The organism is Streptomyces sp. NRRL F-5126, assembly GCF_000721265.1.
Taxonomy (GTDB): Bacteria; Actinomycetota; Actinomycetes; order Streptomycetales; family Streptomycetaceae; genus Streptomyces.
This window is the reverse complement of sequence record NZ_JOFZ01000016.1, coordinates 115,204-170,239: the sequence shown is the minus strand read 5'-3', so window position 1 is coordinate 170,239 and position 55,036 is coordinate 115,204. Positions and strand designations below refer to the sequence as shown.

The 55,036-nt window shown below is 71.3% G+C and carries 52 protein-coding genes, 1 tRNA gene and 1 pseudogene (2 of these 54 running past the window's edge); 25 read left to right on the top strand and 29 right to left on the bottom strand.

The window, feature by feature from the left end:
* The 4 genes from IH48_RS0131295 to IH48_RS0131280 all read right to left on the bottom strand — a co-directional run.
* Positions 1 to 333, bottom strand: partial view of an ATP-binding protein gene (locus IH48_RS0131295; RefSeq protein WP_030912360.1) — the 5' portion only. It extends 141 nt beyond the left edge of the window; only the first 333 of its 474 coding nucleotides appear in the window; its start codon is at positions 331 to 333; its stop codon lies off the left edge, out of view.
* 102 nt (positions 334 to 435) lie between these two features.
* Entirely contained in the window at positions 436 to 885 is a 450-nt protein-coding gene (locus IH48_RS0131290) for a response regulator (protein ID WP_030912357.1), read from the bottom strand.
* The gene (locus IH48_RS0131285) at positions 882 to 2,462 is read right to left on the bottom strand and encodes a sensor histidine kinase (RefSeq protein WP_078850179.1); all 1,581 of its coding nucleotides are present in this window, start codon (positions 2,460 to 2,462) and stop codon (positions 882 to 884) included. Before IH48_RS0131285 ends, IH48_RS0131290 begins: the two co-directional genes overlap by 4 nt.
* 65 nt (positions 2,463 to 2,527) lie before the next feature.
* Positions 2,528 to 3,772, bottom strand: coding sequence for a SpoIIE family protein phosphatase (locus IH48_RS0131280; protein WP_030912351.1), 1,245 nt, complete (start codon positions 3,770 to 3,772; stop codon positions 2,528 to 2,530).
* A 262-nt stretch (positions 3,773 to 4,034) separates the two neighbouring features.
* Between IH48_RS0131280 and IH48_RS0131275 the strand changes: the two genes are divergently transcribed.
* Both IH48_RS0131275 and IH48_RS0131270 read left to right on the top strand, forming a co-directional pair.
* Positions 4,035 to 4,481: an ATP-binding protein gene (locus IH48_RS0131275; protein WP_051840926.1), complete on the top strand. Its 447-nt coding sequence runs from the start codon at positions 4,035 to 4,037 to the stop codon at positions 4,479 to 4,481.
* A 286-nt stretch (positions 4,482 to 4,767) separates the two neighbouring features.
* Positions 4,768 to 5,583: a helix-turn-helix transcriptional regulator gene (locus IH48_RS0131270; protein ID WP_030912346.1), complete on the top strand. Its 816-nt coding sequence runs from the start codon at positions 4,768 to 4,770 to the stop codon at positions 5,581 to 5,583.
* Between the two features lie 30 nt (positions 5,584 to 5,613).
* On the opposite strand, the gene IH48_RS0131265 is transcribed toward IH48_RS0131270, so the two are convergent.
* Complete coding sequence (locus IH48_RS0131265; RefSeq protein ID WP_030912344.1) at positions 5,614 to 7,014, bottom strand: cellulose binding domain-containing protein; 1,401 nt, start codon at positions 7,012 to 7,014, stop codon at positions 5,614 to 5,616.
* A 268-nt stretch (positions 7,015 to 7,282) separates the two neighbouring features.
* Between IH48_RS0131265 and IH48_RS0131260 the strand changes: the two genes are divergently transcribed.
* The 5 genes from IH48_RS0131260 to IH48_RS0131240 all read left to right on the top strand — a co-directional run bounded on the left by IH48_RS0131260 (position 7,283) and on the right by IH48_RS0131240 (position 12,805).
* Positions 7,283 to 8,569 carry an extracellular solute-binding protein gene (locus IH48_RS0131260; protein WP_030912341.1) on the top strand — a complete coding sequence of 429 codons (1,287 nt, stop codon included), beginning with the start codon at positions 7,283 to 7,285 and terminating at the stop codon, positions 8,567 to 8,569.
* The gene (locus IH48_RS0131255; protein WP_078850170.1) at positions 8,556 to 9,557 is read left to right on the top strand and encodes a carbohydrate ABC transporter permease; all 1,002 of its coding nucleotides are present in this window, start codon (positions 8,556 to 8,558) and stop codon (positions 9,555 to 9,557) included. Before IH48_RS0131260 ends, IH48_RS0131255 begins: the two co-directional genes overlap by 14 nt.
* Positions 9,554 to 10,408: a carbohydrate ABC transporter permease gene (locus tag IH48_RS0131250; RefSeq protein ID WP_051840924.1), complete on the top strand. Its 855-nt coding sequence runs from the start codon at positions 9,554 to 9,556 to the stop codon at positions 10,406 to 10,408. Before IH48_RS0131255 ends, IH48_RS0131250 begins: the two co-directional genes overlap by 4 nt.
* A 124-nt stretch (positions 10,409 to 10,532) precedes the next feature.
* Positions 10,533 to 12,041, top strand: coding sequence for a beta-N-acetylhexosaminidase (locus IH48_RS0131245; RefSeq protein WP_051840922.1), 1,509 nt, complete (start codon positions 10,533 to 10,535; stop codon positions 12,039 to 12,041).
* A complete protein-coding gene (locus IH48_RS0131240; RefSeq protein ID WP_199810040.1) occupies positions 12,038 to 12,805 on the top strand; it encodes a GntR family transcriptional regulator in 768 nt (255 codons plus the stop codon). Before IH48_RS0131245 ends, IH48_RS0131240 begins: the two co-directional genes overlap by 4 nt.
* 31 nt (positions 12,806 to 12,836) lie before the next feature.
* Here IH48_RS0131240 and IH48_RS0131235 read toward each other — a convergent pair whose 3' ends face one another.
* The gene (locus IH48_RS0131235; RefSeq protein ID WP_158710383.1) at positions 12,837 to 15,620 is read right to left on the bottom strand and encodes an NPCBM/NEW2 domain-containing protein; all 2,784 of its coding nucleotides are present in this window, start codon (positions 15,618 to 15,620) and stop codon (positions 12,837 to 12,839) included.
* 197 nt (positions 15,621 to 15,817) lie between these two features.
* On the opposite strand from IH48_RS0131235, the gene IH48_RS0131230 reads away from it, so the two are divergent.
* Positions 15,818 to 17,662: a glycoside hydrolase family 15 protein gene (locus IH48_RS0131230; RefSeq protein ID WP_030912323.1), complete on the top strand. Its 1,845-nt coding sequence runs from the start codon at positions 15,818 to 15,820 to the stop codon at positions 17,660 to 17,662.
* 96 nt (positions 17,663 to 17,758) lie between these two features.
* Here the strand turns inward: IH48_RS0131230 and IH48_RS0131225 are convergent.
* Positions 17,759 to 17,832: transfer RNA gene (locus IH48_RS0131225), tRNA-Pro, on the bottom strand.
* A gap of 187 nt (positions 17,833 to 18,019) precedes the next feature.
* Between IH48_RS0131225 and IH48_RS0131220 the strand changes: the two genes are divergently transcribed.
* On the top strand, positions 18,020 to 18,532 hold the full coding sequence (locus IH48_RS0131220; RefSeq protein WP_030912320.1) for a mycothiol transferase: 513 nt from the start codon (positions 18,020 to 18,022) through the stop codon (positions 18,530 to 18,532).
* A gap of 42 nt (positions 18,533 to 18,574) precedes the next feature.
* On the opposite strand, the gene IH48_RS0131215 is transcribed toward IH48_RS0131220, so the two are convergent.
* From IH48_RS0131215 to IH48_RS0131185, 7 genes are all read right to left on the bottom strand, one after another.
* Positions 18,575 to 19,507: an alpha/beta fold hydrolase gene (locus IH48_RS0131215; RefSeq protein ID WP_030912317.1), complete on the bottom strand. Its 933-nt coding sequence runs from the start codon at positions 19,505 to 19,507 to the stop codon at positions 18,575 to 18,577.
* Positions 19,508 to 19,583: 76 nt separating this feature from the next.
* On the bottom strand, positions 19,584 to 20,279 hold the full coding sequence (locus IH48_RS0131210; RefSeq protein WP_078850169.1) for a GTP-binding protein: 696 nt from the start codon (positions 20,277 to 20,279) through the stop codon (positions 19,584 to 19,586).
* Positions 20,257 to 20,628 (bottom strand): DUF742 domain-containing protein, encoded by a 372-nt coding sequence (locus IH48_RS0131205; RefSeq protein WP_030912310.1) that lies wholly within the window; start codon positions 20,626 to 20,628, stop codon positions 20,257 to 20,259. Before IH48_RS0131205 ends, IH48_RS0131210 begins: the two co-directional genes overlap by 23 nt.
* Positions 20,629 to 20,631: 3 nt before the next feature.
* Positions 20,632 to 21,066 carry a roadblock/LC7 domain-containing protein gene (locus tag IH48_RS0131200; RefSeq protein ID WP_030912308.1) on the bottom strand — a complete coding sequence of 145 codons (435 nt, stop codon included), beginning with the start codon at positions 21,064 to 21,066 and terminating at the stop codon, positions 20,632 to 20,634.
* A gap of 7 nt (positions 21,067 to 21,073) precedes the next feature.
* Positions 21,074 to 22,870, bottom strand: coding sequence for an ATP-binding protein (locus IH48_RS0131195; RefSeq protein ID WP_234434446.1), 1,797 nt, complete (start codon positions 22,868 to 22,870; stop codon positions 21,074 to 21,076).
* A 111-nt stretch (positions 22,871 to 22,981) separates the two neighbouring features.
* Positions 22,982 to 23,674 carry an ABC transporter ATP-binding protein gene (locus IH48_RS0131190; protein ID WP_030912302.1) on the bottom strand — a complete coding sequence of 231 codons (693 nt, stop codon included), beginning with the start codon at positions 23,672 to 23,674 and terminating at the stop codon, positions 22,982 to 22,984.
* Positions 23,671 to 24,762 (bottom strand): ABC transporter permease, encoded by a 1,092-nt coding sequence (locus tag IH48_RS0131185; RefSeq protein WP_030912299.1) that lies wholly within the window; start codon positions 24,760 to 24,762, stop codon positions 23,671 to 23,673. The genes IH48_RS0131190 and IH48_RS0131185 overlap by 4 nt, the downstream gene beginning before the upstream one ends.
* 168 nt (positions 24,763 to 24,930) lie before the next feature.
* Between IH48_RS0131185 and IH48_RS0131180 the strand changes: the two genes are divergently transcribed.
* Both IH48_RS0131180 and IH48_RS0131175 read left to right on the top strand, forming a co-directional pair.
* Entirely contained in the window at positions 24,931 to 26,142 is a 1,212-nt protein-coding gene (locus IH48_RS0131180) for a sensor histidine kinase (protein WP_030912296.1), read from the top strand.
* Positions 26,139 to 26,774: a response regulator gene (locus IH48_RS0131175; protein WP_030912293.1), complete on the top strand. Its 636-nt coding sequence runs from the start codon at positions 26,139 to 26,141 to the stop codon at positions 26,772 to 26,774. Before IH48_RS0131180 ends, IH48_RS0131175 begins: the two co-directional genes overlap by 4 nt.
* On the opposite strand, the gene IH48_RS0131170 is transcribed toward IH48_RS0131175, so the two are convergent.
* Positions 26,699 to 27,295: a hypothetical protein gene (locus IH48_RS0131170; RefSeq protein WP_030912291.1), complete on the bottom strand. Its 597-nt coding sequence runs from the start codon at positions 27,293 to 27,295 to the stop codon at positions 26,699 to 26,701. The two genes, IH48_RS0131175 and IH48_RS0131170, sit on opposite strands and share 76 nt — an antisense overlap.
* A gap of 160 nt (positions 27,296 to 27,455) precedes the next feature.
* Between IH48_RS0131170 and IH48_RS0131165 the strand changes: the two genes are divergently transcribed.
* Genes IH48_RS0131165 through IH48_RS0131155 form a run of 3 tightly spaced genes read left to right on the top strand, consistent with a single transcriptional unit; the run spans position 27,456 to position 30,899 of the window.
* Positions 27,456 to 28,895, top strand: coding sequence for a family 2B encapsulin nanocompartment shell protein (locus IH48_RS0131165; protein WP_030912289.1), 1,440 nt, complete (start codon positions 27,456 to 27,458; stop codon positions 28,893 to 28,895).
* 19 nt (positions 28,896 to 28,914) lie between these two features.
* Entirely contained in the window at positions 28,915 to 29,973 is a 1,059-nt protein-coding gene (locus IH48_RS0131160) for a family 2 encapsulin nanocompartment cargo protein terpene cyclase (protein ID WP_030912287.1), read from the top strand.
* Positions 29,974 to 29,999: 26 nt separating this feature from the next.
* Positions 30,000 to 30,899: a geranyl diphosphate 2-C-methyltransferase gene (locus IH48_RS0131155; protein ID WP_051840920.1), complete on the top strand. Its 900-nt coding sequence runs from the start codon at positions 30,000 to 30,002 to the stop codon at positions 30,897 to 30,899.
* A gap of 58 nt (positions 30,900 to 30,957) precedes the next feature.
* On the opposite strand, the gene IH48_RS0131150 is transcribed toward IH48_RS0131155, so the two are convergent.
* Positions 30,958 to 32,631, bottom strand: coding sequence for an RICIN domain-containing protein (locus tag IH48_RS0131150; protein WP_051840919.1), 1,674 nt, complete (start codon positions 32,629 to 32,631; stop codon positions 30,958 to 30,960).
* A 342-nt stretch (positions 32,632 to 32,973) separates the two neighbouring features.
* Here IH48_RS0131150 and IH48_RS0131145 point away from each other — a divergent pair, with 342 nt between their 5' ends.
* Entirely contained in the window at positions 32,974 to 33,876 is a 903-nt protein-coding gene (locus tag IH48_RS0131145) for a lysozyme (RefSeq protein ID WP_030912281.1), read from the top strand.
* A gap of 12 nt (positions 33,877 to 33,888) precedes the next feature.
* Here the strand turns inward: IH48_RS0131145 and IH48_RS0131140 are convergent, their stop codons facing one another.
* A complete protein-coding gene (locus IH48_RS0131140; RefSeq protein ID WP_030912279.1) occupies positions 33,889 to 34,506 on the bottom strand; it encodes an N-acetylmuramoyl-L-alanine amidase in 618 nt (205 codons plus the stop codon).
* Between the two features lie 487 nt (positions 34,507 to 34,993).
* On the opposite strand from IH48_RS0131140, the gene IH48_RS0131135 reads away from it, so the two are divergent.
* Together IH48_RS0131135 and IH48_RS0131130 are read left to right on the top strand one after the other, a co-directional pair.
* Entirely contained in the window at positions 34,994 to 35,704 is a 711-nt protein-coding gene (locus IH48_RS0131135) for a FadR/GntR family transcriptional regulator (protein ID WP_030912277.1), read from the top strand.
* A 47-nt stretch (positions 35,705 to 35,751) separates the two neighbouring features.
* Complete coding sequence (locus IH48_RS0131130) at positions 35,752 to 36,957, top strand: CynX/NimT family MFS transporter (protein WP_234434445.1); 1,206 nt, start codon at positions 35,752 to 35,754, stop codon at positions 36,955 to 36,957.
* Between the two features lie 89 nt (positions 36,958 to 37,046).
* Here the strand turns inward: IH48_RS0131130 and IH48_RS0131125 are convergent, their stop codons facing one another.
* From IH48_RS0131125 to IH48_RS0131110, 4 genes are all read right to left on the bottom strand, one after another.
* The gene (locus IH48_RS0131125; protein ID WP_030912273.1) at positions 37,047 to 37,454 is read right to left on the bottom strand and encodes an SgcJ/EcaC family oxidoreductase; all 408 of its coding nucleotides are present in this window, start codon (positions 37,452 to 37,454) and stop codon (positions 37,047 to 37,049) included.
* A gap of 130 nt (positions 37,455 to 37,584) precedes the next feature.
* Complete coding sequence (locus IH48_RS34605; RefSeq protein WP_051840917.1) at positions 37,585 to 38,064, bottom strand: MarR family winged helix-turn-helix transcriptional regulator; 480 nt, start codon at positions 38,062 to 38,064, stop codon at positions 37,585 to 37,587.
* Positions 38,065 to 38,122: 58 nt separating this feature from the next.
* Positions 38,123 to 38,728: a response regulator transcription factor gene (locus IH48_RS0131115; RefSeq protein WP_030912268.1), complete on the bottom strand. Its 606-nt coding sequence runs from the start codon at positions 38,726 to 38,728 to the stop codon at positions 38,123 to 38,125.
* Positions 38,725 to 39,933, bottom strand: coding sequence for a sensor histidine kinase (locus tag IH48_RS0131110; protein WP_030912265.1), 1,209 nt, complete (start codon positions 39,931 to 39,933; stop codon positions 38,725 to 38,727). The genes IH48_RS0131115 and IH48_RS0131110 overlap by 4 nt, the downstream gene beginning before the upstream one ends.
* 97 nt (positions 39,934 to 40,030) lie before the next feature.
* On the opposite strand from IH48_RS0131110, the gene IH48_RS0131105 reads away from it, so the two are divergent.
* Entirely contained in the window at positions 40,031 to 40,510 is a 480-nt protein-coding gene (locus IH48_RS0131105) for a hypothetical protein (protein ID WP_030912263.1), read from the top strand.
* Between the two features lie 26 nt (positions 40,511 to 40,536).
* On the opposite strand, the gene IH48_RS0131100 is transcribed toward IH48_RS0131105, so the two are convergent.
* The 3 genes from IH48_RS0131100 to IH48_RS0131090 all read right to left on the bottom strand — a co-directional run bounded on the left by IH48_RS0131100 (position 40,537) and on the right by IH48_RS0131090 (position 42,587).
* Positions 40,537 to 41,160, bottom strand: a complete 624-nt coding sequence (locus tag IH48_RS0131100; protein ID WP_030912260.1) for an NADPH-dependent F420 reductase — start codon at positions 41,158 to 41,160, stop codon at positions 40,537 to 40,539.
* Between the two features lie 52 nt (positions 41,161 to 41,212).
* On the bottom strand, positions 41,213 to 41,941 hold the full coding sequence (locus IH48_RS0131095; protein ID WP_030912257.1) for an SDR family oxidoreductase: 729 nt from the start codon (positions 41,939 to 41,941) through the stop codon (positions 41,213 to 41,215).
* A gap of 154 nt (positions 41,942 to 42,095) precedes the next feature.
* Positions 42,096 to 42,587, bottom strand: coding sequence for a GNAT family N-acetyltransferase (locus IH48_RS0131090; RefSeq protein WP_030912254.1), 492 nt, complete (start codon positions 42,585 to 42,587; stop codon positions 42,096 to 42,098).
* Positions 42,588 to 42,685: 98 nt separating this feature from the next.
* Between IH48_RS0131090 and IH48_RS0131085 the strand changes: the two genes are divergently transcribed.
* A complete protein-coding gene (locus IH48_RS0131085) occupies positions 42,686 to 43,600 on the top strand; it encodes a LysR family transcriptional regulator (protein WP_030912251.1) in 915 nt (304 codons plus the stop codon).
* 57 nt (positions 43,601 to 43,657) lie between these two features.
* Here the strand turns inward: IH48_RS0131085 and IH48_RS0131080 are convergent, their stop codons facing one another.
* Entirely contained in the window at positions 43,658 to 44,689 is a 1,032-nt protein-coding gene (locus IH48_RS0131080) for an amidohydrolase family protein (protein ID WP_030912248.1), read from the bottom strand.
* Between the two features lie 121 nt (positions 44,690 to 44,810).
* Here IH48_RS0131080 and IH48_RS0131075 point away from each other — a divergent pair, with 121 nt between their 5' ends.
* A complete protein-coding gene (locus IH48_RS0131075; RefSeq protein WP_030912245.1) occupies positions 44,811 to 45,641 on the top strand; it encodes a helix-turn-helix transcriptional regulator in 831 nt (276 codons plus the stop codon).
* 76 nt (positions 45,642 to 45,717) lie between these two features.
* Here IH48_RS0131075 and IH48_RS0131070 read toward each other — a convergent pair whose 3' ends face one another.
* Positions 45,718 to 46,650: a LysR family transcriptional regulator gene (locus IH48_RS0131070; RefSeq protein ID WP_030912242.1), complete on the bottom strand. Its 933-nt coding sequence runs from the start codon at positions 46,648 to 46,650 to the stop codon at positions 45,718 to 45,720.
* Between the two features lie 132 nt (positions 46,651 to 46,782).
* Here IH48_RS0131070 and IH48_RS0131065 point away from each other — a divergent pair, with 132 nt between their 5' ends.
* The 3 genes from IH48_RS0131065 to IH48_RS0131055 are packed head-to-tail and all read left to right on the top strand — an operon-like array spanning position 46,783 to position 48,818.
* Positions 46,783 to 47,715 (top strand): NAD-dependent epimerase/dehydratase family protein, encoded by a 933-nt coding sequence (locus IH48_RS0131065; RefSeq protein ID WP_030912239.1) that lies wholly within the window; start codon positions 46,783 to 46,785, stop codon positions 47,713 to 47,715.
* A 48-nt stretch (positions 47,716 to 47,763) separates the two neighbouring features.
* On the top strand, positions 47,764 to 48,258 hold the full coding sequence (locus IH48_RS0131060; RefSeq protein ID WP_030912236.1) for an SRPBCC domain-containing protein: 495 nt from the start codon (positions 47,764 to 47,766) through the stop codon (positions 48,256 to 48,258).
* Between the two features lie 56 nt (positions 48,259 to 48,314).
* A complete protein-coding gene (locus IH48_RS0131055; protein ID WP_030912233.1) occupies positions 48,315 to 48,818 on the top strand; it encodes an SRPBCC domain-containing protein in 504 nt (167 codons plus the stop codon).
* Positions 48,819 to 48,956: 138 nt separating this feature from the next.
* Here IH48_RS0131055 and IH48_RS0131050 read toward each other — a convergent pair whose 3' ends face one another.
* Positions 48,957 to 49,967, bottom strand: coding sequence for a hypothetical protein (locus IH48_RS0131050; protein WP_030912230.1), 1,011 nt, complete (start codon positions 49,965 to 49,967; stop codon positions 48,957 to 48,959).
* Positions 49,968 to 50,082: 115 nt separating this feature from the next.
* Between IH48_RS0131050 and IH48_RS0131045 the strand changes: the two genes are divergently transcribed.
* Positions 50,083 to 50,736, top strand: a complete 654-nt coding sequence (locus IH48_RS0131045) for a TetR/AcrR family transcriptional regulator (protein WP_030912227.1) — start codon at positions 50,083 to 50,085, stop codon at positions 50,734 to 50,736.
* A 174-nt stretch (positions 50,737 to 50,910) separates the two neighbouring features.
* On the opposite strand, the gene IH48_RS35425 is transcribed toward IH48_RS0131045, so the two are convergent.
* Entirely contained in the window at positions 50,911 to 53,127 is a 2,217-nt protein-coding gene (locus tag IH48_RS35425; RefSeq protein ID WP_078850168.1) for an SGNH/GDSL hydrolase family protein, read from the bottom strand.
* Between the two features lie 785 nt (positions 53,128 to 53,912).
* On the opposite strand from IH48_RS35425, the pseudogene IH48_RS35420 reads away from it, so the two are divergent.
* Positions 53,913 to 54,787, top strand: a pseudogene (locus IH48_RS35420) (IS5 family transposase).
* 48 nt (positions 54,788 to 54,835) lie between these two features.
* Here IH48_RS35420 and IH48_RS0131030 read toward each other — a convergent pair.
* Positions 54,836 to 55,036, bottom strand: partial view of a GNAT family N-acetyltransferase gene (locus IH48_RS0131030; protein ID WP_030912220.1) — the end only. Its footprint extends 564 nt past the window's final position; the window shows 201 of its 765 coding nt (coding positions 565-765); its start codon lies off the right edge, out of view; its stop codon occupies positions 54,836 to 54,838.

The window sequence follows — 55,036 nt, the reverse complement described above, 5'->3', positions numbered from 1 at the left end:
CGGCAGCGTCGCGCTGCTGTCGTAGACCGTCACGGTCGCGTACCCCGCCGTGCCCTCGAGCTCGATCAGGTAGGGGCCGTGGCTGTGCCGCTCCGCGTTCGTGACGAGCTCGCTGACGACGAGCAGGACATCGTCGCGCGTGCGGTCGTCGAACGGGGCCAGCCACTCGGCGCCCAGCTGCTGGAGGAACCGGACGGCCAGCTCCCTGGCCGCTGCTATGCAACCGGGTTCCCCGCTGAATTCCGCCGCCCTTCTGAGGCAATGTGTCGGCTGCACCCACGACTCCGTACCGGCGGGCGCAGTCGCCCCTGAGACGGACATCTGTTCGTTCATTCGCTCCTGCCCGCGCACCTGTAGGCGTCCGGGTTCCCCCCTGTTCGTTCCCGCTTATGCCCCCTCACGCCCATCTCATGCACACGCGTTGCATGGCACGGATCACGGGCGCCCTGGCAGCCTGACCACGCTCACGAAGAACTCGTCGATCTGGCGCACCGCGGTGATGAACCGGTCGAGGTCTACCGGCTTGGTGACGTAGGCGTTGGCGTGCAGCTTGTAGCTGCGCAGGATGTCCTCCTCGGCCGAGGACGTGGTGAGCACGACCACGGGGATGAGCGCGAGTTCCGGGTCGGTCTTGATGTGCTCGAGCACCTGTCGCCCGTCGTAGCGCGGCAGGTTGAGGTCGAGCAGGACCAGGTCGGGCCGCGGGGCGTCCTCGTGCGGGGCACGCCGGTGCAGGAAGTCCAGCGCCTCCTGGCCGTCGCGCACGACGTGGAGGGCGTTGTGGATCTTGTTGTCCTCGAACGCCTCGCGCGTCATCAGCTCGTCGCCCGCGTCGTCCTCGACCAGCAGGACCTCGATCGGCTTCGGCTGCGCGGGAACGGTCATGTCACTGCTCCTGGCGGGGGCGGGGTGGGGGACGGTGCGGTGAGCGCGGCGGTTGCGGCCGCGAGCTCCGCCGCGTGGTGCTGGGCGCCGGATTCGGCGGGCAGGTGGAAGTGGATGGCGGTGCCGCCGTCGGGCACCGGCTCGAGCCAGATGCGCCCGCCGTGGAACTCCACGATCTTCCGGCACAGGGCGAGGCCGATGCCGGTTCCCTCGTACTCGTCCCGCGCGTGCAGGCGCTGGAAGATGATGAACACCTTCTCCGCGAACTCCGGGGCCACCCCGATACCGTTGTCGGTGACGCTGAGGTGCCACACGGACCCGTCGCCCGTCCCGGGACCGGCCTCCTCGCGCACGCAGCCGACCACGATCCTGGCGGGGCGGTCGGGGCTGCGGAACTTGACGGCGTTGCCGATGAGGTTCTGCCACAGCATGGCGAGGGTGGTGGGGTCGCCGTGCACCTCGGGCAGGACGGCCTCCCGTACGACGGTGACGTCGTTCTCCTCGATGACCAGGGCGAGGTTGCCCAGCGCGCGCTCGAACGAGGCTTCCAGATCGACGGCCTGCCAGGCGTCGTGGACGCGGCCGACGCGGGAGAAGGTCAGCAGGTCGTTGATGAGCACCTGCATGCGCTTGGCGCCGTCCACGGCGAAGTCGATGTACTGCCTGCCCCGGTCGTCCAGGCTCCCGGCGTACCGCTTCTCCAGGAGCTGGCAGAACGAGGCGACCTTGCGCAGCGGTTCCTGGAGGTCGTGCGAGGCCACGTAGGCGAACTGCTCCAGTTCGGAGTTGGAGCGGCGCAGCTCCTCCGCCTGGTCGGCGAGGAGTTCCTCGCGTCCGGTGCTCTCCTCCAGTTCCTCGACGAGGCGCGCCCGCATGTCCTCGACCGCCGCGCCGACGGCCCTGAGGTCCGACGGGCCGCCGACCTCGATCCGGTTGCGGAAGGCGCCGGCCCGTACGCCGTCGGAGGCGGCGCGCAGCTGGCCCAGCGGCCTGCCCACCATGGCGTGCAACAGGTAGCCGAGCGCGACGACGGCGGCCACGAACAGGATCAGCATGCACAGGAAGACGATGTCGCTCACGTGCCTGGCGTGGTCGAGGCGGGCACGTGCCTGGTCCCGCGCCGCGTCGAGGTGGTGTGTCTGGGTCGCGAAGCGCCTGCGCAACCCGTCGAACCGGTCCTTGCTGCGGTCCATCAGGGTGCCCGACGCGGTGAGCCTGCCGCTCGTCTTGACGCGGGCGAGCACGGGTACCGCGATGTCGCGCCGCCAGGCGGCGGCGGCGCGGGTGATGGCGTCCGCGTCGGCCAGCAGCGCGGGGTCGTCCGAGACCAGGGCGCGCACGGTGCGCGTGTGGACCCGCTCGCTCGCGAGACCGTCCGTGTAGGGCTGGAGGAAGGAGTGGTCGGCGGTCAGGGCGTAGCCGCGCAGCCCGGTCTCCTGGTCGAGCAGGGACTTCTGCACCTGAAGGACGGCGGCCCTGGCGGGCTGGATGCGGTCGGAGAGCTCGTCGCTGCGTGCGTTGGTCCGGGATATCAGCGCCGCCCCGACGGCGGTGCAGCCGACGACCACGAGGACCATCGCGGCCAGGATGAGCCGGCTCCAGCCCTGCACGGAGAGCCGCTCCCTGATGAGGTGCCACAGGCTCAAACCGCTTCTCCCCAGCCGAGGTGAAGCACGGCGACGTCGTCGGCGAGGCCTCCATAGGGCGCGGCGCCGGCTGCCGCCTCGCTCACCAGCGCGTCGACGAACAGGCGCGCCGGGAGGGCGCCGTGGCGGCGGGCGACGTCGAGAAGCCCGTCCTCGCCGAGCCGGGTCGAGGGTCCGGTGCGGCCCTCGAACAGGCCGTCCGTGAACAGGACGACGTGGCCGCCGGGCGGCAGCGGCACCGTGGACTCGCTCCAGCGGCCGGCCCCCGGCAGCAGGCCGAGCGCCATCCCGGCCCGGGGCTCGACCCAGGAGACCTCGGAGCCGTCCCGGACCAGGAGGCCGGGGTGACCGGCGCGGACGACGCGCACCTCGGTGCCGCCCGGTGGGAAGACGAGGGAGGTGACGGTCGCGAACACGTGGCGGTCGGAGCGCTCCGCGACCAGGATCTCCTCCAGGAGCCTGACCTGTTCCAGCGGGGCGGTGCCGCACAGGACCGCGGTGCGCCAGGCGACGCGCAGGCAGACCCCGAGGGCCGCCTCGGCCGCGCCATGGCCCGACACGTCGCCTATGACCGCGTGGACGGTGCCGTCCGCGGTTTGCACGACGTCGTAGAAGTCACCGCTGAGCAGGGCGTGGGCACGGCCCGGCTCGTAGCGCGCGAACGCCTGGAAGTCCTCGTCGCGCAGCAACGGCACCGGCAGCAGGCCGCGCTCCAGGCGGGCGTTCTCCCGCGCCATCAGCTCGCCCGCGCGCAGGGCCGCGGTGGCGCGTTCGACCTGCTTGCGCTGGAGGGCGTAGCGCACGGCGCGGCTGAGGACCTCGGGGTCGAGGCGGTCCTTGACGAGGTAGTCCTGGGCGCCGGTGGCGACGGCGGTGAGGCCGGTCCCGCCCTCGGCCATGCCGGTGAGGACGACGATCGCCGCGTCGGGCGAGCTGCCGACGATGCGCGTGACGGCGTCCATCCCCTGGGCATCGGGAAGGTGCAGGTCGAGCAGGACGCAGACGGGGCCGGCGCGGCCGGCGAGGTGCTTGTGTGCCTCGGTGACGGTCTTGCACCAGGTGAGCGGGGAGCGGAGGTCGCTGTCCGCGAGCATCTCCTCGACGAGCAGCGCGTCTCCCGCGTCGTCCTCGACGAGCAGCAGCGCGGCGTCGACCGCACCCAGCGAGGCACGTGCTCCGGCGACGGCCTCCTGCGCGGGCAGCCGACCCGGGGTGCTCGCCTGTCCGCGTCCGGGCCGCAGCTGCGGCGACGCGGGCCCAAGGGGCGCCTCAGCCACGTTTTCCCCCTCAGCCAGGCGGCGCCCAGGGACGACGTCGCTCTCCGCCGGGAAGCATATGCGAAGCCCGCCCTGCCGGGCCCCGGGCCGCCGGATCCCGCCCGAAGCTTTTTGTCATATGCCAAAAACATATACGTGGCAGCGTGCGCGCAACGCAGGCGTCAGCCGGCGCTCCAGCGGGCAGACGCAGCCAAAGGAACGCAAGCCACGAGAGGGAGGTGTCGCGATGACACTCCTGGTGCCCGCCCCGGATGCCGGGGCGCAGAACGCCGTCATGGACTCCGCACCGCCGGCCGCGCGGCCACTGGACGCGCAGCCGCACTCCGCGGGCGAGGCGCGTGATCTCGCGGCGGCGTATCTGGGCGGCAGGGACGTGGCGGTGCCGGGGCCGGTCGCGGACGACGTGCTGCTCGTGGTGTCCGAGCTCGTCACGAACGCGTTGCGGCATGCGGGCGGCGTGAGCGGAATGCGGGTCGCCGTCACGCGGGCCGGTGTGGAGGTGACGGTGCGGGACGCCTGTGGCGAGCGGCCCGTGGTGCGCGGCCGGGGCGGTGACTGGCTGCCGGGCGGGTACGGCTGGCCCATGGTGTCGCGACTGGCCGAGGTGGCGGTGATCCCGCTGGGGACGGGCGGCAAGCTGGTGCGGGCCACGGTCCCGGTGGCGGGCCGCTGACGCCTGCCCGCGGCCGTGCGTGACGGCCGCGGCTCCCCCGTCGGCGGCCGACTGCCGCGGCGGGTGCCGGGGCCGCTCGCAATGAGTGCCGGCACCGGCCGCGGCCAGTGGCCGCGCGCCGCGGAGGCTTTCGCCCCCCGCTTCCCCCCAGAACCGGTTCGCGGCGCGCTGTGCGACCAGCATGACGCAGTCTGGGCCGCATTTCTTCGGACGGCTTCTCTTACGAATTACCTTGTGAATAATGTGAGTCCGACGGACCTTTCTTCCCCCCGGAGGGCCACCGGACATGCACAAGAAGGCGCTGAGCGCCATGCTGCGCGAGCGCCGTGCGCGCATCACGCCGGAGTCGCACGGGCTGGCCCGACCGACCGGGCAGGGCAGACGGGCGCCCGGACTCTCCCAGCAGCAGATCGACTTCCTGCTGAACCGGGCCGTCCACACCTACCACCGCCTCGAGTCGGGCACGTACCACAACCCTCCCGTCTCCCTGCTGAGGGAGGTGGCGCAGCTGTTCGGCTTCGACGAGCAGGAGTGGGTGTCCTTGTGCCGCTACGCGCGGGACGAGGACCCGCCGGGCCCCCTGCGCCCCTCGGCGGGCAAGGAGATACCCGGCATGTGGCAGGACGCCGTCGAGGGCATCCTGCACCCGGCGTACATCACGGACGCCTCGTGGGACATGCTCGCGTGCAACAGCGCGTTCACGCAGATGGTGCCGGGCGGCCGTGCGCCGGCCAACATGATGCACTTCATGCTGCTCGACCCCGACGGGCGCGAGGTCCTCAGCGACTGGGAGACGGCCTGGGCGCCGCTGCTCGTCCCGCAGTTGCGCGCCGCGCTGGTCGCGCGGCCCGGCGACGCGGTGCTGCGCCGGATCGAGGCGGAGGTGCTCGCCGATCCGCTGGCGGCCCCTCTGTACGAGGCCGGTGGCGCGGTCATCCACCCGGACGGCGACGAGCGCCCCATCAGGCACGTGCGGCAGGGGCCCGGCTGGCTGCGCATGTGCGCGGCGCAGCCGCTCGCCTCCCCCGGCGCGCGGCTGATCATCCTGATGTACCGGCCGGGTGCGCGCCATGACGGGACGCCGGCGATCCGGGCCCACTGACGCCGGTGCGGGCCCGGTCGGGCACGTGCCTCAGGGGCTCGGCACCGTGTCCGTGAAGTGCGTTCCGGCGGATTCGTACCCGTTCACGGCCGCGTCGACCTGGCTCGGGGTGAGCGTGCCGGTGGCGTTGTAGTAGACCCAGTTGACCTTCTCGTCCCAGCTGCGGGCCCCCGTGAACGGCAGGTCGATGAACCACTCGTTGAAGTCGATCGTCATCGGCTCGCGCGGGTAGTACTTGCCGGTGGTGGAGAAGTACTCCTGGCCGTCGACGTAGTAGGTGACCGTGCCGTCCGCCACCGTCATCTGCAGTGTGTGCCAGCCCTGCAGACTGCTGACCACGTTGTGGGTCTGGCGGTCCATCGCGTCGGCGCTGTACCAGCTGGTGGTGTAGAGCGTGGGCCCGGGACCGCCCCAGCCGCCGTTCGGCAGGTACTCGTTGTCGAGTTCGCTGTAGAGCGAGTTGTCCGGTGTGATGGTGTAGAAGGTCTCGTTGACGTGGTCGCCGTCCTGCCCGGAGGTCGGCGCGTCGTTGAAGTACACGCGGGCGGCGTACGTGCCCTCCTGGAACTTGCGCTGCGTGGTGTCGACCTCGGCCTGCCGGGTGCCGGCCGCGGTGCCGTCGGTCGTGGCGCGCAGCCGCATCACCTTGCCGCCCAGTGCGGTGGAGTCGGACGGGAAGCTGACCGCGTCCGCCGACCAGGTGTTCTGGATGCCGGGGCCGCCGGATCCGGTGCGTACGCTCCAGCCATGGCCGGCGAGGGCGGGGTCGTCCGGGCCGGTGTAGTGGAAGTCGTCGAACAGCGCGGTCCCCGAGGGCGGCGGGTTGTCGGGGGGCGGTGTCGTGCCACCGCCCCCGCCCGAGGTGGAGCCGTCGGGGTTGGTGCCCCAGACCTGGTTACCGTCCAGCGACGCCGTCACGTGGTCCGAGGCCGTGTAGGTGGTGTCGGCCGCGTCGAACGAGTAGTCGTCGGCCTGATCGACGCGCTGCCAGTCCGTCCGGAACAGCCGTAGCTGGAGGTCGCCCGAGGAGCCCCCGGCCGGTATGGAGCCGCCGGTGAAGGTGATCTCGAGGTAGTGGTCTGCGGTCGCGGTCGGGTTGGGCATCTTGACCACACTGCCCTTGACATTGCCGCAACCCACCTGCGCCCAGGCGCACGCGAAGGTGTAGGAGCCTGTGGTGTCGGCGGTGAAGTAGTAGCGCAGCATGACCCGGTTGAGGGCGACGGCGCTGCCGGTGTTGTTGTGCACGGCGAGCCAGGGTTCTGCCTCGTCGGCCTGAGCGGCCGTGGCGGTCTTGTACTGGACCGTCAGGGCCGGTGTGTCGGCGTGGGCGGGGCTCGTGGCGATCAGGCCGGCGGCGGCGCACACCATGGCCGATCCCGCGACGAGTGCCCGGCGCAGAGCGCGCGGACGGGTGGGGGCGTACTCCATCGGAACTCCTGCTGAGGAGAAGGCGGAGGTGCAGGGATGGCGTCCGTGACAGGGTCACGTTTCTTACCACTGGTCATTTTCTGATGCGATGACAAGCCCAGGCTGACGCCTCTTCCGTAAGCCGTCAACCCTTGGAATATCAGGAATCTGCATCCGATCCTGAGCATTGACATTACCAGTGGTCAGGTTGGAGCCTCTTCTCATCGACAGCAGACGTTGCCGAAGACGGCTCCCGGACCGCCCGCCACGTCGCCTTGAGGAGACACCCATGCGCAGATCCGCCCTGCCCGCGACCGCCGTTGTGCTCGGCCTGGCACTCACCGCCTGCGGCGGCAACGGCTCCACGGAGAAGGCCTCCGCGGGCGGTGACCGCACCCTGACGGTGTGGCAGATGGACGGCGACCTCAGCCCGCAGGCCGTCGCCGCCATCAACAAGCGCTTCGAGAAGGCCACCGGCGCCAAGGTCAAGGTCGAGATCCAGGAATGGAACAACATCAACACCAAGATCAGCACCGCTCTGGCCCAGGACGACGCACCCGACGTCGTGGAGATCGGCAACACCGACGTGCCGCTCTTCGCCGCCACCGGCGCGCTCACCGACATCACCGGGCACCGATCCGACCTGGCCGCCGGGGGGACCTGGCTCGCCGGCCTCACCGGTCCCGCCACCGTCGGGGGGAAGCTCTACGCCGCGCCGCTGTTCGCGGGCAACCGCGCGGTGATCTACAACAAGGAGATCTGGCGCAAGGCCGGCGTCACCGAGCCACCGGCCACGTACGGGCAGCTCACCGCCGATCTCGACAAGGTGAGGGCCGCGAACTCCAGCGCCGACTTCTCCGCGTTCTACTTCCCGGGCAAGTACTGGTACGGGGCCCTGCAGTTCGTCTGGGACGCCGGCGGAAAGATCGCGGTGAAGTCCGGCGGCCGGTGGCGGGGAACACTCTCGGACGCCAAGGCGCAGGCCGGGATCGCCCGGTGGAAGCACTTCCAGAACACCTATTCGACCCCCGCGTCGCGCAATGTCCTGACCACCTCTCCCGACCAGTCGGCGGTGTTCGCGCACGGCAAGGCCTCCGCCGTGCTCGACACGACTGTCAACAAGATCCTCAAGGACAACCCCGCCATGAAGGGCAAGCTGGGCACGTTCCCCTTTCCGAGCGCGACGGGCAGCGGCAACCAGCCCGTCTTCCTCGGCGGTTCCGACCTGGCCATCGCCGCACGCGGCCGCCACCAGGACCTGGCACTCGCCTACCTCAAGACCGCGACCGACCCGTCCGTGCAGGCGTCCGTCGTCGTCGGGATGGACCACTGGACCCCGATCTCCACCCAGATCATCGACAGCACGCAGGCCAAGCTCCCGGCCCTGTCCAAGGCGTTCACCACCGCCGCCAAGAAGAGCGTGGCCACGCCCGCATCACCGGGCTGGGCCACCGTCGAGAGCGACCAGTCCATCAACACGCTCTTCGCCGATGTCGCCACCGGCCGCAAGACACCCGCCGCGGCGGCGAAGGCGTTCGACACCCACCTGGACCAGGCCCTCAATGCCGCCCAGTGACACGGTCGCCCCGCAGCGGCGCGCCCTGCGCGACTCCCCTGCCGGCGAGCCGCCGGGGCGCGAGGAGGTGTCCGCCCACGCGGCCGCCGCTGCCTCCCGCCGCGCGCGACTGGTGCCCTATGGGCTGCTCGCGCCCGCCGCCGCCGTCCTCGGCCTGCTGGTCGGGTATCCACTCGTGCGGCTCGCCGTCATCTCCGTGCGGGACTACGGCCTGCGCGCCCTGTTCACCGGCCGGGCCGGCTGGGCGGGGCTCGCCAACTACCGTGCCGTCCTCGACGATCCGCAGCTCGTCCCCGTGCTGGTACGCAGCGCGGCGTTCTGCGCGGCGCTGGTGGCCGGCACCCTGGTGATCGGCCTCGGCACCGCGGTGATGCTGCGCGGCCTCGGGCGGGTCGCCCGTACGGCCGTGACGCTCACACTCATCGCGTCGTGGGCCATGCCCAACGTCGCGGCGACCCTGGTGTGGCAGTGGCTCTTCCAGCCCGGGTACGGCGTTGTCAACTGGTGCCTCACGCAGCTCGGCTGGTTCGGCGACCTGACCCAGCACGACTGGACCGCCCACGCCCTGACCGCGTTCGCCATGGTCTGGCTGCTGGTGGTGTGGCAGTCGGTACCGTTCGTCGCCCTCACCCTGTACGCCGGCCTCACCCAGATCCCGCGCGCCTACTACGAGGCAGCGTCCCTCGACGGGGCGGGCGCCTGGCGCTCGTTCCTCGTCATCACCGTGCCGTTCCTGCGTCCGGTGCTCGGCCTGGTCACCGTCCTGTCCGTCATCTGGGACTTCAACGTGTTCAACCAGTTGTGGATCCTCACCCAGGGCGGTCCTGGCGGGTCCACCACGACCCTCGGCGTCTGGTCCTTCACCAAGGCGTTCAGCGCCAACTCATTCGGCCAGGGCGCGGCGATCGCCGTCTTCTCGGTCGCCGTCCTCGCGGTCCTCACCGCCGTCCACGTACGCGGTCTGGTACGCGCCGGGGAGGAGTGGTGAGCCGCCGGGGGGCCGGCCGCACGGCGGCACGCCGCGGGCGCAGGATCGCGCTCAACACCACGGCCGGGCTGTTCTGCCTCCTGTGGATCTTCCCGGTCTACTGGATGCTCAACACCGCGCTCACGCCCTACGCGAGGATCGTCCGGCCGACGCCGAGCTTCCTGCCGTCGCCGCCGACGCTCGCGAACTTCTCCGACGCGGTGCACCAGCACGGCTTCCTCGGCGATCTGCGCAACAGCCTGCTGGTGACGTGCACCGTCATCGTCGTGGCACTGCTCTTCGCCTTCGTAGCGGCCGTCGCCCTGACCCGCTTCCGCTTCCGCGGCCGCCGATCGTTCCTGGTGGCCGTGCTCGCGGTGCAGATGGTGCCGCAACCGGCGCTGATCATCCCGCTGTTCCTCAGCCTGAAGAGCGCTCACCTGCTCAACCACCTCGCCGGTCTCGTCGGCACCTATCTGGCACTTGTGCTGCCGTTCACCCTGTGGACGCTTCGGGGGTTCCTGGGTGGCGTGCCACGCGAACTGGAGGAGGCCGCCATGGTGGACGGCGCGGGGCGTGTCACCGTCATGCGCCGCATCCTGCTGCCGCTCGTCCTGCCGGGGCTGATCGCCACCAGTGTGTTCTCGTTCATCACCGCCTGGAACGACTACCTCTTCGCCTACGTGATCATGAAGGATCAGAGCGGCTACACCCTCCCGGTGTGGCTCGTCTCCTTCTCCACCGGTACGGGCACCGACTACGGCGGCCTGATCGCCGCGTCGGCGCTGTTCTCCCTGCCGGTGATCGTGTTCTTCATGCTCGTGCAGCACCGTCTGGTCGAGGGAATGACGGCGGGCGCGGTGAAGGAGTGACGCACGCACGCGCCATGAACCGCGGCCGCCGGGCGCACGACCACCGGGCGCACGGACCGCCCGCGGCGGGAAGAGCCCGCTGCCCACGCCACCGTACGCACGCGCGTCACCGGAGGAAGCCCTCGTGATCATCCCTCAGCCCGCCGGACTGCGCCGGATGCCCGGCCGCCTGGCCCTCGCACCGTCCATCCGCCTGGAGGCCGGCCCCGGCGCGGGCCCCGCCGCCGAACTGCTCGCCCACCACCTCGGCCCCGGGCGTCCACGGTCCTTTGCAGGGACCCCGCTGCGGCTCGCGCTGCGGCCGGGCGGCCCGCCCGAGTCGTACCGCCTCGTGGTGGCGCCCGGAGGGCTCGACCTGACCGCCCCGGCGCTCCCCGGGCTCCTGCACGGGGTGCACACGCTGCGCCTGCTGATGGACGAGGACGGCAGCGGCTGGCCGTGCGTCGACATCGCCGACGCGCCCCTGATGCCGCGTCGCGGTGTGCTGCTCGACGTGGCCAGGCACTTCATGCCCCTGGACTTCCTGCGTTCCTTCGTCGACGAACTGGCCCTGCACAAACTCAACGTGCTGCACCTGCACCTCACCGACGACCAGGGGTGGCGCATCGAGGTCGGGACGCGGCCGCGCCTGACGGAGATCGGCGCCCGGCGCACCGAACCCGACGGCTCCGTGCACGCCGGCCACTACACGAGGAAGGACCTCGTGGCGCTCGTCGAGCACGCGGCGTCCCGCGGCGTCGAGATCGTCCCGGAGATCGACATGCCAGGACACGTACGCGCCGCTCTCGCCGCCTATCCCGGCGTCGGCAACGATCCGCGGGGCGGTGTGACGGTGTGGAACGGATGGGGTGTCAGCGAGGACGTCCTCGCCCCGCACGACGGGTCGCTGGACTTCCTGCGTGACGTCCTCGACGAGGTGGCGGAGATCTTCCCCTCCCCCGTCGTCCACATCGGCGGCGACGAGTGCCCGACCGTCCAGTGGGAGCGCAGCCCCGCCGCGGCCTTGCGCGCGCGGGAAGCGGGCCTGGACGACCCCAGGCTGCTGCGGTCGTGGTTCGTCGCCCGCTTGCACGAGCATCTCACGCGCCTCGGCCGGCGCACCGCCGTGTGGGACGACGGGTCGCGCCTGCCGAAGGGCCGCCTGCCGGCCGACGCACTCCTCACGGTGTGGCTCGACGCGGCGCACGCCGCGACGGCCGTGGCCCGCGGGCACCAGGTCGTCATGGCCCCCCACACCGCCACGTACTTCGACTACCGCCAGAGCGACGGTCCCGACGAGACGCCCGCCCCCGGGCATCCCGTGACCACGCTCGCCGACGCCTACGCGTTCGAGCCGCTCGCCGGCGGCCTGCCCGCGGCCGACATCCGGCGGCCCGGACAGGCCGGAGTGGTCGCCGTCCAGGCCCAGTTGTGGACCGAGTACGCGCCGACCCCCGACCATGTCCGCTACCTCGCGTACCCGCGCCTGTGCGCGTTCGCCGAGGCCGCGTGGTGCGCCGAACGCCCCGGTTTCGCGGCGTTCCGCTCACGGCTTCCGGCGCACCTCGGCGTGCTGCGCTCGATCGGCGCCCTCGCGGGCCCGGGGCCTCGGTGGCAACGGCCGGGCGAGGCGGCTGAGAGGATGAAGCGGTGAGCAGCACCCAGCGCAGGGAGGCCGGCATGCCGACGGTCCGACGACCGGCCACGGCGAAGAGGGACCTGGTCCGCCGCCATCTGGTCGACATCATCGAGAGCGCGGGGCCCGGCACGGGGCTGGCGTCCGAGCGCGATCTCGCCCTCGAACTCGGCGTGTCCCGGCCCACGGTCCGTGCCGCGGTCGAGGAGCTGATCCACAGCGGGCTGCTGGTACGCAGGCACGGCCAGGGCACGTTCACCAGCCCGCACAAGGTCACCCAGGAGCTGGCGGGCACGACCACCAACGGCATGGCCGTGCCGCCCGCCGAGGGCCACTGGACGAGCCGGATCGTCTCCTTCCGCACCACGCAGGCCGGGCCGACGCGCGCCCAGCGGCTCGAGATGGCGCCCGACGAGCCGGTGCGGCGCGTCACCCGGGTGCGCCTCGTGGACGACGAGCCGATGGCCATCGAGCACCTGGAGCTCCCGGCCGCGCTCGTCCCGACGCTCACCGCGGCCGACCTGGAGCAGGGAAACTTCTACCAGCTGCTGAGGGAGCGCTTCGACATCCGTGTCCGCGACGCCCTGCAGACCTTGGAGCCGACCGTCACGAACCCCGAGCAGGCCGAGCTGCTCGGGGTCTCCGTGTACGCGCCCGTGCTCCGTGTCGAACGCACCACCCGCGACGTGCTCGGCCGCGTCGTGGAGCTGGCCCAGTCGTTCTACCGGGGCGACCGCTACCGCATCACGTCGAAGCTGCGATTCGACGACGCCTCGGGCTGAGCCGGGCCCGGCCCCACCGACCGGGCCCGGCTCAGCCCGAGCAGGTGAGGGTCGGCGCGGCCCAGTCCCCGTGGTCGTAGGCGTTGCCGTCACCGGCGTCGCCGACCACGAGGTCGAGGGTCCCTACGCCGGTGAGGTCGGCCGTGAGCTGCTGCGCGGGGTCGCCTCCCTTGATCGTCTTCGTGGCCGCCAGGGTCCTGCCGTCGCCCAGCACGCTGAACGTCATGGAACCCGAGCTGCCCGCGTCGTCGTCATTGCCTACCGTGGAGGTGAACTTCGAGCAGTTGCCGCCGAGGTAGACGGTGACGTCGCTGACCGAGTTCGTGCCCAGTCCCTTCGGGTACACGGTGCCGTTGATGGTGAGCGGCCCACCGTCCCCCGCGTTGGTGCCGCCCACGGACTCGTCACGCTCGACCGGGCCCCAGCCGTTCGTCGACGCGACGAAGTCGAGGTCGCTGACGTCATTGACACCGGAAGGCGGGGGCGGGTTGGTGACCGCCACCTGCGCGTCCTGCCGCAGCCACTGCGCCACGCCGCCCTGCGCGAAGGTGGCGGTGGCGCTGATCGTCGCGGTGGACGCCTTGTCGGTGGGCGCCGTCAGCTGCCAGGAGGCCGACGCGCTGCCGCCTGGCCTGATCGAGCCGAACACCTGCGGCTGCGCGTCGAAGGTGAAGCCGGGCGCGTCGAGGCTGATGTTGACGCCTTCGGCCGCCTTGGCGCGCTTGGGCACCGAGACGGTGGTGGTGACGGTCAGTGTCTTGCCTCGCCGCACGCTCTTGGCCGACGGTGTGACGGCCAGCGCGGCCGTCGGCCTGGCTGCGCGGACCTTGGTGAAGGAGAGGTTGTCGAACTGGTCGGTGTCGTACGAGGTGAGCCCGAGCCCGCCCTGTCCGGCGCTGTAGCTGCTGTCGTCCACCACGCCGATGCTCTTGCCGTCGACGGAGGCGGTGATCCGCGATCCGCTGAACGACAGCCCCAGCCGGTGCCACCTGCCGGTGCCGAGCGGTGCGGTGGCCGACCTCGTCAGGACGGTGTGTTTCCCGTCGGCGTCGCTCTTGAAGATCGTCCATGCGCCGGTGTCGCTGATGCGGAAGTAGTAGCCCTGCTGGTGGGACTGGGGGCGGTTCTGCTTCCCGGCGCGGCCGATGAGTTCGACGGTGCCAGGCTTGGCGAGTTCGACGTCGGAGTGCATGGAGTAGTTCGTCCACGACGGGTCACCGACGAGTGTGAAGGCATCGGAGTCGTCCTGCCATTCGATCGGCTTGACCGGCGCCATCTGCTGCAGGCACATCCCGCGGCGTCCCGCGGTGCACTTCTGCACCTCGAACGACCCCTGCATGTCGGAGACGTACCGTGCCTCGGTGCCTGCCGCGTCGCGGTCGAAGTCGTCCTTGTAGGGGAGCGACAGCGGGTGCGCGGCGGGCGCGGTGGCGGTCCCCTTGCCCTGTCCTGTGGTCGTGGTGACCGTGTAGATGTATCCGGGCTTCATGGTCAGCGCGTATGTGCCGTTGGACGAGGGGGTGATGTCCTGCGTGTGGACGAAGTCCGTTGCCGGGTCCGGGTGGTTGACGTCGGTGGCCCAGACGTGGACGGTGCCGCGTGACAGGCCGCCGCCGACCGTGAAGTTCGCGGTCTGCGCCGCGGTGGCCGTGGTGGTCTCCAGCACGGTGGAGTAGTCCTTGCCGTCCGGCGACTTCAGCGTCACGTAGCTGCCGTTGGACTCGGAGCCGCCGAGGTGGCCCGATCCGGCGTCGATGAACTTCCAGCCGGGCTTGGCGAACTGGGTGACCTGCGCGGTCGCCCAGGTGTTCTCTCCGATGCCGTAGTGCCCTGACCAGGGCGAGCCCGCGGTGGCCAGGCCGACCGTGGAGTACGGCAGGTTCGGGTAGATCGCGGCGATCAGGGGCCAGTTGAAGTAGCTCGTCATCTTCGCGTCGACGTACCCGCGGGTGATGGAGCGGATCAGCGCCGGGGCGCCCGTGTTCATGTCCTGCGAACCGTTCTCGCTGGCCCACAGCGGCTTGCCGTTGTCCTGCGCGGTCTTCGTGCTGGAGCAGCTCGTCGCCGGTCCGCCGTCGCCCTGGCAGGGGTAGTGCGCGCCGATGATGGAGACCGCGTCGTTGAACGCCTTGTCCTTGGCCATGTCGTCCGCGACGTCCCAGCCGCTGTCGTCGGCGACGATCTTGATCTTGGAGTAGCCCGCGTCGTTCAGCGCGGAGCGCAGCTGCACGTACCAGTCGGCGTCGTGGCCGCGCTCGTTCCAGCCGCCGAGGTACTTGATGTCCAGGCCGTGCTGCTTGGCGCAGCCCAGCCACGTGATGAGGTAGTGGATGGTGTCGGTGGACCAGAAGCCGCCCTTGATCCAGCCGGGCGCCGACCACGCCAGCCCGTACAGGCCGATGTCCGGGTTGCGCTTCTGCGCCTGCTTCGCCAGCCAGAACTCGTACCCGGCGTCGCAGTTGACGCTGCCCTTGCTGTGCTCGATCGACGGCTCGGAGCCGTCGGTGGAGTTGGCGTCGCCGCCGATCTCCAGCTTCAGCAACTGCAGGCCGGCGCCGTAGCCCGGCTTGAAGAGGTAGTCGAGGATCTGGTTGCGCTGGGCGGCCGGGTAGTCCGTCAGCAGACGGGAGTTGCCGCCTCCTCCGCTGATCGCGCCGATGCCGTCGAAGGTGCGTCCGCCCTTGCTCCCGTCGACGCTGATCGACGTGGCGGAGTCCGCGTGGGCGGGGGCCGTGCTCGCCACCAGCAAGGCGGCGAGCAGCGCGAGGATCCACAGGGGGATCAGATTCCGTACATGCTTCAGCGCTATGGGCACGGCTGAGACCCCTTCACTCCGGAGTGATGCGAGACAGCGTGCCTATCTGTTGGATAAGTCGTCAATATCGCGAACAATAAAACACAATCAAACATCGGCGAGCGAGGTTTCCGCACCGGCCCCGCTGCGCTTCTCCCCCGCCCCGCCTATCGTGGCCCCGAAAGCCGTGCCATCCGCCCACACCGAAGCGAGCGACCATGGACCGCTATCCGCCCATCGCCGACCACGGCCTCGTGGGCGACCTCCAGACCACTGCCCTCGTCTCCGGCAAGGGCGTGCTGGACTGGTTCACGTCACCCCGCTTCGACTCGCCCAGCATCTTCGCGGCCCTGCTCGACCACGACCGGGGCGGCTGGTTCAGCCTGGCGTCCGACGAGCCGGAGGCGACGTGCCGGCAGCTGTACTACCCGGACACCGCCGTCCTGGTCACGCGCTTCATGTCGCCCCGAGGAGTCGGCGAGGTCCTCGACTGGATGCCGCCCAACCCCTCGGGACCCGCCACCGACCGGCACACGGTGATCCGCGTGGCCCGGGCGGTGCGCGGCACGGTCGACTTCACCCTCGACTGCCGCCCGCGCTTCGACTACGGGCGCACTCCGCACGAACTGACCCTGGGGCAGGACAGCGCGGCCTTTCGCACGGCCGGCGCCGCCGTCCACCTCCAGGCCACGTTCCCGCTGGAGCGTTCGGGTGATGACGCCCGGGGTCGCGTGACCCTGGACGCGGGCCAGGCCGCCGGCGCCGTGCTCACCGCCTGCGCCGGCGGCGACGCCCCCGCGCCGCCGACCGTCGAGGGCCTGACCGAGCAGCTGTGGGACGCGGTGAACTTCTGGCAGGACTGGGTGCGCACCTCCACCTACCGCGGCCGCTGGCCCGACATGGTGCACCGCTCCGCCATCACCCTCAAGCTCCTGACCTACGCGCCCACCGGCGCCCCGGTCGCCGCCGCCACCACCGGCCTGCCCGAGCAGATCGGCGGGGAACGCAACTGGGACTACCGCTACACCTGGATCCGCGACGCCTCCCTGTCGGTGCGCGCCCTGCTCGACCTCGGGTTCGTGGAGGAGACGGCCGCCTTCACCGGCTGGCTCGGCGACCGCCTGCGCGACCGGCTCGACCTGCCGGGCGAACGCCTGCAGATCATGTACCGGGTCGACGGCGCCCCCGACCTTCAGGAGGAGGTGCTCGAACACTTCGAGGGCTACCGCCGCTCGTACCCGGTCCGGGTCGGCAACGCCGCCATGGACCAGCTCCAACTCGACATCTACGGTGAGGCGTTCTACGCGCTGGCCGAGGCCCGCACGGCCGGCATCCAGGCCGGCTACCACGCCTGGAAGGCCGCCGCGGCGACCCTGGACTGGCTCGCGGGGACCTGGGACCGGCCCGACGAGGGCATCTGGGAGACCCGCGGCGGACGCCAGGACTTCACGTACAGCCGGGTCATGACGTGGGTCGCCTTCGACCGCGGACTCACACTCGCGCAGGACTTCAGCCGCCCCGCCGACATCGAGCTGTGGCGGCGCACTCGCGACTCCGTACTGGAACAGGTCATGACGCGCGGCTGGAGCGAGCACCAGCGCGGTCTCGTCCAGCACTACGGCAGCGACGTGCTCGACGCGTCCCTGCTGCTCATCCCCCGGGTCGGCCTGCTGCCGCCCAGGGACCCCGCGTGGCTGTCCACCCTCGACGCCATCGACCGCACGCTGGTCCGCGACAGCCTGGTCCACCGCTACGACCCGGCGGCCTCACCCGACGGCCTGCGCGGGTCAGAGGGCACGTTCAACCTGTGCAGCTTCCTGCACGTCGACGCGCTCGCCCGCGCCGGACGCCGGCAACGGGCCCGCTACGCCTTCGAGAAGATGCTCACCTACGCCAACCACGTCGGCCTGTTCGCCGAGGAGGTCGGCCCCTCCGGGGAGCAGCTCGGCAACTTCCCGCAGGCCTTCACACACCTGGCCCTGATCATGGCTGCGACCACGCTGGACGAGGTGCTCGACAACGCCGCGGGCACCGCGCAGAACGCCCGCCGCCCGCCCCGTTGAGCATCGGCGCGGGTCGCTGTGCGGCTGCCGGGAAACGATCGAGGGCCGACTTCGGAGTCACTCCGAAGCCGGCCCTCGATCTGCGACTGTCTCCAGTCGGGACGACAGGATTTGAACCTGCGACCCCTTGACCCCCAGTCAAGTGCGCTACCAAGCTGCGCCACGTCCCGATGCCCGCATGACCTGGGGTTTTCCCCCGGCCGAACGTGCAAGAGAACAATACCGCACTCACGTGCCTGGTCACGAACACCCTGGTCATGTGCGACCTGCCAAGGGCCCGCCACAGCGGGCATCGGACGGCGCCGCGGGGGAAGCTGGTCCGGGACACCCCGGACGCGTTATGGAGAGGACCACGCCATGCCCGTAAGCACGGACCTGCTCATCGACGGTTTCGGCCGGATCCGGGAGGTGGTGCACGAAGCGGTGGACGGGCTGAGCCCCGAGGACCTGGCCACCCGGCTCGACCAGGGCGCGAACTCGATCACGTGGCTGGTCTGGCACCTCACCCGGGTCCAGGACGATCACATGGCCGACGCGGCCGGGTCGCAACAGGTGTGGACGTCGGACGGCTGGTCCGACCGGTTCGACCTGCCGTTCAAGCCGGGTGCCACCGGCTACGGCCACTCCTCTCGGGATGTGGCGTCCGTCAGCGGCGTCTCGGCCGAGCTGCTCGCCGGCTACCACGACGCCGTGCACGACAGGACGGTCGCCCACCTGCGCACGCTCGGGGACGCGGACTTCGAGCGCGTCGTCGACGACTCCTGGACACCCGCGGTCACGCTGGGCGTGCGGCTCGTGAGCGTGATGGCGGACGACCTCCAGCACGCGGGCCAGGCCGCCTTCGTCCGCGGGGCCCTCGAGCGGCGGTAGCCGGAGAGAGGCGGGGTGGGCCCGGCGTCCGGACCCACCTCCTCACAGCACCCGCTCGTCCAGCCAGTCGGTGAGATCCCTCATCACCTCGTCGCGGTTGGTCTCGTTGAGGATCTCGTGCCGTGCCCCGGGGTACGCCTTCCAGGTCAGGTCGGTCATGCCGCGGTAGCGGAAGTCCTCGAGCAGCTCGTACACGAGGGTCATCCGCTGGTGGCACGGGTCCTGGTCGCCGACCGCCACGTGCACGGGCAGGTCGGCCGGGACGGCCGCCAGCGCGCGCGGATCATTGATCTTGCGTACGCCGAGCACCCAGTCGAGCGCGAGGCCGGCGGAGAAGGGGAAGCCGCACCGCTCGTCCGCCGCGTAAGCGTCGACCTCCGCCTCGTCGCGCGAGAGCCACTCGAACCCGGTGCGGTGCTCGTACGGGTCGTTGAGCGAGGCGAAGAGGTCCGAGAGGAAGGACGACCGCGCGTCCCGCCCCTCCTCGGCGGCCTCCAGTTCGAGGCGTACGGCCGTCTCCGCGATCTCGCAGCCGGGCAGCGAGCGGAACGTCCCGGTGAGGATCAGGCCGGCCAGATCGTCCGGGTATTCCTGGGCGTAGTCCCTGGCCAGCATCGACCCCATGCTGTGCCCGAGCAGGAAGAGCGGCACGCCGGGGAAGAGCGTGCGCGCCTTGCCGCCCGCCGTCCGCAGGTCGTCGACGTCGGCGCGCCAGCTGTCGCCGTCCGCGCCGCCGCTGCCGAAGCCGCCGGTGGACGTGGCGGTCGCGCCGTGGCCGCGCAGATCGGTGGCGAGCACGCCGTAGCCGTGCGCCGTGAGGTGCTGGGCGAACCGCTCGTAGCGCAGAGCGTGTTCGGCGGCGCCGTGCGCGATCTGGACCAGTGCCCTGGGCCTGCCGCCGTCGGGGAGCCAGGTGTATCCGGCGATCTGGACGCCGTCGTGGGCGGTCAGCAGTCCCGGCGTGCAGTTGGTCATGGGCGGGGTCCTCCGGTCGCGGTGCGGTCATCGTCCCTCCCCATGCCTCTTTCCCCGTGCCGCCACGCCATGCCTGTCACAGGGCCGCCTCCGCGGAGGTGGCGGCGGTGAGCAGGTGCTGCACGAGCGTGACGAGAGTGCGGATGCCGGAGCTGGCGATCCTGGCGTCGCACAGGATCACCGGGACCCGGGTGTCGAGCCCGAGTGCGGCCCTGACCTCCTCGGGGTCGTAGCGGTAGGACCCGTCGAACTCGTTGACGGCCACGACGAAGCCGATGCCGCGCTGCTCGAAGAAGTCCACGGCCGAGAAGGACTGTTCGAGACGGCGGGTGTCGGCGAGCACGACCGCGCCGAGCGCGCCCTCGCACAGCTCGTCCCACAGGAACCAGAACCGCTCCTGGCCGGGCGTGCCGAACAGGTAGAGCACGTGTCGCGGGTCGAGCGTGATGCGTCCGAAGTCCATCGCCACGGTCGTGGACGTCTTGGCCTCGACCCCGGTGAGGTCGTCGAGGCCCGCCCCCACCTGCGTGAGCAGCTCCTCCGTGCTGAGCGGCGCGATCTCGCTGACCGCCCCTACGAAGGTCGTCTTGCCGGCCCCGAAGCCGCCCGCCACCAGCACCTTGAGCGCCTGCGGGAAGACCTCTGGCTCCGCCGGCGCGGGGCGGTCGCCCGCCGCGCCGGGTTCTGGCGGCCGCGGCGCCGGGGCGCGCGGCGCGGGCGCGGTGTCGACCGCGGACGCGGAAACGGGTTCAGAGCTGTCGTCGTAGGCCATCGAGCACCGCCTCAAGCAGTAACTGGTCGGTGGGGTCCCGGAACCGGGAGGGTGGACGCACGCGGATCGCGCCGCACTGCACGAGGTCGGCGAGGAGGATCTTGGTGACCGTCGCGGGCAGCCCCATGCGCCCCGCGATCTCCGCGACCGGTGTGGGCGCGGGGCAGAGGCCGAGCACCTGGCCGTGCTCGGGCCCGAGTGGCCCGTCGGGGGCGCTGCCGGTGGATATCACCAGCGTCAGCAGGTCGAGGGCGACAGCGGGCCGTGTCCTGCCGCCGCTCACCGTGTACGGGCGGACCAGCCGCCCCGCCGCGCCGTCGAGCAAGGGCCCGTCCTTCGGGGCCGGCACCTGTCACCGCCCCGCGTCGCTCGCGCTGCCCGCAGGCCGCCGCGCGGGGATGGCCAGGTAGGGGCGCACGCTTTTGACCAGCATCGCCATCTCGTAGCCGAGGATGGCGGCGTCCGCCTCCCGCCCGGCGAGTACCGCGAGGCAGGTGCCGCTGCCGGCGGTGGTGACGAACAGCAGCGTCGCGTCGAGTTCGACGACGACCTGCCGCACTCCCCCGCTGTCGCCGAACCGCACACCGGCGCTGCGGCCCAGCGAGTAGAGGCCCGAGGCCAGTGCCGCCATGTGGTCGGCACTGTCGGGGTCGAGGCCGTGCAGGGATCTGACCAGCCCGTCGGAGGAGAGCAGCACGGCGCTGCGTGTGTACGGGACGCGCTGGACGAGACCGGCGAGCAGCCAGTCCAGATCCTGCGCGTGACCGGTCGATACGTCGCTCGCCATCGTGTGTCTACTCCTCGGTGGTGGGGGTGCGGCGGTGCGCTTCTCGCTGCTGCGGGGCCTGGCGCTCCGAGGGCTGCCTGCGGGGCAGGCCCGGTTTCTCGACGGGAGCCCGCGGGGCGGCCTCGGGCGGCGCGGGCGCGGCGGCCGTCCCGGTCTGCTCGCCCGGCTCGGTCTCGGCGAGGCCGATGCCGCGGCGGAAGGCCGCCATCAGGCCGGGGTCGTGGCCCGCGGGCTCGCCAGGGCCGTCTGCCGGCGGGGCGGGCGGCCGCTCCCTGAGCTGCGGCGCCATGTGATCCTGGCCCTGCCGCTTCGGCAGCTCGGGGCGGCCGGGCGGCGCTGTGGCGCGTGCGGGTGACGGCACTGCGGTGGTCGCGGGATCGGGCGCCGTCGCGGGAGCGTGAGCGGACGGCGCACTGCCCGTGCGGTCCTGGGCGGCGCCCTCCGGTGCCCGGCGAGGGGCGGGAGCCGGGGACACGGCTCCGGCCGGCGCGGGGCCCGGCCCCTGGCCCGGCCCCGGCACGAGCGGGACGCGGGCTGCGACGGCCTGCGGCACGCCGCGCGGCGACGTGTCCTCGTCGGTGCCGAGCAGGGCCTGAGGCAGTACGAGCACGGCCTGGATGCCGCCGTAGATGTTCGACCGGAGCCGGACCGCGATGCCGTGCCTGCGGGCCAGCGCCGAGACCACGAAGAGTCCGATCCTGCCGTCCTTGAGCAGGTGCGCCACGTTGACCTGGTCCGGGTCGGCGAGCAGGCCGTTCATGGCCGTGCGCTCCTCGGTCCGCATCCCGAGGCCGCGGTCCTCCACCTCCACCGCGATGCCCGCCGTGACGCGCTGGGCGCTCAGCAGTACCTGGGTGTGCGGGGCGGAGAACAGCGTCGCGTTCTCGACGAGTTCGGCGAGCAGGTGGATGACGTCTGCCACGGCGTGGCCGCGCAGGGTTCCCTCGACGGGCGGCACGAACGTGACCCTCTGGTACTGCTCGACCTCGGCGACGGCGGATCGCAGCACCTCCGTCACGGTGACCGGCCTGCTCCACTGGCGGCGCGAGACCGCGCCGCCGAGGACGGCGAGGTTCTCCGCGTGCCTGCGGATCCTGGTGGCGAGGTGGTCGACGTGGAAGAGCCCCTTGAGCAGTTCGGGGTCCTCGACCTTGTTCTCCAGGTCGTCGAGGAGCTGGATCTCGCGGTGCACGAGCGACTGGAGGCGCCGCGCGAGATTGACGAAGACCTCCACCTTCTGCTCGTTGCCCGCGCTGCTGGAGAGGCGCGAGGCCTGGACGACGGCGGCGACGGCGGCCTCTTGCGACCGGGTCAGCTCGCGGGCGAGCCGGTCGATCTCGTCGCCGTGGGCCTGCGCGGTGGGCTGGGTGCGGCGCACCGTGACGTGCTCGCCGCCGCGCAGCCGCTCCACGACGGACCGCAGCTCCTCCTGGCCGCGTGCGCTGGTGCGGCGCAGGGCGTGGCAGCGTTCGATGACGGTGCGGGCGGTGCGCTCGGCGCCGAGCGCGGCGGCCGCCACGGACACGAGGGCGAGCAGCGCGGTGACGGCGAGGGCGGCCCAGGCCCCGGCGGTGGGTTCCGCGCCCGTCGACCGCAGGACGACCACGACCGCCGCGGCGCCGCTGAGTGAGGCGAATATGGCCGGCAGGACGGCGGCGCGCAGCAGTTGCGGGCGTATACGGGTGTCCTTGGGCCGACGCGGCGCCGTCCTGGCGCCCGGGTTCCTGCCCCGGGCGCCAGGCCTGCCGTGCCGTCCGCCCTCGCGGCGGTCGGGCCGCGCGGCGGATGCGCGAAGTTGAGACATGCCGTCAGCGCCCTCCGTTGATCATCGGGCACTCACGGTAGTCGGGGTGTGCGGGGGCGCGGACGGCAGTTGGCGAAGTTGCCCGTGCAACGTCCCGCTCTGGTATGAGGGTCAGGACGCGCGTTCGACCCCCGTCAGTAGCCGGAGCCGTCCGTCGTGCACCTCGGCGGTCCTGTCGGCGGACGCGAGGTGGGTCGTGTCGTGGGTCACCAGCACCGTGGCGGTCCCCCTCTCCCGGGTGAGGCGGACGACCAGGTCGACGACGGCGCGGCCGCGTTCGTGGTCGAGGGCGCTGGTGGGCTCGTCGACCAGGAGGACCGTGGGGTCGTTCATCAGGGCGCGGGCGATGTTGACGCGCTGGCGCTGGCCGCCGGAGAGCTGGTGGGGGCGTCGGCCGGCCTCGCCGGCCAGGCCGACGGCGTCGAGCAGCTCCCTCGCCCTGGGGAGGGCGGCGGCCGGTGAGCGTCCGTCGAGCACGGCCACGACCTGCAGCTGTTCGAGGGCGGTGAGGGAGGGCAGCAGGTTGGGCTGCTGGAAGACCATACCGATCTTCCGGCGGCGCAGGTCGGTGAGTTCGCGGCGGGTCATGCCGGTGGTGTCGGTGGAGTCGATGCTCAGCGTGCCGGCGTCGGGCGTGATGAGAGTGGCGGCTACGGCGAGAAGGCTCGACTTGCCGGACCCGGAGGGGCCGACGACGGCGGTGAGCGTGGCGCGCGGTACGTCGAGGGAGACGTCGTCGAGGGCGGTAAGGCGGCTGTCGCCGTCCGGATAGGTGAGGGTGACTCCGGTCATGTTGAGGCTCATCGGGCGCTCCCCAGTGCGGTCAGCGGGTCGACGGACGTGATGCGGCGGATGGCCAGGGCGGCCCCGCACGCGCCGAGCAGGATGATCACCGCGGCCGGGAGCGCCACGGTGGTGGGCGTGACGAGGAACGGCACGGCGGTGCCCGCGAGGGCCGCTCCGACAGCGGCGGCGCCCGCGGTGCCGATGAGCGTCCCGGCGGCCAGCAGGACGACGGCCTGGCCGAGGGCGTCGCGCAGCAGGGACGCGGTGGAGGCGCCAAGCGCCTTGAGGACGGCGACGTCGCCGCGGCGCTGGATGGTCCACACGGTGAAGAACGCGCCGATGACCAGGGCGGAGATCGCGAACAGGAATCCGCGCATGAGCTGGAGCGAGCCGTTCTCCGACGTGTACGAGCCGATCGCGGACAGCGAATCGTCCCTGGCGACGGTCCTGGTGCCTGCGGCCCGGTCCGCTGCCTTCGTGTCGGCGTCGCCGTTGGTGCGCAGCGCGATGACGGAGGCGGTCGGCCCTCCCTGCGCGTCAGCGGCGGTGGGCGCGGCCGCGCGCCAGGTGGACAGGCTGGTCCAGATCACCGGCGTGTGGCTGAAGGACGCGTCGCCCGCCACGGCGGTGACCTGCAGTTTCCGGCCGGCGAGTGCGAGTGTGCCGCCGCTGTGCAGCCCGAGGTCGTCCGCGGCGCCGGCGGACACCACCGCCGAACCGTCCCGTATCCGTGCGCCGTCCGGGGCCAGCGCCGAACCGGGCCTGACGCCGAAGACGGACACGCCGGCGCTTCGGCCGCCCGCCGTGGCTCTTGTGGTGGTGATGCCCAGCGGCTCCGCACTGGTGACGCCGTCCACGGCGGACCAGCGCCGCCACTGGCTCTCGGTCACGGTGGTGTCGGAGTAGGAGAGCGACTGCCCGGCGGCGGGCGCGTCGAACGCGATCCTGTCCGCGGGCAGGCCGGTGATCGCGGAGACGTTCTGCCGGCCCAGTCCGGCGGTCAGTCCCGACAGCAGGCCGACCAGCAGCGTGATCAGTACGATGACGGTCCCCATCAGGGCGAACCGCCCCTTGGCGAACCTGAGGTCCCTCCAGCCGACGAACATGCCTTGCCCGAGCCTTCCCACGACGAAAACGGAACGTCTCCACACTCGCCGGGCGACCGCCGGGCGGCATCGGGCCGACGAGCGGATCTCGCGGGCGAAAGGGTGCGGGCCCGTTTGTAACTTTCGGGAGAGGCCGCGGCGGGCGGTGGCTCGTAGGCTGGGGAGACTGTGAACACGACCGGCCACTCCCCCACCCCCACACCCCGCGTGCTGGCGTGGTGCCTGCACCTGCTGGTCGCCGGCCTGCTGGCGCTGGCGGCCGGCCGGGCCGTCGCCGACGGGGAGCCGCGATCGGCGCTCGTCGTCGTGGCGGCCGTGGTGCTCGGTGCGGTGTACGCGGTGGGTCCGCTGCTGCCGGGCGTCCGGCTCAGGAGCAGGGATGCCGCGCTGTGGCTCGCCGCCACGGGCGTCGTGTGGCTTGCTCTGCTGGCGCTGTCCGCCGACGGGGTGTGGGTCGCGTTCCCGCTCGACTTCCTCCAGCTGCACCTGCTGTCGCGCCGTACGGGCCTGGCCGCGGTGGTGGCCACGACCGCGGCGGCGATCGCGGGGTTCGCCGCCCATGCAGGCGCGCTCACCCTGGCGGCCGTGGTCGGACCCGCGCTCGGCGCGGCGGTGGCCGTGGCCGTCGTGTGGGGGTACCAGGCGCTGTACCGGGAGAGCGAGGCGCGCCGCAGGCTCATCGAGGAGCTCACCGCCACCCGCGCCGACCTGGACCAGGCTCAGCACACCGCCGGTGTGCTGGCGGAGCGCGAGCGGCTGGCGCGCGAGATCCACGACACGCTCGCGCAGGGTCTGTCCAGCATCCAGCTGCTGCTGCGCGCAGCGCAGCGTGCGCTGCCCGCGACGGAGGACGCGGCCGGTGACTATGTGGAGCAGGCGCGCCAGGCCGCCGTGGACAACCTCGCCGAGGCCCGCCGGTTCGTGGCCGCGCTCGCGCCGCCGGGACTGCACGGCGCCACGCTGGCCGGCGCGCTCGAGCGGCTGTGCGGTGCCATGTCTCACCGCCACGGGCTCAGCGCACGCTTCCGTCTCCGCGGCGACCCGGTGCCGCTGCCTGGTGGGCACGAGGTGGCGCTGCTGCGCGTCGCCCAGTCGGCGCTCGGCAACACCGTGCGCCATGCGGGCGCCACGACGGTCGACGTGACCCTCCGGTACCTCGGTGACGAGGTCGCCGTCGAGATCGTCGACGACGGCTGCGGCTTCGATCCGGACGGGCTTCCCGCGCGGGATCCGCACGACGGCGGATTCGGGCTGCCGGCCATGCGTGCCCGGGCGCGGGCGCTCGGCGGCTCGCTCACCGTGGAGTCCGCGGCCGGGCGTGGCACCACCCTGGCCGCCAGGCTTCCCGTCGCCGAGGCGCCCACCGGGTCCGTCCGATGACGGGGGCGCCGATCCGTCTGCTGCTCGCGGACGACCATCCCGTGGTGCGGGCGGGCTTGCGTGCGGTGCTCCAGACCGAGCCGGGCATCGAGGTGGTGGCCGAGGCCGCTACCGCCGAGGAGGCCGTGGCGCGTGCGGCGCAGGGCGGCATCGACGTAGTCCTGATGGACCTTCAGTTCGGTCCAGGGATGGGCGGCGCGGAGGCCACCGCGCTCATCACGGGGCGTCCGGGCGCGCCGCGCGTGCTGGTCGTCACCACGTACGACACCGATGCCGACACGCTGCCCGCGATCGAGGCGGGCGCGACGGGCTACCTGCTCAAGGACGCGCCGCCGGAGGACCTGGCGGACGCGGTGCGCACCGCGGCCGCCGGGCGCACCGCGCTGGCACCGTCCGTCGCCGACCGCCTCATGGCGCGGCTGCGTGCGCCCGCGACCCGGCTGACCAGGCGCGAGACGGAGGTGCTCGTCCTGGTCGCCGAGGGGCTTTCCAACCAGGCCGTGGGGCGGCGGCTGCACCTCACGGAGGGCACCGTGAAGTCCCATCTGGCACGCGTCTACGCCAAGCTCGACGTCGACTCGCGCACGGCGGCGGTGGCCGTCGCGGCGGAGCTCGGCCTCATCCGCCGCTGAGCGGCGGCCGCCCAGGCCTGCGGGGAGTTGGCGTGCGGGTACGGGACCGGGCCCGCGGGCCCGTCCGCCTGCCGGGCGTGGCCCGAGAAGAGTTCGGGCAGCCGGTGGCCGAAGTGTGCGGACGCCGCGAGGAGTCCCGCGCTGACCACCGCGGCCTCCTCGTGCAGGCCGTACCCGCTCATGCCGAGGACGGCGATCGCGTTGCCGTGCGGCCACACGCTCCCGCGGTGGCACGAGAGAGGGTGGTACGGCGCCTGGCCCGCGGCGAGCGTCCTGATGCCCCAGCCGGAGGAGAAGTCGTCCTCCACCAGCCGCCGCCCCACCAGCCGCGCCGTTTCCGGTGCGGGGATGCCCGACCACAGCAGGTGGCCCGCGCGATCAGCCGCGACCGGTTCCTCCCGGTGGCCCAGGACGAACCCGAGCCGGACGCGGGCCGGCCCCGGCGGGCGTTCGCGTGCCGGCTCGCCGCGTCGCGCGCCCGGCGCGCGGCCGGCCGAGGCGGCGCGAGGGGCGCGCGGCACGCGCCGTGTGCCTCGTCCGGTGGTTTGTGCCTTCGCGGCAGGGAACGCGCCCCGTTCACGCGCTCCCCGTGTGCCCAGCGGACTGCTTGGCTGGTTTCCGCGCCAGGTCGTCTCATGGCACCGGCCGGGTGCTCAACCCGTTCGCCTTCTGGGAGGGAATGTGTCCGTACTGGACAGCGTCACCGGCCCTACCGCCGAGGAGCCCGAAGAACCATCCGCGGACACGCCCCTCAGCAGCCTCAGCACCAGGGCCGCGCGGCAGCTCGCGACGACCACCAAGACCGAACCGCAGATGCAGGCCATCTCGTCCCGGTGGCTGCTGAAGGTGCTGCCGTGGGTGGACGTGCGGGGCGGCACCTACCGGGTCAACCGGCGCCTGCAGCTCCACGTGGGCCGAGGGCGCGTGCAGTTCGAGCACAACGGCGCGGACGACGTCCGGGTGATCCCGCAGACGCTCACCGAGCTGCCGCCGCTGCGCGGGTACGGCGACACGGAGGCGCTGCGGGAGATCGCCGGGGCCTTCCGGATGCGCGAGGTGCGTGCGGGCCAGGTGCTCTTCGAGGAGGGCCGGCCGGTGAACGAGGCCTACCTCGTGGTCCACGGCCGGCTCACCAGGTACGTGCGCGGCAAGTACGGTGAGGAGGAGGTCATCGGGGTCGTCACGGACGGCGACCAGCTGGGCGACGAGGCCATCGGCAGGCCGGATCCCGTGTGGCCGAGCTCGGCGCGCGCCGAGACGGCCGGTGTGCTGCTCGTGCTGGAGTGGCGCGCGGTGCGGGAGTTCACCGAGCGGGTACCGTCACTCGCCGCTCACCTGGCCGCGTACGCACGGCAGCGGGAGCGCCCGGCGAACCGCAGGGGTGAGGCGGACGTGCCGGTGCAGGCCGGCCACACCGGGGAGCCGCGGCTGCCCGGCGCGTTCGTCGACTACGACCTCGCGCCGCGCGAGTACGAATTGTCCCTGACGCAGACGGTGCTGCGCGTGCACAGCAGGGTCGCCGACCTGTTCAGCGATCCGATGGACCAGACGCAGCAGCAACTCCGCCTGACGGTGGAGGAGATCAGGGAGCGTCAGGAGTGGGAGCTGGTCAACAACCGGGAGTTCGGTCTGCTGCACAACGCCGACTACGGCCAGCGCATCAGCACGTTCACCGGCCCACCCACCCCGGACGACATGGACGAGTTGCTGTCCATGCGGCGCAAGACGCGCCTGCTGCTCGCGCACCCCAAGGCCATCGCCGCCTTCTTCCGGCAGTGCAACAAGCGTGGCCTGGTGCCCGGCACGGCCGACGTCGACGGGCACCAGGTACCTGCATGGCGCGGTGTGCCGATCTTCCCGTGCGGCAAGATCCCCGTCTCGGACGCCCATACGAGCAGCATCATCGCGCTGCGCACCGGCGAGGCGGACCAGGGCGTAGTCGGCCTGCACCAGACAGGCATCCCCGACGAGTTCCAGCCCGGCCTCAACGTGAGGTTCATGGGCATCAACAAGGCGGCCATCATCAACTACCTCGTGACCGCCTACTACTCGCTCGCGATCCTCGTGCCCGACGCGGCCGGAGTCCTGGAGAACGTCCAGATCGGCCGGACCGCTGACTGACCAGGGGGAGCACACGCACATGTCCACGTCCCCGAACGCCACCAAGGGCTTCGCGCTCCCGGGCCCACCGCACCCGGTTCCCGGCCACAAAGCCCGGCGCGGCGGCCCCGTGCCCGGCCTGCGGTACCGGCCCGTCGCCCCCGCCGACCCGGAGAAGGCGGCGGAGATCGACCGCAGACTGGAGGCGTGGGCGCGCGGCCTCGACCTGTTCCCCGCCTCCTGGTCGGGCGACTTCGCCCAGTTCCAGTTCGGCAGGGCGGTCGCGCTCCAGCACCCGGCAGCGGCCGACCTGGAGCGCCTCACCGTCGCGGGCAAGCTGCTGCTCGCGGAGAACATCGTCGACAGCTGCTACTGCGAGGAGGACGAGGGCAGGGGCGGCGCGCGCCGGGGCCTCGGCGGCCGCCTCGTGATGGCCCAGTCGGCCATCGACCCGTTCCACAGCAGCCCCGAGCAGGAGGAGGACTGGCGCCACGGCGTCCAGGCCGACGGGCCGCTGCGCTCCTACTTCTGGGCCCTCAAGGACTACGCGGCCCTCGCCACGCCGAGCCAGACCGACCGGTTCGTGCACGACATCGCCCGGCTGCACCTCGGGTATCTCGCCGAGGCGTCCTGGGCGGAGACGCGCCACATGCCCAGGGTCTGGGAGTACCTGGTGATGCGGCAGTTCAACAACTTCCGCCCCTGCCTGTCCATCGTCGACGCGGTGGACGGCTACGAACTGCCGGAACCGCTGTACGCGAACCCCGAGGTCCAGCGGATCACCGCGCTGGCCTGCAATGCCACGACCATCGTCAACGACCTGTACTCGTTCACCAAGGAACTCGCGAGCGACCCCGACCACCTGAACCTGCCCAGGGTGGTCGCCGCGAACGACCGGCGCGGCCTGAGGGCGGGATACCTCACGAGCGTCGAGATCCACAACGACATCATGGAGGCCTTCGAGACGGAGTCCGCGGAGATCTCGGCCGTCTCGCCGCTCGTCGAGCGGTACGCGCGCTCCCTGGCCGACTGGGTCTCCGGCAACCACGAGTGGCACGCGACCAACACCCACCGCTACCACCTGCCCGACTACTGGTGAGCCGACGCTCCCCCACACGCCACAGCATGCACCACAGCAAGGAGTCACCGTTGACCACCACTCGCACCGGCACCGCCACCGCGTCCATCCCCACCCAGTCCACCTACCAGAGCCGCGTCGCGGACTACTGGAACGCCGAGGAGAACCCGGTCAACCTCGAACTGGGCCGGATCGACGACATGTACCACCACCACTACGGCGTGGGCGCGGCGGACCGCTCGGTGCTGGACGAGAAGAACCCGGCACGGCGCGACGAGCGGATCACTGCGGAACTGCACCGGCTCGAACAGGCCCAGGCCGAACTCCTCGCCTCCCACCTCGGCGACCTGAAACCCACCGACCGGGTGTTCGACGCCGGCTGCGGGCGCGGTGGCGGCAGCGTGGTCGCACACACGCGGTACGGCTGCCACGCCGACGGGGCGACGATCTCCGCCAAGCAGGCCGACTTCGCCAACTCGCAGGCGCGCGGGCGCGGCATCGACGACAAGGTGCGCTACCACCACCGCAACATGCTCGACACGGGTTTCGCCTCGGGCGCCTACGCGGCGTCGTGGAACAACGAGTCGACGATGTACGTCGAGCTCGACCTGCTGTTCGCCGAGCACGCGCGGCTGCTGCGCAGGGGCGGGCGCTATGCGGTGATCACCGGCTGCTACAACGACACCTACGGGCAGGCCTCCCGTGAGGTGTCCCTCATCAACGCCCACTACATCTGCGACATCCATCCGCGCTCCGAGTACTTCAAGGCCATGGCGCGCAACCGGCTCGTGCCCGTCCACGTCGAGGACCTGACCGAGGCGGCACTGCCGTACTGGGAACTGCGCCAGGAGGCCGCCCACCTCGTCACGGGCATCGAGGACACCTTCGTGACGGCGTACCGCAACGGCAGCTTCCAGTACCTGCTGATCGTGGCCGACCGGGTGTAGGGGGCCGCGCCGCGGCGGCACGCGGGGCCGGTCCCCGTCCTGGGGGCCGGCCCCGCGCTCACCGCGGTTCGAGCTTCCAGATCTGCGGGGAGAGCTTGTTGCACGTCCACTGCTGGACGTTGGCGCCCGGCGAGGACGAGCCGCCGGAGACGTCCAGGCACAGGCCGCTGTGCGCGTTGCGGAACGTCCAGTAGCCGTCGCCCTCGTTGAGCGGGTACCAGTTCTGGGCGGAGGAGCCGTCGCACGTCTGCTGGTCGACATTGGCGCCCGGCTGTGTGGCGGCGCCGTCCACGGCCACGCACAGGCCGCTGTCGCGACCCTTCAGTGTGTACTGGCCGGTGGACCGCTGGGTGAGCGTGAAGTCCTGCGGGCCGAGGCCGTTGCAGGTCCACTGCTGGACGTTGCCGCCGGGTACGCGCGAGTCGGCCGACACGTCGAGGCAGTCGCCGCTGATCGTGTTGACCAGCCGGTAGGTGCTGCCGGAGTGCAGGCCGGCTCCGTTCGCGTCGCCGGTCCCCTGTGCCGAGGCCGTCGCGTAGTAGGGCTTGCACACCGTGCCGTCGTAGTCGGTGGCGATCTCCAGCAGGCGGGTGCCGTCGGCGGAGGGCAGCAGCGCCGAGCTGTAGTTCGGGCAGTAGGTGCCGTCGGGGGACGGCACGGCGACCGGAGCGTCGATGGGGAACCAGTTGCCGCCGCCACTCTCCGTGTTGACGAGCACGGTCCGGCCGCTGGTGGTGGCGAGATCGCCGTTCGCCTCGCGGAACTGCTGGCCGACGAGCACCAGCCGCCCGGCCGCCGTGCCGTTGCCGAGCCAGGCGACGACGGGCGTGTGGGTGAAGTACTGGCCGGTGGCGGTCCTGATCACCGGGCCGGTGTCGGTGGGGGGTCCCCAGTCGGCGCCGTCGGCCGAGGTCCTGTAGTGGGCGGCGCAGTCGTAGCGGTCACCGGTCCCGCAGACCTCGTAGGTCATGTAGTAGCGGCCGCTGGGCAGTTGGGTGACGGTCGCCATTCCGGGGCGCAGGCTCGCGTTGTCCGGTGCCACGGTGGGGTATGCCGCGCCCCAGTGGACACCGTCCGAGGAGAACCGCTCCTGGAGGGACTGGCTGTGGTGCCCGGGGTCGGTCTCGTCCGAGTAGTGGCACACCAGGTCGCCCTCGGTGTCGACGGAGAGCTCCGGTTCCCACAGGCCGCCCGTGTTCGGGGCAGCCGCGCAGACGGACAGCGAGGACCACGTCGAGCCGTGGTCGCGGCTCGCCCACACGTCGATGGCCATGCGGCGGTCCGCCGCGTCCTGGCCCACCGACGCGGCCCACAGCAGCGTCCCGGCGGGCAGGAAGCCGATCTGGCGCGGCAGCTCGTACAGCGTGGAGCAGCACAGGCCGTTCGCCGCGGCCGGGTCGTGGATGTGGCCGACTTCCGTGAAGCCGGCGCCGTCGTCCGTGCTGCGGTAGATCACCCCGACGCCGCCCTGCGCGTCGAAGTCGACGACCGAGGCCACCAGTTGGCCGTTGGCGCCGCCGGAGTGGCCGAGGCGCACGACCCGGGGGTAGAGCCCGGTCCCGGCGCGCAGGGCCGTGCCGGAGGCGGCGGGCGCCGCCGCGCCGGAGCCCGCGGGGCTCGCGTGCCGAGGGGCGGCGAGTGCCGCCGGTGCGGGCAGCAGGAGCAGCAGGAGTGCGGCGAGGAAGGCAAGCGGACCGCGGCGGAGGCGGGAACGCCTGGAGGTGCGTCTCATGTGCGCGGCTCCTTCGCTCGGCCGGGCGGCGCGGGCTCCCGCCGGCGTGTGGTCCCCGCCGTGTCTCCGCCATGGCGGCCAATCCGCGACGGTACGCCCCGGCCGCCGTCCGGGCAATCGTTTCCCCGCGATCACCTTTCAGGGTCCTTGCCATGTCAACTGCCTTTCATATGAGGAAAGTTACTGCCAATGACGGTGATAGCCGCAGCTCGCCCGAAGTTGCGGAGGACTGGACCAACGGCACCGTCTTGGCCCTCTTCCCGCCCGGCGTCCCGGGCCCTTACGTTCGACGCGCTCCACACGGTCGTTCACACCGAGCAACCCCCACACCCGGAGGCACGCATGCCCGCTTTCCGCACCCCCCGCCTGCGCAGAACCGGCTCCCGCCGCACGACCGCCGGCCTGCTCGGCCTGCTGGCCGCCCTGTCGACCACCGTCCTGGCGCTGCCGGGCTCGGCCACCGCGGCGCCGCACACGGCCACGCCGAACGACGTCACGGCGACGGCCCACACCGCCGCGGCGGGCAGGGGCGGCGTGACCCACCCCCGGCTCGACTGGCTGGGTTCGACCGTGCGCGCCCACGAGGGCGGGAAGCCGGGCAACACGCCGGCGCCCTCCCTGGTCGCGCAGACGCCGGGCATGGATGTGAGCGGCTACCAGGGGAACGTGAACTGGCAGGCCGCCTGGAACAACGGCGGCAAGTTCGCCTACGTCAAGGCCACCGAGTCCACGACGTACACCAACCCGTACTTCGCGCAGCAGTACAACGGCTCGTACAACGTCGGCATGATCCGCGGCGCCTACCACTTCGCGACGCCCAACACGTCCAGCGGCAGGACACAGGCCGACTACTTCGTCAATCACGGCGGCGGCTGGTCCGACGACGGCAGGACGCTGCCCCCGATGCTGGACATCGAGTACAACCCGTACGGCGCCACGTGCTACGGCCTGAGCCAGTCGACGATGTCGCAGTGGATCGCCGACTTCAGCAACGAGGTGCACGCGAGGACCGGCCGCTACCCGACGATCTACACGACCACCGACTGGTGGACCACGTGCACCGGCAACAACCCCGGCTTCGGCGCCAACCCGCTCTTCATCGCCCGCTACGCGTCGAGCCCCGGAGCGATGCCGGCGTCGTGGGGCTACCAGACCATCTGGCAGTACGCGGACTCCGGCACCTACCCGGGTGACCAGGACTACTTCAACGGGGCCCTCGACCGCCTCCAGGCCTTCGCCCACTGATTTCGGGCGCGCTCACACTCCGTTGACGAGGCGCATGTACCGCGTCCAGTCCCAGTTCGGCCCGGGGTCGGTGTGGTCGGTGCCCGGCACCTCGACGTGGCCGATGATGTGGTCGCGGTCCTTGGGGATGCCGTACTTGTCGCAGATCTCGGCCGTCAGCGCCGCCGAGGAGTGGTACATGGCGGTCGTGAAGTACGAGGGCTGGTCGACCCACCCCTCGTGCTCGATGCCGATGCTGCGCGTGTTGTAGCTCCAGTTGCCCGCGTGCCAGGCGATGTCGTGTTCGCGTACGCACTGACCGATGTGGCCGTCCGCGGATCTGACGACGTAGTGGGCGGCCGCGGCGTGCGCGGGGTCCTGGAACAGGCGGATGGTGTCGGCGTAGGTCTCCTGCGTGACGTGGATGACGACCATGTTGATGGCGTAGCTCGACGGCCGGTTCGATGCGGTGTAGTTGCTGGTGCTGGCCGGCGACCAGACCGCTGACGGGTAGTCGACGTTCGAGGCGGCCGCCGCGCGGCCGGCGGTGGCGAGGGCCGCGGCCGCGGCGGCGCCCGCGGCGAGTCCGCCGCGCAGCAGCGCACGGCGTGTGGGTGTCGTGATGGGGGCGGAAGGCGGGGTGCGTTCCATGTGGGGGCTCCTGGGGGCGTCATGACGGGACGTGGGGTGCATGGCCATCAGGTGGGGCGTGGCCATCGTGGGCCCACGGCGGGCCGGTTGCCAATAGCCGGACGAACTGGCAGTGGTACAGGCCGGTGAAGGACGCCGCGCCGACGGGATCGTCGCAGCTGGGGCCGGTGCGGAGCACGGGGACCGAATCGCGTCGCCATCAATTCGGCAACGGCCGGGCGGTGTTGACGCGGCGGCCGTCTGCTGTCTCGCGGTCCACGGGCGCCGTCGAACCGCACGGTGCGCATCGGGGCCTCCGTCCGCCGGCACCTCGGCATGCCGGCCCGGCCCCGATCATCGGCCGGTTCGCGCGCCGGCGGGGCGGCGCGGGCCCGCCGCCGGCACCGGTGTCGGCGAACTCCACCCGTCCGGCCCAGTCGGCCGCTGCCGCGCCGGCCCCAAATCATGTGATGTTCAAATGTCTGATGTCTGTATGTATGCTGTCTCCATGAAGCGCATCAGTACACCGCGGAGATCGGCAAGCCTGTCCGCGCAGCTCGTGGACAGCCTTCGTGCACACATCGAGGCGGGGGGATGGCCGGTCGGCACGCGCATCCCGCCCGAGCAGACCCTCGTCGAAGAGCTCGGGGTCGGGCGCAGCACGCTGCGCGAGGCGATCGGCGCGCTCACGCACCTGGGCCTGCTGGAGGCCCGGGTGGGGGACGGCACCTACGTCCGCTCGTCGAGCGAACTCCAGTCGGTCATGGTGCGGCGGGCGAGTTGCGGCCGGCGGGACGAGATCCTCGAACTGCGTACCGTCCTCGAGGAGTACGCCTCGGGGGCCGCCGCCCTGCGGCGCAGTGACGACCAACTGCACCAGTTGCGAGAACTGCTCACCGACGCCGACGCGGCCTGCGCGGGCGAGGACGCGTCCGCGGCGACGAACGTCGACGCCCTGTTCCACCGGGCCGTGGTCCGGGCGAGCGGAAACGACCTCCTGATCGAGGTGTACGACTACCTCGGCACGGCTCTCGCCTCCGCCCTGGGGGGCCTGCCGTGGGATGCCACGGCCGCCGAGGCCCACGCCGGCCTGCACAGGCGGCTCGTCGACGCGATCGAGGCCCGCGACCAGAGCGGTGCACGCGACGCGGCAGCCGCGATCGTCCGGCTCAACCGCGAGCACGAGGCCGCGGCATCACGGGAGGCGGAGGGCCGATGAGTCCCCGGCCGGCTACGGCATCCACCTCTCGCTCCGTCTCTCGCTCCGTGTCCGCACCGTCGGGCGCGGACACCACCCGGCCCGCCGTGTCCGTCGGGCTCGTCTTCGCGATCTGCCTCGTAGCGGCGAACCTGCGTACCGGTCTCACCGGTGTCGGCACGCTGCTTCCGGCGATCGAGCACGACAGCGGCCTCACATCGAGCTGGGGCGGGCTGCTGAGCACGCTCCCGCTGCTCACGTTCGCGGCGACGTCGCCCCTGGTGGCCAGGGTCTCCCACCGGTTCGGCACCACACGGTTGCTGGGCGTGGCGCTCGGCGTGCTGGCCGCCGGAACGGTGGTCAGATCCCTCCCCTCGGTGGCCTGCCTGTTCGCCGGAACAGTGATCCTCTCCGCCGCCATCGCGTTCGGCAACGTGCTGCTGCCCGCCTTGATCCGGCGGAGCGTGCCCGCGCACCGCATCCAGGCCATCAGCGCCCTCTACGTCACGGTCATGGGCGTCACGGCCGCCGTCTCCTCCGGGATCTCCGCGCCGCTGGCCCACACCCTGCCGGGCTCCTGGCACACCGCTCTCGCCTGGGGCATCGCCTTCACCGTCGCGGCGTTCCTCGGCTGGCTGCCCCGGCTGCGAGGCGACCGCGCCGCCAAGGTGCCGAGCGACGGGCCGCGCAGCGCGGTCCCCTGGCGCTCCGGGCTCGCGTGGCAGGTCAGCATCTTCATGGGCCTGCAGTCCCTGGGCTTCTACACCGCCGTCGCGTGGCTGCCCAGTATCCTGATCCACCGCGGCACGTCCAGCACCACGGCCGGATGGATGCTCTTCTACTACCAGCTGATCGCCCTGGCGGCCAGCAGCCTCCTGCCCCTGCTCACCCGGGGCCGCCACGACCAGCGGTGGACAGCGGCCGGAGCCTCGGTCGTCGTCGCCGGCGGTTTCGCCGTGCTGATCTCCGCCCCCGGGCTGTCCGTGATCGCCTGCACGCTGCTCGGTCTCGGCGGCGGCGCCTGCCTCGTCCTCGCGCTGACCTTCCAGAGCGAACGCGCCGCCGGCCACGGGGAAGCCGCCGCGCTTGCGGGCATGGCACAGTCCATCGGCTACCTCGTAGCGGCGGCCGGCCCGCTGCTCCTCGGCATCCTGCACGACACCACGAGCAGCTGGACGCTGCCGATCATGCTCCTGATCGTCCTCAGCCTCGCCATGGCGAGCGCCGGATACGGCGCGGGTCGGGACCGCCACGTGAGCTCATCCGGCCGTTGAGGATCACGCGGAGCCGCCCCGGGGCCTGCACGCCGTGGCCCCGGCCCCGGAGCGGCTCCCGCTCGACCGGCCAATGCCCCTGGACACCGTCAGGAGCGGTAGGCGCGCTTCGACCGGCGGCTCATCTCCGTGTTCTGGAAGGCCACGCACTCCCAGCGTCCGTCCTGGCGGCGCAGTGTGAACGTCTGGAACTTGTCGAAGCCGATCCGGCCGCCCTTGCCGATGCCGCCGACGGTGGTCACCACCGCCGTGGACTCGTCCGGCATCCGCACGTCGATCGGCTCGACCACCATGCGCGTGCCCTTCTGCCACCGGGTGAACACCTCATGATGCGTCTGCTCGATGGCCGCGCGCCCGAGCATGGCGTCCCCCATGAAGATCACGTACGAGGCGTCTTCCGCGAACTGTGCCGCGTAGCCGCTCGCGTCCCCCGCATCCCAGGCATCCCGGATCCGCCCGAGGAACCCTTCGACCGTGTCCTGATTCGTGACCGCCATCGTCGTCTCCTGTGGTCGGCCGCCTCGCGGCAGCACGTCAATCCGTTCCCACCGAAACTATTCCAACCGAAACGATTTCTGCAAGTCCCGGGTGCCACCGAATCAGGGAAAACCCGGGCCGACGGCCCGCTCACCAGGCCCTGACGGGCCGCCCTTCGGGCTCGACGGCGACATTGGCGTAGACGATGCCGAGCAGCCTGCGCAGCTCCGAACGGTCCTCGGCCGTCAGCCCAGCGGTCAGCCGCTTCTCCGAGGCGCCCGCGAGCCGGATCAGCTTCTCCAGCTCCCTGAGGCCCTCCTCACGCAGGCTGACCAGTTTCACCCGGGCATCGGCCGGCGACTCGCGCCGCTCCACCAGGCCTCTCTCGATCAGCAGCGCGAGCAACCCCACCAGACGGCTTGCCGGGATGCCGAGCGAGGAGGCCAGCTGCTGCTGTGCGTGCTCCTCGCCGTCACGCAGCCCGCGCAGCACGGCGAAGTGGCGGGGAAGCAGGCCCTCGGCGGCCAGGGCCGACTCGAACGCGAGCGCCGCCGCATTGCCCGTCGAAGCGATCACGAAGCCGAGTGGCTCGTCCGCGCCGGCGCCCCGCGCGGCAGGTCCTTTCCTCATCCGGGAAACCTAACAGCTGACCGTTCCCACCGAAACGGTCCTGCCTCTACGGCCCGGGTCACAGCCAGCCGTTGGCCTCGGCGAGCCGCGCCGCCTCGGCGCGGGTACGCGCCCGCGTCTTGCCGATCGCCGACGAGAGATGGTTGCGCACGGTGCCCTGCGAGAGCCGTAGCGCTCTGGCGATGTCGGCCACGGTCCCGCCCTCCGCGGCGGCGCGCAGCACGTCCGCCTCTCGTGCGGTCAGCGGGCTCGCCCCGCCGGCCAGCGCTTCCGCGGCGAGGGCCGGGTCCACGAAGCGCAGGCCGGCGTGGACGCGCCGGATCGCGTCGATCAGCTGCTCCGGCGGGGAGTCCTTCACGACGTACCCGGCGGCGCCCGCGGACATCGCCCGCGCGAGGTAGCCGGGCCTGCTGAAGGTCGTGCAGATGATGGTGCGGCAGCCCGGCAGCGCCCGCTGGAGATCGGCGGCGACGGCCAGCCCGTCCCGGCCTGGCATCTGCACGTCGAGCAAGGCGATGTCGGGCTGGGTCCGTTGCGCGGCGGGCAGCACCTCGGTGCCGGTGCCCAGCTCTGCGACCACGTCGATGTCGGGCTCCAGCCTGAGCACGGATGCCAGGGCTCCCAGTACGAGCGCCTGGTCGTCGGCCAGCAGGACACGGATCATGTCGGCTCGTCCTCCCGGGAAGGTGCGGGGCCGGTCGCCGTGGCCGGCCCGCGGGCGACGACCCGGAACCCGCCACCGGGGGCAGGTCCGTGTTCGAGGGTGCCCGACACGGCGGCCAGCCGTTCGGTGAGGCCGGTGAGGCCGTTTCCGGCGCTCGCCCCGCCGGTGAAAGCGCCGTTGTCGGTGACCTCGACCCAGTCGGGCCCGACGCGGACGGTGCACAGTTCGGCGTCGGAGTGGCGCAGCACATTGGTGACCGCCTCGCGCACGACGTAGCCGAACACCTCGCGCAGTCCGGCGCGCACGGCGCCGGTCCCGGCCGGGAGATCGGCGCGTACGCCGGCGGCACGCAGCGCCATCCGGGCGCCGGCGAGCTCGCTGTCGAGCGACAGGGTGCGGTAGTTCGAGATGGTGGCCCGCACGTCGGACAGCGCCGTGCGGGCCATGTTCTCGAGCTCGGTGACCTCGCCGACGGCGAGGGCCACGTCTCCCGAGGACTCCAGGATGCGCCGCGTCAGCCCCAGTTTGACGGTCATCGTGGAGAGGCTGTGGCCGAGGACGTCGTGCATGTCCCTGGCGACCCGCTCCCGCTCCTGGTTCACGGCCAGCCTCTTGACCTGCTCCCGCGCGGCCCGCAGGTGGCCGATCGTGAAGTTGAGCGCGAAGACGGTGCCGAGTGCGGCGCTCACCCCGACGAGGATGGCCACCTGCGCCCACGCCACCTCGCCCTGGGCGGTGCGCATCCAGACGATCTGTGCCAGCACCGTGGCGAGCCCGAGCAGCAGCGCGCGGCGCAGGGGCAGCAGCATGAGGCCGATGGAGAGCGCGTAGGTCAGATCGGTCAGGTAGTACGGCGCCGCGAGGAGCACGGCGGGTGCGGCCCCGAGCAGGAACAGCACGGCCACGATGGCGACGCGTCCGCGACGCAGCGCCATCGGCCCGTACCAGGGCGCGAGCATGCAGCCGACGCCGTAGCAGGCGACGAGGCCGATGGCGAGCGAGGTGAGCAGGGCGGGGGCGGTGCCGTGCGCGATGTCCTCCGCCCGGGCGATCAAGGTGAGCGAGGCCAGAGCGGTGGCCGTGGCGACGGCCGCACGGCCCCGGCCGATGCCCCTGGCGCTGTCCGGCCGGTCCTTCCAGAAACTCCAGTCCGGCCACTGGCCGGCGGAGAACTCGTCCGGATCATGTGCACCCACGACGGTCATGCTACCGGCCGCTTCTCCTGCCGCCGTTCGGTTGCCACCCGGCCGTGCATGACAGATGGCATGGGTGCGGCCACCGGTCCGATGCTGCAATGAGGTCATGTTGCAGGCGAAGAAGACCAAGCTGGCGAACCAGGAGTACGAGCTCACCGAGGACGGCCGGGCGCTGACGACGTTCTCGTTGCCGAGAGGCCGCATCGGTGCGCGCTTCACACTGAACGGCGTCGATTACGTCGTCCGCACGCATCGCTTCAGTGGGGTCTACGAACTGCTCGACGCCGGCGGGAACGCCGTCGCGGCCACGGACCGGGTACGCCACGAGTGGCACCTGACGTGCTCGGGGCGGACCGTCCGCTTCCGGCAGACCGCGGCGGGTGGCCGGGAGCAGACCATGCTCGGCGACGACGGCGAGCCCGCCGGCACGATCCGCTGCTCCGGGCACGTCCACTCCGAGGTGACCGCCGACCTACCGGGTCTGGAACTCGTACTCCAGGTCTTCGCGCTCGTCGTGGTGCTGCTGCGCAGGCGGCGCAGGCGTGCGTCGGCGGGCGTGCGTGCGACCTCCCTCGCGGGCGGCTGACGCGAACCCCGTGAACGCGGTGGCGCTCAGGCGGCAATGCTGACGCCGAGGGAGAAGTCGTAGTTCCCCACGCCCTGGCGTCCCAGGCCCATCATCAGCACGCCCGCCCCCTCAAGCCACTGCGCCATCTCCAGGCCGCCGGTGTCCATGGCGCGCAGTCCGATGCTCTCGATGAACGCCGACGTGCTCGCCTTGGCCCGCGCATCGTCACCGGCGATGAACACGTCGAGCGGGCGCCGCTGGGCCAGGACATGACCGAAGACGGTGTTGAACGCCTTCACGACGTGGACGCTCGCCGGAGCGGCCTTGGCGACCTCCCGCGCGACGGAGGTGCCGTCGGGGGTGACGACCCCGGTGGCGCTGGAGTTGAAAGGGTTCGTGATGTCGACGACGACCTTGCCGGCCAGCGCGTCCCCGTACTGGCCGACGAGCGGCACGGCGCTCCCGTGGGGCACTGCGAGAATGACGATGTCCCCGGCCGGGGCCGCGCCCACCGTTCCCGCGGTGGCGCCGCGGCCGAGAGCGCCGGCCACCTCCGCGGCCTTGGCCGCGTCACGGCCGATGACCTCCACGGTGTTTCCGCCGTCGAGCGCGCGGTCGGCGAGAACGCGGGCCATCTGCCCGAGACCGATGATGCTGATACTGCTCATGGTGAGTGCTCCTTGATGTGTTGGCGTTCTTTGCCTGTGTCGCGCTGTCGGGTCAGGACCAGCGCGCTCCCCCGTCGACGTGGAGGGTCTCGCCGGTGATGTAGGGATTCGTCAGCAACGCGCAGGCGGCAGCCGACACATCGGACGGATCCCCCACGCGGCGCGCCGGCGCGGAGGCCGCTATGTGCTGGAACAGCTTCTGCTTGTCGGGCACCACGGCGTCCCAGTTGCTGGTGTCGATCACGCCGGGTGAGAGGGCGTTGACACGCGTGGGCGCCAACTCGACCGCGAGGGCGGACGCGAGCGTGCTCACGCTGCCGTTGGTTGCCGCCATCGCGACGAGCCCGGGTGACGGCCGCCAGGCGGCCAGGCCCGAGAAGAACAGCAGCGAACCCGCCTCGGCGATCAGCGGGGCGAAGTGCTTGGCCAGGAGGATCGGGCCCACGACCTTGGCATCGAAGGCTGCGAGCAGGGCGCGGCGCTCAAGGGAGCGGACCGGCGCGTTGCCCCGCTCCGTGGCGGCGCTGACGAGATGGTCGAGTCCGCCCGCGGCCCTGACCTGATCCGCGGCCGCCCCGATCGATTCCTCGTCCGAGAGGTCCAGTGCGATGGGCCGTACGGCGTCCCCGATGGCCTTCGCCGCGGCGGTCGTCTTCTCGGCGTTCCGGCCCGCGAGCGTGACCCCTGCGCCTTCGCGGAGGAGGTCACCGGCCAGGGCGGCGGCGATGTCAGAGCCACCCCCCACGATCAGAACGTGCTTGTCCTTCAATGAATACGGCATCGAGCGCTCCACGCATGGTCCGCGGGACAGGCGGTGCACCCGTCCTCGTCTCAGAGTCCAACGCCCGCGGGGCGACCCGCCCTTCCCGTCGGATCATCGATAGATGGAAGAGTTGCCATAAATTCTTCTCATGCCGCAGCGGCGAGCCGGGCGTTCACGTCAGTTCCATGAGGACGTCGGCGCGGGCGTAGTAGTCGGACACCGGGAGACGGTCTCGGGCGATCCGGACGAATCCCGCTTCCTCGTAAAGGTGGATGGCGGGGGCCAGTTTGGTGTTCGTGCCGAGGAACAGCCGCGTCCCACCGAGCGCCCTGGCACGGTCGATCGCCGCGGCTATGAGCAGGCGGCCGATGCCGCGTCCTTGCGCGGCGGGAGCGACGGCCATCTTCGCCAGTTCGAACACATCATCCGGGTAGGCCAGCAGCGCGACGCAGCCGACCGCGGCTCCACCGTCCGGCTCCCGCGCCACGAGGACGTCGCCTCCCGTGGCCACGATGCGGCCGAACGGATCGCCGAGAACGGCCCGGTCCTCGTCCTGGAGGGTGAACAGGCGCGAGATCCACTCCTCGTTCAGCGTGTAGAACGCGTCGGCGTCACTTTGCGAGGCGATCGAGGAGACCTCGATGGGGGCGGAGGCGTACGACATGGGGCGGGCTTCCTTTCAGGTTTCGCTCCCCAGAGCCTCCGGCCCCGCTCACCCATATGTCCAATACACTCATTGGTGCTTACCAATAAGCTCAACGTATGGATCAGCGCATCGAACTCCGCCATCTGCGGTATTTCCTCGCTCTGACCGAGGAGCTGCACTTCGGTCACGCCTCCCAGCGGCTGCACATCGCTCAGCCCGCCCTGTCACAGCAGATCAGACAGCTTGAGAAGATCGTCGGCGTCGAGCTGTTCCGGCGGACCTCGCGGAGCGTCCGCCTCACAGAGGCGGGGGCGGCGTTCCGGCCACGGGCTCAGAGCCTCCTGGACACACTGGCTGCCGACGTCGACGAGGCCGGGCGCGTCGGCCGCGGCGAGACGGGCCGCTTGGATGTCGCCTTCATCACCTCCGCAACCGGCATTGTCGCCGGGCACCTCCGCGCATTCTCCCGCTACCGCCCCGAGGTTCAGGTCAAGTTGCAGGACGGCTTCACCACCGACGTCCTCGCGGCCTTGGAGCGTGGCACAGCCGACGTGGGAATCGTCCGGGACGCCGAGAAGCGGGACGACATCGATCTCTCGCTCCTGGCATCGGAGCGGTTCGTCGCCGTCGTCCCCGCGGACCATCCGGCCGCCGAGGGCGACCGGGTGCACGCGCGAGCGCTGGCCACCGACCCTCTGATCCTCTTTCCGCGTTCCGCGGGACCCAAGGCGTTCGACACGAACACGCAGCCGTTGCGGAACGCCGGTGTCGACGTCCAGGTCGCTCAGGAGTGCTCGAACTGGCACACCATCGTCACGTTCGTCGCGGCCGGCCTCGGTGTCACCATCGCGCCGTACAGCGTCACGACACCGCTCACCGCAGGCGCCCGAAGGCTGGAACTCGACGGACCTGCCACGGTGAGTCGGATTTTCATGGCCACCCGACAGGGGGACGACCGTCCCCTCGTACGAGCCTTCATCGCGGCGTCCGCCTCCGCGGGTCACGCCAGGACGCGCCGTCCTCCCCGGTGAAGCCGCGCGAGGCCCCCCGGGGAGTCCCCGACGCGAGAAGGGTTCTCGTGCCCGGTGTCACACGACGGGCGGCACGCGGAACAGTCGCTCGGCATTGCGGTGGCTGATGGCCGCCCGCTGTTCGTGGTCGAGGTCTGCCCCGGCCAGGAATGCGGTGGCGACGTCGCTGTCCTCGTAGGGATAGTCGACCGCGAACAGCACCCGCTCGGCGCCGACCTTGGCCAGGCAGTAGTTCAGGGCGTCGTGGTCGAACATCCCGCTCGTGGTGATCCAGACATTGCGCTGAAAGTATTCACTGGGCTTGAGTTCGAGCCTGACCATGTTGAGCACGTCGCGCGCCCAGGCGTACGTCTTGGCGTGGAGATTGTCCGTACGCCAGAGCCAGTACGGGATGCCCTCGCCGAGATGGCCGAGGACCATGCGCAGATCGGGATGCCGGTCAAAAGCACCACTGAGGATCAAGCGCATCGCGTGCGTCGCGGCCTCAGCCTGAAAGCCCCAGATCGCCTGTTGCAGACCGTAGGGGTTGAACGGGTCCAGCATCTGTGGGCTCGGCATCCGCGGATGCAGGTACAGCGTGCTGCCGGTCTCCTCGATGGCGGCCAGAATCGGTTCGGACTCCGGCTCGTCCAGGTAGCGCCCACCGGTGTGCGAGCCGATCAGCACGCCGCCGAATCCCAGCGTCCCGGTGGTCCGCCGGATCTCCTCGGCCGCCGCCTCGGGGTCCTGCGGCGCGACGGCGGCGAGCGCGGCGAACCGGGTCGGGTGGGCGGCCACCGTGTCCGCGAGCACGTCGTTCATCTCTCGCGCCAGCGACGTGGCCATCGCGGTGTCGGACCAGAGTTGGGCACCCGGCGGATTGAGGCTGAGCACCGACACGTCGATACCCGTCCTGTCCATCTCCTCCAGGCGCGTTCGCAGATCCGTCAGCCGCCGGCTGATGAACTCGTTGGTGATGAAACTACGGGAATACACCCGTTCGGCGTCCTCGCCGGGAAATGCCGCCTGGTCCGCCGTCCGCTCCCAGAAACGAGTGGTCGCGAAGTGCTCCTCGACCGCGATGATGCGTCGGCCCTCGGTGTCCGGCATCGCACGCTTCCCTTCTCCGTCAGTGTGTTGTGCCCGATGTCCTGACAAACGCTACGGAGATGCCGAAGGCGGATGCTGACCCCCGCTCTTCCTGGGAGCGGCAGGGTCACCCACGCATAGGATGCCTGGTGTGCACGGAAACAATTTGCTCGGCGAGTACCTGCGCATGTGCCGCGCTCGCGTCTCCCCGGGCGCCGTCGGGCTTGAGGGACTGGGACCACGTCGCGTGGCCGGGTTGCGACGCGAAGAGGTCGCGCTGCTCGCCGGCATCAGTTCCAACTACTACCTTCGGCTCGAACAGGGCCGCGACCGCAATCCCTCGGAGCAGGTGCTGCAATCCCTCGCGCGTGCGCTGCGCCTCGACCCGACCGAGAGGGCACACCTGCTCGCACTGGGCCGGCCGCCGGCCAGGCAAGTCGACGATGCCCGGCTGGTGACCGTCCCGGCCAGTATCGGGCAGCTCCTGCTGACACTGGACCTGCCCGCTTTCGTGCAGGACGAGCATTTCGACGTCCTCGCGTCGAATGCCATGGCCCGGGCACTCTCGCCGGCACTGCGGCCCGGCCGGAACCGCCTGTTGTCGGTATTCCTCGATCCGGACGAGCGCGCGCTGTTCGCCGACTGGGAGCTGGTCGCCGATCACCTGGTCGCCTCGTTCCGCACCTCGATCGGCGCCGATGCGGGTGACCAGCGCACCAGCGAACTCGTCAACGAGTTGTCGGCGAGCGGCACTCGTTTTCGCGCACGGTGGGAACGCCATGCCGTCGCCGACTTGGTGGACCGGCCTCCGGTCCGGTTCGCCCACCCGCTGGTCGGCGAGGTCACCCTGACCCGGGACAACCTGGCCATCGACGGACCCGACGCGCTGCGGCTGATGATCTACCACGCCGTGCCGGGCTCGGACGATCACGAGAGGCTGGTCCGTCTCAGGGAGGCGGCGCGCTCCGGCTGAGCGGGCCCGCCTGTTGGCCGAGGCCTGCCTGCCGGGCGCACGCGGCCTGCTACCAGGACGACGCGGAGCGCACCGATCACCGTGGCGTCAGGTCCTGGGGCCCGTCCTGTGCGAGCTGAGTGCGCACATCGCCGGGCACCCTCATGCCATGGCCGCGCAGATCGTCGATGAACCGCGCGACGAGCGGATCCGGCTCCCCCGGCGTCACCGCCACCAGTTGCCTGACCCACCGCGGGGAGAACGACCGCACTGCTCCCGGAAAGCCGTGGCTGACCGCGCTGACGGGGCACACGGCAATGCCCAGACCGGCGGCCGCGAGCTGCGGTGCCGTCGCGGTCACCGATGTCCTCATCACCGTCTCCGGGTGGACTCCCGCGTGGGCGAAGGACTGGTCGAGCCAGGCGCTGAGGCCGTTGTCCGGCGAGAAGTGCACGAGCGGCACGCCATCGAGATCCTCAAGGCGTACGGCCGACCGCTCGGTCAGCGGATGGCCGGCGCGTGTCGCCAGTACGATCTCCTCTTCCGCGACGGCGGTGATCGTGAAGCGCCCGGCCGAGGGAGCGGTCAGCACTGCTACGTCGACTTCGCCGGAGTCGACGAGGCCGAGTGCCTCGTCCATCGCCGTGGACTCGCGCAGTGTGATCGCGACCTCTGGACGGCGACGATGCCACTGCCGGATGACGGCCGCGAGCAGCGGCACCGTGAGGCTCTGCGCGCAGACCAATCGCAGGACTCCCCCGGCCGCTTGTCCCGCGGCACGTGCCGACCGAACCGCGGAGGCGGCCGCCTCGATGGCTCGTCTCGCATCCGCGACGGCGGCACGCCCGGCAGAAGTGAGCTTGACTCCCCGAGGCTCACGGCGAAGCAGGCTCGTGCGGGTCTCGCGTTCCAGCGAAGCGAGCTGATGAGAGACAGCGGGCTGCGACGAGTGCAGCAGCAGCGCGGCCTGGGTGATCGATCCGGAGTCCGCGACAGCGACAAGGCACTCCAGTGCCCGCAGAGAAGCCATCCATGAATTCTATCGCAGACCTTCGAAGCATGACTGTTATTGAGGGAAGGCATCCGGGCCCCTGGTTGCTCACATCCACGAGACCCTCTCGCCTGCCCGGCGAGGGGCTCGCACAGAGGGAAGGAGAGCCTTATGGCGCATGTGTTCGTTACCGGCGGTTCCGGGTTCATCGGCCAGGTGCTGGTACGCCGGCTGCTCGGCGCTGGGCACTCGGTTGCCGCTCTGGTACGAAGCGAGGCATCGGCCGCGAAGGTCTCGGCGCTGGGCGCGGAGCCCGTGCGGGGCGAGCTGACCGACCCGTTCACGTGGCGTGACAATGTGGCGGGGCACGACGTGGTCTTCCACCTCGCGGCGGAGACGGACGTCACCGCCGATCGCGAACGCCATGAGCTGGTGACGGTTCGCGGCACCCAGGCGGCCGTCGACGCCGCTCGGTACGCGGGAGTTCCACGTTTCGTCCACTGCGGCAGCGAAGCCGCGCTTCTCGCCGGCGCCCCGCTCGTGAACGTGGACGAGACCGCGCCGCTGCGGCCCGACTCGGACGCCGCTTACAGTGCGACGAAGGCCGTGGCCGAGAAGATCGTGCTCGACGCGAACACCCTGGGCTTCGCCACGGTGTCGATTCGCCCGCGCTTCGTCTGGGGTCCAGGCAGCTTCCTCGTCGAGGGCCTGGCCGCGGCGGCGAAGGCGGGAGGGTTCGCCTGGATCGACGGCGGCCGGCACACGACCGACGTCACGTTCGTCGAGAACGCCGTCGAGGGACTCGTGCTCGGCTGGCAGCGCGGCCGGCCAGGTCAGGCCTACTTCATCACCGACCGGCACCGCGTCACCCTCCGCGAGTTCCTGGAGAGCCAGTTCGAGATCTACGGCGTCGATGTCCCGATCCCCGAGATGGACGCCGAGACCGCCGCAGCCGAGATGCCCGTTCCCGCTCGATGGTTTCTCGGGCAGCAGTGCACCCTGCGGACGGACAAGGCCGTGATCGATCTCGGATACGAGCCCGTTGTCGACCACACCGCCGGTCTGGACGCGGTCAGAGAGTCGGTGGGGCTCAGCCGCGCGTGAAGCGCCGTCCACCCCCAGCCGGCATACATCAATGTTTTGGAGATCCCCATGTTCGAAGCGGTGAATTGGCCCGAGGCCATGACTCCGAGTCGCTCCCCCATCCACTTCACCAACGAGCTCGAGGTCGAGGCCGCACCGGAGACGATCTGGTCCCTGCTCGTCGACACCCGGACCTGGCCCGCCTTCTACCCGGGCGTCGAGCATGTCCAGCTGCTCGACGGCCATGACTCACTGCGCCTCGGAACCCGATTCGAGACCAATCTCGCCGGCCAGGACGTCTTCGCGTCCGTACAGGAATTCCAGCCTGGGACGCGTATCGCCTGGGGCGGTGGTCCCAAGGCATCGGAAGACTCACAGGCTTATCACGCCTGGATCATCACGCCCACGCCGAAGGGAACCCATCTCTGGACCGAGGAGACGATGCGGGGCCCGCTCTGGATCGAGCTGGCGAAGCAGGATCCCGCGGTCTTCTGGCGCACGCACGAGAACCTTCTCGCGGCGCTCGCCCAGGTGGCGGCCGAGCGTGAGAACCAGGCCGGTTGACCCGCGCGGCACTGCGAAGCACTCTCGCCGCACCACCCGAAGAGGAGAAAAGGCCGATGTATGACAAGGTGATCTGGCCCGAACAGTACGACCCGAAGGTTTCGGCTCTCTACGCGCTCAACGACATCGACGTGAAGGCGCCGCCCGAGGTGGTGTGGAGGCTGCTCGTCGACGCCGAGAACTGGTCGAGCTACTTCCCGCCCGAGGACCGCGTGAAGGTCCTGACCGGAAAGCCGGAACTGGCTCTCGGGACCCGGTTCAGCCGAGTGACGGTCGGCTTTCCCATGACTCTCGAGGTGACGGAGTACGAGCCATTCACCAGGCTCGCGTGGGCGACAACGGTCGACGGCGACGAAACGGGTTCGACCGCCTACCACGGGTGGGTCATCACGCCCACGCATGCCGGCTGCCACGTATTGACGGAGGAGACACAGCAGGGCGCTTTCTTCGTCGAGGAGCTCGGACGCAAGCATCCCGGTGCGCTCTACCAGTACCACCAGGAGTGGGTCGAGCTCCTCGCCCGTGCCGCAGAGGCGGAGGCGGCAAAGCCCGCGGCGTAAGGGCGTTCCGCCTCAGCGGTGCCATGCCGGACGGCAGGGCGGCGTTGACGAGCGGCGGCGACCCTCCCCCTCGCGCGGGGCGGGCAACCGGACCCGAGCGACGGCCTTGCCGTCCGAGTGTGGTCGTGTGGGGGGCTGTCATCTGCGATACCGCTGGGCCACTGCCGAGAACGCGGCCTTGGGTTCCCACTCCATGTCGGAGTAGGTCCGTCCCCGGCGGCCTTCGAGGAGTTTGACGATGCCCAGGCCGGCCCGGTCCAGGTCGTCCCTGGGGTCGCCGTCCGGGCGGTGCGGGTAGCCGGGCAGGGCGAACAGGAACACGAACGCGCTGTCCACGCCCTCCGACTCGAAGATCTCCAGCAGTTCGCTCAGATAGGCGGCCTGGCCCGCCTCGTCACGCTCGTACACGCCGTTCAGCCGCACGGGAGCCTTGGTCACCGGGTCGTACTCGACCACCTCAAGCACCCGGCCGCCGCGATCCCCCGCGCCGCGGTAGGCCGCGGTACCGAACCCGGTGATGGCGAGCGGCTTCGGGCCTTGAGCCAGGGTGTGCACTGCCTCCCGGAACCGGTCGGCGACCTCGGCCGAGCGGATCAGCTCGAACGTCACCAGGTCGAAGGGGGTCCAGTCGACCTGCTCGAACTGGATGGACGCGTAGGTGAGCCGGCCCTGGAAGTGTGCGCGGACCGTGGCCGCCGCGTCGCGGAGGAACGTATTGATGCGCATGCCGAGTTCGCGCATCGCTTCGGCCCGTCGCTCGGGCCGGCTCATCAGCCGCTCGACCCGTTCCTCGGGGCTTTCACCGCGCAGGAACCCCCGGTTCATCACGCTCAGCTCGACCCCTGCGACGAACACCACCGTCGCCCCCTGCTGCCGGAGCCGTTCCGCTCGCGCGGCGCAGTCGCGGAAGAGTGTGAGGATCTGCTCCGGTTCCAGTTCCAGCGGATAGGGCGAGAACCAGACCTCCAGGCCGAGTTCGGCGGCGGCACCGGCGGCCAGCTCCAGTCGCCGCGGGTCGCCGCCGATGATCTGTACCGCGTTGCAGTGCAGATCGTCGCGGATGATGGCGAGTTCGCGCCGGACGACTGCCATGTCGAAGTGATCGCGGGATGTCCGGTCGTGCGCGACGAACCCGGTGTCGTAGGTCATTCCTCTTGCTCGCATGGTGACGTCCTCTCCATCGATCCTGGTCGGGGCGAGGCTGGCAGAGGAAATGCGTGCACGCAAGTTTGCGTGCACGCAGTCCGCGTGGGAGGCTGGGGCCGTGACGACACCACCCTCAGGGTTGCGGGAGCGGAAGAAGCAGGCCACACGCGAGGCGCTGCGCGAAGCCGCTCTGCGCCTGGCCGTCGAGCGCGGACCCGACCGGGTGCGGGTCGAGGACATCGCCGATGCGGCCGGGGTCTCGCCGCGCACCTACAACAACTACTTCGCCAGCCGGGAGCAGGCGATCGTCTCCGCAGTGACCGCGGACCGGGAGGCGCGCGTCGCGGCGGCCGTCGCCGCGCGGCCCGCGGGGGTGCGCCTGGCCGACGCCGTCACGGAGGCGGTGGTCGAGCAGTACACGCACACCGGCGACCACGAACACGAGGTATTGCTGCTGATCACCACCCGGACAGCGCTGCGCGACGCGTTCCTCGGTGCCACCGCAGCCATCGAGCCCCCTCTCACAGCGGTGATCGCCGAGCGCCTGCAAGACACCGGAGCGCACGCGGCTCGCGTGCTCGCGGCAAGTGTGGCCGCGGCCGTTCGCATCGCGCTGGAAGGCTGGCTCAAGCCCCCCGTGAGCGCGGAGGCCGCCGAGGGACCCGCCGCAGGACTGGTCGTGCCTTCCGGCTCCCTGCCCGACCAGCTCCGCGACACACTGGCCCCGCTCGCGCCCGCGTTCGACGCCGCCGAGCGACGCGTCAGGCCGTGAAGGCGAGTCATCCATCGCAGGCACGTGGCGCGCCGGGTCCGGCGTCGCGCTCGACGGCCACGCTTCGGCCCTCGGACAGAGAGTCGCCGATGTCGCCGCCCACCGCCGAGGGGCCGTGGCCGAAGCGGCCAGGGCCCCTCGTGCGGCCGGTCCACCGAGAGCAGCAGCGGAAGACTACCCGGCCTGGTGGACCGTCACGGCGAACAACTGGAGCCGCGCCTGGTCGGGCAGAGTGATCGACCGCAGCGTACGGCTCGGGTCAAGCGGAAGCGTACGAGCGTAGATGTCGACGGCGGGGCCGTCGCGCCCGGCGCCGGCCTTGTAGCGGTACGGTGCCGCGACGGCGACCTCCTCGCCCGCTTGGGGCCCGGAGGCCCAGTCACTGACGTTCAGGGGAAGCGACGCGGTCGACCCGTCCGTGTACGTGACGGTGGCGCTCGTGGTCACCGCTCCCCCGCTCGCGGCGGCCAGCAACCGCAGGTCGCTCGCACGAAGGGCGGGCAAGGGGAGCGTCTGGCCCTTCGCCGTGACCGTGTTGTCCACGCCGTCGGCGCCCGACGGGAAGGCGAACGGCGATCCGGCCAGCACGTCGGCGCCTTCCGCGGGCAGCGTCTCGGCGGCGTAACTCCAGCCGAGTCCGTCGAAGTTGCCGTCACCGGGATGCGCGGCGGTCGCGATCGAGTCGTGGTCGTAGGCGGAGGTGAGGTCGACCGTGCAGGCGTCGTCGGTCTGCGCGCACCCCACGTGCTCGACGTCGAGGGTCGCCTGCGCGAAGGCCCGGCGGCCGTCACTGGTGCGGACGGTGAAGGCGACGTGGTGTGTACCGGGCTTCGTCGTCGAGGGCACCTTGAGGTCCTGTGCGAGGTCGACCTGTGCGTAGCGCCCCTTGCTGGGTACGGCGAACGAGCTGTGCCGGCTCGCCCCGTCGAGGGTGACGGCGACGCTCCCGCGGACCGTGCCCGGGCCCTGGACGGTCACCCGCGAGGTGAAGGACACCGTGGCCGGACTGCCGGCGATCGTCACGGTGCTGCTGGGCGCTGCGGCCAACGACAGCGAACGTTCCGCTCGGCCGTGCGGCGCCGGCCGCACCCGCGCCGGCCGGCCGAGTGCCTTCAGGTCGATGGAGTCGGCCATGGCCCGGTAACCCGCGTCGCCGGGGTGCAGGTGGTCGCCGCTGTCGTACGCCGGCAGCATGCGGTGCGGGTCGGCGGGGTCGCGCACGGCCGCGTCGAAGTCGACCACCGCGTCGAAGACACCACTTGACCGGATCCAGTCGTTGACCCCCTGGCGGGCGGCCTCTTCGTCCGCGTCGTACGTACTCCAGCCTTCGAAGGGCGTGATGGTGCCGCCCAGTACCCGCAGGCCGGCGGCGTGCGCCTGGTCGGCGATCCCCCGCAGACCCGCGATGATCCTGGCCGGGTCGAGTTGGTGCGGCGTCTGCTGGATGTCGTTGATGCCCTCCAGCACGATCAGCGTCTGGGCCCCCGCCTTCCGCACGACGTCACGGTCCACCCGGGCCGTCGCGCGTACGCCGGCACCGTCGAGCAGCACCCGGTTGCCGCTGATGCCCGCGTTGAGCACGCCGAACCCGGCGGCCGGGCCATGGCTCGCGTTCAGCCGTGCCGCCAGCCGGTCCGGCCAGCTCACATTGGCGTCCGCCGTGGAGTGGACCCCGTCCGTGATGGAGTCGCCGAGGGTGACCACCGCACCGGCCCTGGCGCGGATGGGCGCGACATCGACCTCGGTGACGTAGAACCAGGACTGCGTGGTCGACGGCAGGCCGGCCGCGGAGGTGTCGGCGGCGTGGTCCGTCCCGTCGGCCGAGTACCAGGACGTCGTGTTCGCGAAGGAGTGGAAGGTCATCGGGTCGGACGGGTCCGGCGTGAACGTGGTGACGAAGAGGTTGGCGGCCGCCGCGAGCGGCAGGGGTACGGGGTCGCTGTAACGCTCCTCGCCCGCCGGGATCGTCACGGACCGGTTTCCGCCGAAGGTCACGTTCCGCAGGGTGCCGGGCGCGATCGCCGCGCTACCGGGCAGTTGCTGCAGTGCCACCGTGGTGTGCGCGAACCGCACGGGCTTGCTGCCGAAGGCATTGGACAGCTTCACCCGCACGCTCTGTCCGGCGATGCTCGTGCGGACGAGGTTGCGGATCGTGTATCCGGCGGAACCGGTGCCACTCGTACCGCTGTCGGCCGCGGCCGCCCACGTACCGACCCAGTCCCCGCTCCGCGTGGGCTTTTTGACGGCCGTGTGCTCCGCGGCCGGTGGTGCGGTCACGGTTGCGTGTGCCGGTGTCGTTTCGGGCTCCGCGGCCGCGGCACTGGCCGCGGCGGACAACGGGAAAAAAGCTGCCAGCAGGAACAGGACTGGCAGCATGGCATATCTGCGCATGGACACTCCCTCCGAACTCGTAACTCGTATCTCTCCCGGGTGCATGAGTGCGTGGCGAGCCCGTCGGCCGCCATGGAGCGGAAATGGCAACGTTGTCATAGACCTGACGGCCCGAAGGTACAGCACGGCGGAGGAGCCGCCAAGAAGGCCGGGGCCGCTCGCAGCGGCGCCGCTCCGCGCCTCGTGCACCCGGCGGGGCGCCACCGCCTGGCCGGCGTCCACGGCCGCGTCCTTCGTCCACTCCCCCGGCTCCGCCCATGCGTGCGGCGCGAGGTTGAACGTCCCCCAGTGGATCGGCGCAGCCGCAGGACCTCGATGGTGGTGGAGAAACCAAGACGGGCGGGAGCCACGGTCACAGAAAATCACATCTCTGACCTGCGGTTTTTCAGGTCCCCCTACGTTGACATGTCCTCGACCGCGTGGGCCAGCCGTTCCGGGGGCTTTCCTGTCTGCCACGGGCGAACTGTCGATCCGACTCACTTCGCTTCGGACCTGCCGCCCACATGACTGGTGCGTCCGCTCTACCGGCTTCGGCTCCTACGACAGTCCTTCGCACCGCTCCAGCCGCTCGGGTTGATACGGCAGCCGCCCTGTGTCCGGCCCTTCCTCGACCTTCTGGCCCGCCTGGCCATGAGCCGTGCAAACGCCAAGGCGTCATGTTGCACCCAACGGAACACCCTCGCAGGCGCGGGGGTGTTCCGTACTGGGACTGTGGGCCGGAGTGGTCGTGGGCGTCCTAGGCCGTGTATCGAAAATGGATCTTGGGCTGTGAATGATCACGACTCATGGGTCGGGGAGATCTCTCAGACGAACAGTCGGCAATGCTGGAGCCGTTGCTGCCGAAAGGGACGAAGGCGGGGCGGCCACCGGTCTGGCCCCGGCGGCAGCTGATCGACGGCATACGGTTCCGGGTCCGGACCGGTGTTCCGTTGCGGGACGTGCCCGTCGAGTACGGACCGTGGAACCGGGTCTACGACCTGTTCCGCCGATGGCAGTGAAACGGCACTTGGCACCGCATTCTTACCTGCCTCCAGTCCCTGGCCGACGCGAAGGGGGCGATCGTGTGGGACCTGAACGTCGACTCCACGGTCTGCCGCGCCCACCAGTATGCGGCCGGAGCCCGAAGGCAGGGTGACCTGCAGAAGGAACCACCGGGCGGTGTCCATGAAGAGCCCGGAGATCACGGACTGGGTCGGTCGCGCGGCGGGTTCACCACCAAGCTCCACTTGGCCGTCGAGCAGGGCCAGAAGCCCATGGCGATCGTGATCACAGCAGGGCAGCGCGGCGATTCGCCGCAGTTCGAGCCCGTGCTGGAGAGGATACGTGTGCCCGGCCTCGGGCCGGGTCGGGGCGTGTCCGCCCCAACCGGGTCCGTGCGGACGAGGCGTACGCCTCCCGCAAGAACCGAGGCTACCTGCGCCGCCGCGGCATCCGCTGCACCATTCCGGACAAGGCCGACCAGGCACGCATCCGCAAGAAGCTCGGTTCTCTCGGTGGCCGGCCGCCCGGGTTCAACGCCGAGGACTACAAGGCTCGGCATGCCGTCGAGTGCGGCATCAACCGCCTCAAAAGGAACCGGTCCGTGGCCACGAGATACGACGAGCTTGCGGGCCGCTACGAGGCCACTGTCCTCGTAGCGGCCATCAACGAGTGGCTGTGAACGGCGCAATCAGGGGCGACGGACGGATGTCCGTGGAGTTGTGGAGGTTCAGGTGTTGATGGCGTGTTCGACGAACTGGCCGCAGGCGCGGAACCCCAGGCGGCGGTACACAGGCTCGCCGTCGGCCGATGCCTGCAGGACCGCGATGTGGTGGTCTCGATCGCGGGCAGCGTGAAGGGCCGCGAGCGTGATGGCTCCGCCGTATCCACGCCGGCGCTGGGCGGCCAGGGTGGAGATGTTGTAGACGCC

Coding starts and splice junctions, on each gene's coding strand:
- IH48_RS0131290 (WP_030912357.1), bottom strand. CDS start 885: ATGACCGTTCCCGCGCAGCCGAAGCCGATCGAGGTCCTGCTGGTCGAG.
- IH48_RS0131285 (WP_078850179.1), bottom strand. CDS start 2,462: ATGGTCCTCGTGGTCGTCGGCTGCACCGCCGTCGGGGCGGCGCTGATA.
- IH48_RS0131275 (WP_051840926.1), top strand. CDS start 4,035: ATGACACTCCTGGTGCCCGCCCCGGATGCCGGGGCGCAGAACGCCGTC.
- IH48_RS0131270 (WP_030912346.1), top strand. CDS start 4,768: ATGCACAAGAAGGCGCTGAGCGCCATGCTGCGCGAGCGCCGTGCGCGC.
- IH48_RS0131265 (WP_030912344.1), bottom strand. CDS start 7,014: ATGGAGTACGCCCCCACCCGTCCGCGCGCTCTGCGCCGGGCACTCGTC.
- IH48_RS0131260 (WP_030912341.1), top strand. CDS start 7,283: ATGCGCAGATCCGCCCTGCCCGCGACCGCCGTTGTGCTCGGCCTGGCA.
- IH48_RS0131255 (WP_078850170.1), top strand. CDS start 8,556: ATGCCGCCCAGTGACACGGTCGCCCCGCAGCGGCGCGCCCTGCGCGAC.
- IH48_RS0131230 (WP_030912323.1), top strand. CDS start 15,818: ATGGACCGCTATCCGCCCATCGCCGACCACGGCCTCGTGGGCGACCTC.
- IH48_RS0131220 (WP_030912320.1), top strand. CDS start 18,020: ATGCCCGTAAGCACGGACCTGCTCATCGACGGTTTCGGCCGGATCCGG.
- IH48_RS0131215 (WP_030912317.1), bottom strand. CDS start 19,507: ATGACCAACTGCACGCCGGGACTGCTGACCGCCCACGACGGCGTCCAG.
- IH48_RS0131210 (WP_078850169.1), bottom strand. CDS start 20,279: ATGGCCTACGACGACAGCTCTGAACCCGTTTCCGCGTCCGCGGTCGAC.
- IH48_RS0131200 (WP_030912308.1), bottom strand. CDS start 21,066: ATGGCGAGCGACGTATCGACCGGTCACGCGCAGGATCTGGACTGGCTG.
- IH48_RS0131195 (WP_234434446.1), bottom strand. CDS start 22,870: ATGTCTCAACTTCGCGCATCCGCCGCGCGGCCCGACCGCCGCGAGGGC.
- IH48_RS0131190 (WP_030912302.1), bottom strand. CDS start 23,674: ATGAGCCTCAACATGACCGGAGTCACCCTCACCTATCCGGACGGCGAC.
- IH48_RS0131185 (WP_030912299.1), bottom strand. CDS start 24,762: ATGTTCGTCGGCTGGAGGGACCTCAGGTTCGCCAAGGGGCGGTTCGCC.
- IH48_RS0131175 (WP_030912293.1), top strand. CDS start 26,139: ATGACGGGGGCGCCGATCCGTCTGCTGCTCGCGGACGACCATCCCGTG.
- IH48_RS0131160 (WP_030912287.1), top strand. CDS start 28,915: ATGTCCACGTCCCCGAACGCCACCAAGGGCTTCGCGCTCCCGGGCCCA.
- IH48_RS0131155 (WP_051840920.1), top strand. CDS start 30,000: ATGCACCACAGCAAGGAGTCACCGTTGACCACCACTCGCACCGGCACC.
- IH48_RS0131150 (WP_051840919.1), bottom strand. CDS start 32,631: ATGAGACGCACCTCCAGGCGTTCCCGCCTCCGCCGCGGTCCGCTTGCC.
- IH48_RS0131145 (WP_030912281.1), top strand. CDS start 32,974: ATGCCCGCTTTCCGCACCCCCCGCCTGCGCAGAACCGGCTCCCGCCGC.
- IH48_RS0131140 (WP_030912279.1), bottom strand. CDS start 34,506: ATGGAACGCACCCCGCCTTCCGCCCCCATCACGACACCCACACGCCGT.
- IH48_RS0131135 (WP_030912277.1), top strand. CDS start 34,994: ATGAAGCGCATCAGTACACCGCGGAGATCGGCAAGCCTGTCCGCGCAG.
- IH48_RS0131125 (WP_030912273.1), bottom strand. CDS start 37,454: ATGGCGGTCACGAATCAGGACACGGTCGAAGGGTTCCTCGGGCGGATC.
- IH48_RS34605 (WP_051840917.1), bottom strand. CDS start 38,064: ATGAGGAAAGGACCTGCCGCGCGGGGCGCCGGCGCGGACGAGCCACTC.
- IH48_RS0131115 (WP_030912268.1), bottom strand. CDS start 38,728: ATGATCCGTGTCCTGCTGGCCGACGACCAGGCGCTCGTACTGGGAGCC.
- IH48_RS0131110 (WP_030912265.1), bottom strand. CDS start 39,933: ATGACCGTCGTGGGTGCACATGATCCGGACGAGTTCTCCGCCGGCCAG.
- IH48_RS0131105 (WP_030912263.1), top strand. CDS start 40,031: ATGTTGCAGGCGAAGAAGACCAAGCTGGCGAACCAGGAGTACGAGCTC.
- IH48_RS0131100 (WP_030912260.1), bottom strand. CDS start 41,160: ATGAGCAGTATCAGCATCATCGGTCTCGGGCAGATGGCCCGCGTTCTC.
- IH48_RS0131095 (WP_030912257.1), bottom strand. CDS start 41,941: ATGCCGTATTCATTGAAGGACAAGCACGTTCTGATCGTGGGGGGTGGC.
- IH48_RS0131090 (WP_030912254.1), bottom strand. CDS start 42,587: ATGTCGTACGCCTCCGCCCCCATCGAGGTCTCCTCGATCGCCTCGCAA.
- IH48_RS0131085 (WP_030912251.1), top strand. CDS start 42,686: ATGGATCAGCGCATCGAACTCCGCCATCTGCGGTATTTCCTCGCTCTG.
- IH48_RS0131080 (WP_030912248.1), bottom strand. CDS start 44,689: ATGCCGGACACCGAGGGCCGACGCATCATCGCGGTCGAGGAGCACTTC.
- IH48_RS0131075 (WP_030912245.1), top strand. CDS start 44,811: ATGCCTGGTGTGCACGGAAACAATTTGCTCGGCGAGTACCTGCGCATG.
- IH48_RS0131070 (WP_030912242.1), bottom strand. CDS start 46,650: ATGGCTTCTCTGCGGGCACTGGAGTGCCTTGTCGCTGTCGCGGACTCC.
- IH48_RS0131065 (WP_030912239.1), top strand. CDS start 46,783: ATGGCGCATGTGTTCGTTACCGGCGGTTCCGGGTTCATCGGCCAGGTG.
- IH48_RS0131060 (WP_030912236.1), top strand. CDS start 47,764: ATGTTCGAAGCGGTGAATTGGCCCGAGGCCATGACTCCGAGTCGCTCC.
- IH48_RS0131055 (WP_030912233.1), top strand. CDS start 48,315: ATGTATGACAAGGTGATCTGGCCCGAACAGTACGACCCGAAGGTTTCG.
- IH48_RS0131050 (WP_030912230.1), bottom strand. CDS start 49,967: ATGACCTACGACACCGGGTTCGTCGCGCACGACCGGACATCCCGCGAT.
- IH48_RS35425 (WP_078850168.1), bottom strand. CDS start 53,127: ATGCGCAGATATGCCATGCTGCCAGTCCTGTTCCTGCTGGCAGCTTTT.